This is a genomic window from Membranihabitans marinus (assembly GCF_019802045.1).
GTDB lineage: Bacteria > Bacteroidota > Bacteroidia > Chitinophagales > Saprospiraceae > Membranihabitans > Membranihabitans marinus_A.
The window spans coordinates 57,672-115,342 of the sequence record NZ_JAHVHU010000014.1; the positions used below are offsets into that span (position 1 = coordinate 57,672).

General features: G+C 43.2%; 40 protein-coding genes and 1 pseudogene (2 of these 41 cut by a window edge). 28 read left to right on the plus strand and 13 right to left on the minus strand.

Translation table 11 applies throughout. The annotated features are described in order from the left end of the window. Together KUV50_RS14720 and KUV50_RS14725 are read left to right on the plus strand one after the other, a co-directional pair. Window positions 1–534: the final stretch of a dienelactone hydrolase family protein gene (locus KUV50_RS14720; protein ID WP_222580938.1), read on the plus strand. Its footprint begins 2,076 nt before the window's first position; 534 of the gene's 2,610 nt are visible here — the last part of the coding sequence; the start codon falls outside the window, past its left edge; it ends in the stop codon at window positions 532–534. 287 nt (window positions 535–821) lie between these two features. Then, a complete protein-coding gene (locus KUV50_RS14725; RefSeq protein ID WP_222580939.1) occupies window positions 822–3,668 on the plus strand; it encodes a glycoside hydrolase family 2 protein in 2,847 nt (948 codons plus the stop codon). 149 nt (window positions 3,669–3,817) lie between these two features. On the opposite strand, the gene KUV50_RS14730 is transcribed toward KUV50_RS14725, so the two are convergent. Next, window positions 3,818–4,075: a hypothetical protein gene (locus KUV50_RS14730; RefSeq protein WP_261395289.1), complete on the minus strand. Its 258-nt coding sequence runs from the start codon at window positions 4,073–4,075 to the stop codon at window positions 3,818–3,820. 994 nt (window positions 4,076–5,069) lie between these two features. On the opposite strand from KUV50_RS14730, the gene tnpA reads away from it, so the two are divergent. From tnpA to KUV50_RS14765, 7 genes are all read left to right on the plus strand, one after another. Further along, on the plus strand, window positions 5,070–5,375 hold the full coding sequence (gene tnpA, locus KUV50_RS19780; RefSeq protein WP_222580941.1) for an IS66 family insertion sequence element accessory protein TnpA: 306 nt from the start codon (window positions 5,070–5,072) through the stop codon (window positions 5,373–5,375). Then, a complete protein-coding gene (gene tnpB / locus KUV50_RS14740) occupies window positions 5,368–5,703 on the plus strand; it encodes an IS66 family insertion sequence element accessory protein TnpB (protein WP_222580942.1) in 336 nt (111 codons plus the stop codon). The genes tnpA and tnpB overlap by 8 nt, the downstream gene beginning before the upstream one ends. Before the next feature lie 27 nt (window positions 5,704–5,730). Beyond that, entirely contained in the window at window positions 5,731–6,948 is a 1,218-nt protein-coding gene (gene tnpC / locus KUV50_RS14745; RefSeq protein ID WP_222580943.1) for an IS66 family transposase, read from the plus strand. 14 nt (window positions 6,949–6,962) lie between these two features. Continuing rightward, window positions 6,963–7,262, plus strand: coding sequence for a transposase (locus KUV50_RS14750; RefSeq protein WP_222580944.1), 300 nt, complete (start codon window positions 6,963–6,965; stop codon window positions 7,260–7,262). 19 nt (window positions 7,263–7,281) lie between these two features. Continuing rightward, window positions 7,282–8,016, plus strand: coding sequence for an IS4 family transposase (locus KUV50_RS14755; RefSeq protein WP_315899989.1), 735 nt, complete (start codon window positions 7,282–7,284; stop codon window positions 8,014–8,016). A gap of 694 nt (window positions 8,017–8,710) precedes the next feature. Next, window positions 8,711–10,264 (plus strand): sulfatase, encoded by a 1,554-nt coding sequence (locus KUV50_RS14760; protein ID WP_410000063.1) that lies wholly within the window; start codon window positions 8,711–8,713, stop codon window positions 10,262–10,264. Window positions 10,265–10,464: 200 nt separating this feature from the next. Further along, the gene (locus KUV50_RS14765) at window positions 10,465–12,042 is read left to right on the plus strand and encodes a sulfatase family protein (protein ID WP_222580947.1); all 1,578 of its coding nucleotides are present in this window, start codon (window positions 10,465–10,467) and stop codon (window positions 12,040–12,042) included. A gap of 600 nt (window positions 12,043–12,642) precedes the next feature. Here the strand turns inward: KUV50_RS14765 and KUV50_RS14770 are convergent. Beyond that, window positions 12,643–14,163 (minus strand): sodium:solute symporter, encoded by a 1,521-nt coding sequence (locus KUV50_RS14770; protein WP_222580948.1) that lies wholly within the window; start codon window positions 14,161–14,163, stop codon window positions 12,643–12,645. 98 nt (window positions 14,164–14,261) lie between these two features. Between KUV50_RS14770 and KUV50_RS14775 the strand changes: the two genes are divergently transcribed. From KUV50_RS14775 to KUV50_RS14790, 4 genes are all read left to right on the plus strand, one after another. After that, the gene (locus KUV50_RS14775) at window positions 14,262–15,056 is read left to right on the plus strand and encodes a hypothetical protein (RefSeq protein WP_222580949.1); all 795 of its coding nucleotides are present in this window, start codon (window positions 14,262–14,264) and stop codon (window positions 15,054–15,056) included. Window positions 15,057–15,263: 207 nt separating this feature from the next. Further along, window positions 15,264–16,127: a lipoyl synthase gene (gene lipA / locus KUV50_RS14780; RefSeq protein WP_222580950.1), complete on the plus strand. Its 864-nt coding sequence runs from the start codon at window positions 15,264–15,266 to the stop codon at window positions 16,125–16,127. A gap of 196 nt (window positions 16,128–16,323) precedes the next feature. After that, window positions 16,324–16,707, plus strand: coding sequence for a hypothetical protein (locus KUV50_RS14785; protein WP_222580951.1), 384 nt, complete (start codon window positions 16,324–16,326; stop codon window positions 16,705–16,707). Between the two features lie 199 nt (window positions 16,708–16,906). Continuing rightward, window positions 16,907–17,305, plus strand: coding sequence for a GxxExxY protein (locus tag KUV50_RS14790; protein WP_222580952.1), 399 nt, complete (start codon window positions 16,907–16,909; stop codon window positions 17,303–17,305). A gap of 132 nt (window positions 17,306–17,437) precedes the next feature. On the opposite strand, the gene KUV50_RS14795 is transcribed toward KUV50_RS14790, so the two are convergent. Continuing rightward, entirely contained in the window at window positions 17,438–20,470 is a 3,033-nt protein-coding gene (locus KUV50_RS14795) for a hypothetical protein (protein WP_222580953.1), read from the minus strand. Window positions 20,471–20,813: 343 nt separating this feature from the next. On the opposite strand from KUV50_RS14795, the gene clpB reads away from it, so the two are divergent. The 10 genes from clpB (at window position 20,814) to KUV50_RS14845 (ending at window position 41,101) form a co-directional block, all read left to right on the plus strand. Beyond that, window positions 20,814–23,471: an ATP-dependent chaperone ClpB gene (gene clpB, locus KUV50_RS14800; RefSeq protein WP_222580954.1), complete on the plus strand. Its 2,658-nt coding sequence runs from the start codon at window positions 20,814–20,816 to the stop codon at window positions 23,469–23,471. A 182-nt stretch (window positions 23,472–23,653) separates the two neighbouring features. After that, window positions 23,654–24,481, plus strand: coding sequence for a DUF4412 domain-containing protein (locus KUV50_RS14805; RefSeq protein WP_222580955.1), 828 nt, complete (start codon window positions 23,654–23,656; stop codon window positions 24,479–24,481). A gap of 207 nt (window positions 24,482–24,688) precedes the next feature. After that, window positions 24,689–25,264, plus strand: coding sequence for an RNA polymerase sigma factor (locus KUV50_RS14810; RefSeq protein WP_222580956.1), 576 nt, complete (start codon window positions 24,689–24,691; stop codon window positions 25,262–25,264). Window positions 25,265–26,206: 942 nt separating this feature from the next. Further along, window positions 26,207–29,545, plus strand: coding sequence for a SusC/RagA family TonB-linked outer membrane protein (locus KUV50_RS14815; RefSeq protein ID WP_222580957.1), 3,339 nt, complete (start codon window positions 26,207–26,209; stop codon window positions 29,543–29,545). Window positions 29,546–29,562: 17 nt separating this feature from the next. After that, a complete protein-coding gene (locus KUV50_RS14820; protein WP_222580958.1) occupies window positions 29,563–31,020 on the plus strand; it encodes a RagB/SusD family nutrient uptake outer membrane protein in 1,458 nt (485 codons plus the stop codon). A gap of 141 nt (window positions 31,021–31,161) precedes the next feature. Continuing rightward, a complete protein-coding gene (locus KUV50_RS14825; RefSeq protein ID WP_222580959.1) occupies window positions 31,162–32,334 on the plus strand; it encodes a FecR family protein in 1,173 nt (390 codons plus the stop codon). Window positions 32,335–32,611: 277 nt separating this feature from the next. Beyond that, on the plus strand, window positions 32,612–36,316 hold the full coding sequence (locus KUV50_RS14830) for a TonB-dependent receptor (RefSeq protein ID WP_222580960.1): 3,705 nt from the start codon (window positions 32,612–32,614) through the stop codon (window positions 36,314–36,316). Window positions 36,317–36,327: 11 nt separating this feature from the next. After that, the gene (locus KUV50_RS14835; RefSeq protein WP_222580961.1) at window positions 36,328–38,136 is read left to right on the plus strand and encodes a RagB/SusD family nutrient uptake outer membrane protein; all 1,809 of its coding nucleotides are present in this window, start codon (window positions 36,328–36,330) and stop codon (window positions 38,134–38,136) included. Window positions 38,137–38,175: 39 nt separating this feature from the next. Then, the gene (locus KUV50_RS14840; protein ID WP_222580962.1) at window positions 38,176–39,594 is read left to right on the plus strand and encodes a DUF4623 domain-containing protein; all 1,419 of its coding nucleotides are present in this window, start codon (window positions 38,176–38,178) and stop codon (window positions 39,592–39,594) included. Window positions 39,595–39,655: 61 nt separating this feature from the next. Further along, window positions 39,656–41,101 carry a glycoside hydrolase family 10 protein gene (locus KUV50_RS14845; protein WP_222580963.1) on the plus strand — a complete coding sequence of 482 codons (1,446 nt, stop codon included), beginning with the start codon at window positions 39,656–39,658 and terminating at the stop codon, window positions 41,099–41,101. A 307-nt stretch (window positions 41,102–41,408) separates the two neighbouring features. On the opposite strand, the gene KUV50_RS14850 is transcribed toward KUV50_RS14845, so the two are convergent. Continuing rightward, window positions 41,409–41,600 carry a hypothetical protein gene (locus KUV50_RS14850; RefSeq protein WP_222580964.1) on the minus strand — a complete coding sequence of 64 codons (192 nt, stop codon included), beginning with the start codon at window positions 41,598–41,600 and terminating at the stop codon, window positions 41,409–41,411. 184 nt (window positions 41,601–41,784) lie between these two features. Here KUV50_RS14850 and KUV50_RS14855 point away from each other — a divergent pair, with 184 nt between their 5' ends. Both KUV50_RS14855 and mgtE read left to right on the plus strand, forming a co-directional pair. Further along, window positions 41,785–43,641 (plus strand): DUF5060 domain-containing protein, encoded by a 1,857-nt coding sequence (locus KUV50_RS14855; RefSeq protein WP_222580965.1) that lies wholly within the window; start codon window positions 41,785–41,787, stop codon window positions 43,639–43,641. A 619-nt stretch (window positions 43,642–44,260) separates the two neighbouring features. Beyond that, window positions 44,261–45,655, plus strand: coding sequence for a magnesium transporter (gene mgtE / locus KUV50_RS14860; RefSeq protein ID WP_222580966.1), 1,395 nt, complete (start codon window positions 44,261–44,263; stop codon window positions 45,653–45,655). A 400-nt stretch (window positions 45,656–46,055) separates the two neighbouring features. On the opposite strand, the gene KUV50_RS19465 is transcribed toward mgtE, so the two are convergent. The 5 genes and pseudogenes from KUV50_RS19465 to KUV50_RS14880 all read right to left on the minus strand — a co-directional run bounded on the left by KUV50_RS19465 (window position 46,056) and on the right by KUV50_RS14880 (window position 50,894). Beyond that, a complete protein-coding gene (locus tag KUV50_RS19465) occupies window positions 46,056–46,619 on the minus strand; it encodes a DUF4143 domain-containing protein (RefSeq protein WP_315899990.1) in 564 nt (187 codons plus the stop codon). Window positions 46,620–46,853: 234 nt separating this feature from the next. Then, a pseudogene (locus KUV50_RS19470) lies at window positions 46,854–47,150 on the minus strand (AAA family ATPase); the annotation flags it as partial. A gap of 372 nt (window positions 47,151–47,522) precedes the next feature. Then, complete coding sequence (locus KUV50_RS14870) at window positions 47,523–49,766, minus strand: TonB-dependent receptor plug domain-containing protein (RefSeq protein ID WP_222580968.1); 2,244 nt, start codon at window positions 49,764–49,766, stop codon at window positions 47,523–47,525. A gap of 269 nt (window positions 49,767–50,035) precedes the next feature. After that, on the minus strand, window positions 50,036–50,389 hold the full coding sequence (locus KUV50_RS14875; protein ID WP_222580969.1) for a heavy-metal-associated domain-containing protein: 354 nt from the start codon (window positions 50,387–50,389) through the stop codon (window positions 50,036–50,038). A 97-nt stretch (window positions 50,390–50,486) separates the two neighbouring features. Further along, window positions 50,487–50,894, minus strand: a complete 408-nt coding sequence (locus tag KUV50_RS14880; RefSeq protein ID WP_222580970.1) for an HYC_CC_PP family protein — start codon at window positions 50,892–50,894, stop codon at window positions 50,487–50,489. Between the two features lie 356 nt (window positions 50,895–51,250). Between KUV50_RS14880 and KUV50_RS14885 the strand changes: the two genes are divergently transcribed. The 3 genes from KUV50_RS14885 to KUV50_RS14895 all read left to right on the plus strand — a co-directional run bounded on the left by KUV50_RS14885 (window position 51,251) and on the right by KUV50_RS14895 (window position 55,068). After that, a complete protein-coding gene (locus KUV50_RS14885; protein ID WP_222580971.1) occupies window positions 51,251–52,081 on the plus strand; it encodes a cyclase family protein in 831 nt (276 codons plus the stop codon). Window positions 52,082–52,701: 620 nt separating this feature from the next. Then, window positions 52,702–53,355 (plus strand): gluconate 2-dehydrogenase subunit 3 family protein, encoded by a 654-nt coding sequence (locus KUV50_RS14890; RefSeq protein ID WP_222580972.1) that lies wholly within the window; start codon window positions 52,702–52,704, stop codon window positions 53,353–53,355. A 27-nt stretch (window positions 53,356–53,382) separates the two neighbouring features. Then, the gene (locus KUV50_RS14895) at window positions 53,383–55,068 is read left to right on the plus strand and encodes a GMC family oxidoreductase (protein WP_315899988.1); all 1,686 of its coding nucleotides are present in this window, start codon (window positions 53,383–53,385) and stop codon (window positions 55,066–55,068) included. A gap of 1,022 nt (window positions 55,069–56,090) precedes the next feature. Here the strand turns inward: KUV50_RS14895 and KUV50_RS14900 are convergent. The 4 genes from KUV50_RS14900 to KUV50_RS14915 all read right to left on the minus strand — a co-directional run. Further along, window positions 56,091–56,327, minus strand: coding sequence for a hypothetical protein (locus KUV50_RS14900; RefSeq protein WP_222580973.1), 237 nt, complete (start codon window positions 56,325–56,327; stop codon window positions 56,091–56,093). 373 nt (window positions 56,328–56,700) lie between these two features. Beyond that, window positions 56,701–56,865 carry a helix-turn-helix domain-containing protein gene (locus tag KUV50_RS19785; RefSeq protein WP_222580974.1) on the minus strand — a complete coding sequence of 55 codons (165 nt, stop codon included), beginning with the start codon at window positions 56,863–56,865 and terminating at the stop codon, window positions 56,701–56,703. Beyond that, a complete protein-coding gene (locus KUV50_RS14910) occupies window positions 56,840–57,529 on the minus strand; it encodes a hypothetical protein (RefSeq protein ID WP_222580975.1) in 690 nt (229 codons plus the stop codon). The genes KUV50_RS19785 and KUV50_RS14910 overlap by 26 nt, the downstream gene beginning before the upstream one ends. Window positions 57,530–57,623: 94 nt before the next feature. Beyond that, window positions 57,624–57,671 carry the final stretch of an Eco57I restriction-modification methylase domain-containing protein gene (locus KUV50_RS14915; RefSeq protein WP_222580976.1) on the minus strand. Its footprint extends 2,517 nt past the window's final position, so only the last 48 of its 2,565 coding nucleotides appear in the window; its start codon lies off the right edge, out of view; its stop codon occupies window positions 57,624–57,626.

Genomic DNA, 57,671 nt, shown 5'->3' on the forward strand with positions numbered 1-57,671 from the left:
CGGGTGGCCAAAACAACGAAAGCTACGTTGTGGTCTACCCTAGGGCGACAGCATGAACAATTAATAAACTGGTTGTCTACGTTGCCTGTTGTCGACCCACACCGCATTGGATTTTATGGTAAAAGCATTGGTGGTCAGGCGGCTTCTTTGATCGTGTCGATGCTCCCGGAATATGCATTAAGCATTAATTGCGCTTACTTTAATGAAAGCGCCCGAAAAGAGTCGTCCATCTACTACCCAACGAGTTTTGTTTATCATGTTGATTCTGAAATGCCGATGTGGAACCGAGGCCATACTATGGAATATGCGGAAATGGCTAATCTGTTAATTTTCCCCCGGCCGTTTATGGTGGAGCATGGCCTAAAAGACAATATTGCTCCACCTGAATGGGTGAAGTATGAATATGAGAAAGTTAGGAGCCATTATGAAGAAATGGGGAAACCCACGCTCACTACGATTGACCTGCACGATGGTGGACATATCATTAATGAGGAAGTCAGTATTCCGTTTTTAGAGCATCACCTGAAAAGGTAACCGAAGAATACCCACCGATGATTGATCATCCTACACGATAAGTTACCATGTGGTTCTATACCTTACCAGGTTATTTATTCTAATCCGTGCATGAGACCCATAGTAGGTTGGTCCTTTCCTGGTGGACAGTGAAGAATTGAAAAGCAACCATTGTTTTACGCATGGGAAATACTCAATATGAAGTAGTCAATATACATCCGTGTTTCAGCCAATTGGCCAAAAATTTTATCTTTACTATTTAAATTTTAATAGAACGATAAATTTTTCAGAAACCCTGACTTTACAACATGACATTACTAGCCCCAAAATTTAAGTATTTCTTTACCCTGACTATTTGTTATTTATTTTTTCTCGGAATGGGAAATGCCCAGCAAGCTGTTGAACCGGTTGTAAAATACCTGTCCGGAAAAGATCGATTTACAGACGTAGAATGGGATTTTTATTGTTCCGATGGCAGAAAAAGTGGCGAATGGTCCAAGATCAAAGTGCCATCCAACTGGGAGCTGGAAGGCTTTGGAACATACAACTATGGTCATGATCATAAGCACGATGAGGTGAAATATGGTAAAGAGTACGGTTTGTATAAGCACGAATTTGATGTCCCTCAAGAGTGGGAAGGCAAGAAGATTAATATAGTATTCGAGGGATCCATGACAGATACCGAAGTACATATCAATGGTCAATTGGCCGGAGAAATTCATCAGGGTGCCTTTTATCGGTTTAAATACGACATTAGTAATCTGGTGAATTACGGCGGAGAAAATCTGTTGGAAGTGAAGGTGTCCAAGTTTTCGTCGAATGAATCGGTGAACGAAGCGGAACGCTATGCGGATTATTGGATCTTTGGGGGGATATTCCGTCCCGTATACCTGGAAGTCCTCCCCGAGTTACATTTTGAACGGGTAGCTATAAACGCTACCGCTGATGGCAATATGGATATCAATGCGTTCTTAAACAAGAAATCTGCATCGAATCGTATCCGGGTTACGCTGTTGGATGAATATGGCGCCTTAGTGGATGAGCCGAGATCGTTTGGCTGGACGAGCAGGGCATCTCATCAAACCTTCCAAACAACATACCGTAACATTCATGCCTGGAATCCGGAGTGGCCTTATTTGTATACATTGCAAATTGATTTGTTGGAACAGGGTCAACCGGTGTATACGCATAAAGAAAAGATCGGTTTCAGAACCGTGGAGCTCGTGCCGCATGATGGAATTTATGTAAACGGGGAAAAAATTGTGATGAAAGGTGTGGCTCGTCATTCATTCCATCCTCATGCGGGAAGGTGCCTGAGCGACCAAGACCATATTGAGGATGTTAACCTTATAAAAGATATGAATATGAACGCGGTTCGGATGAGCCACTATCCCCCGGATAAGCGTTTCCTGGATATCTGTGATTCAATGGGCCTGTTTGTGTTGGATGAATTGGGTGGGTGGCAGAAAGGGTATGATACGGTGGTGGGACCCAAGTTAATCCAGGAGTTGATCCTTCATCATGAAAACCACCCGAGCGTGATTATGTGGAATTTTGGTAATGAAGGGGGATGGAAGTTCCCCAGCGAAAAATGGTTCCATGAATATGACTTTCAAAAAAGACCCATCATCTATCCATGGTTGAGAAGAAATGATACGGATACCCGGCATTATCCATCTTGGAGCACCCTGAAAACCCGGTTAACTGGTGATGATCAGATCTTTTTCCCTACTGAATTGCAACACGGATTGTACGACGGGGGACATGGTGCCAGTATGGACGATTACTGGGAAGCTTTCAAACGTAGCCCCCAAAATGCTGGCGGGATTTTATGGAATTTAAAAGATGAAGCAGTCTGGCGGACCGATTTGAACAATTACGATAGTGATGGGAATCACGGGCCGGATGGTATTTTGGGACCTAATAATGAAAAAGAAGGCAGTTTTTATACCATTAAGGAGATATGGTCTCCGGTACAAATTAACCCATTTGTCATTTCATCCCGATTCAATGGAAAATTACATATCCGGAATGAATTTATATACACCAATCTCAAAGACTGCGGATTCTCCTATCGCATCATAAAACATGGGAATCCGCATAAATCGGGAGAGGACGTTCTGGCTTCCGGACATATCGCATCCCCAGATATTGCGCCCGGTCATACTGCAGCGATTTCGATTCCGTTGTCCGATCATTTTTTTGATGCTGATGTGCTGGAATTCAAGGCTGTTGACCCTAAGGATCGAGAGATATATACCTGGCGTTGGCCGGTGAAACGTGCCGAAAACTATATCCCGGGCCTGATTCGGAGTTTGAACTATGAGAACCATAGTATCAAAACTTCGGTAAATCAAAACATACTGCTGATCGAGGTGGGTGAATTCCATTACCAATTTGATCTGTCAAACGGTCAATTACGTAGAGTGAAGAACGAAGAAGGCGAAATTTCTTTTACAGGGGGGCCATCTCCTGTCGGCTATGAAGGGGCATCCAATACTCTTCAGGAAGTCACCTGGGAAAAACGCAACGATGGTAGTGTGGTCATCAAAGGGAGCTATGAAAAATATCCGGAAGAGTTCGAATGGAGGGTTCATAAGAACGGACTGCTTGATCTAAAAGCATCGCGTCTGACCCACTCTAAGAAGGATGTCCAGGTGCTGGGATTGTCGTTTAACTATCCCGAGTCCAAAATTAAAAGTCTGCGGTGGATGGGAGATGGACCGTATCGGGTGTATAAAAATCGGTTAAAAGGTACCACCTTTAATGTGTGGGAGAAAGAATATAATAATACGATAACCGGCTATTCTTTTGATTCGCTCGTGTATCCCGAATTCAAAGGGTATCATGCCAACTTATACTGGGCATCGTTCGAAACGGAAGAATCTACTTTTCGTGTGTATTGCAAATCACCAGAAATATATCTGAAAATGTACAATCCGCCAGCACCCGATGATGCCGGACATGCCCAGGCTTTTTACCCGGAAGGAGATATAGCCTTTTTGCATTACATTTCGGGGATTGGTACCAAATTTCAGAATACGGGCGAACTGGGACCTGCTGCCCAGCCCAGCCACGTTACCCGTCGGTCGGAAGATGTTTTCAAACCAATGAACTTGACTTTTGACTTTCATGCGAACGGTGAAACCGAATAATACATCTGATTGGTCAGATCTGGCTCATGGGAGTAGAGTATCATCCAACTGGTTAATTTGAAGAGCGTTTTACTATATTCTGGTGATCAGGATCATAAAAGAAAAGGCTTAGATAAGAGTATAATGACGGAGTGCTTACAATACTTCAATCATTTGATTCCCCCGCCCATAGAATGGCCTATATAAGCCGCCTTTCCCATTCCCAAAGCATCCATAAAGGAACCAATAAAATCTACAGCATGCCCCGATATCTCCTCGATCCTGAGCCAGACGAAGTAGTGCAAGACCAGGTTGCGGGTTCCTGTTCCATTTGATCGCTTCACGATAGCTGTCTGCGGCTTTGTCAAAATCTCCAAGTAGTCGGTATAGGTATAGGTATCTGTCCAATTCTCAAATTTTTGCATCACCACTTAACAGTTTAGTCAGACACGTTTCGAACCCCGAGATCAAAGTATTGGCACAGAATCGGATTTTAATTCAAGTTACGGGCATTCTATTAGCTATACAAGCTTTTGTGAAGATGAAAATTTCTTCCGAATTTGACCACTTGGCATGGATATGCTTGTGCATCCTGGTGTTCACTACGAACGAAGTTTGTAGTGCAAATGGGTTGGTTAATCTTTCTTACGCATCAAGTAAGCCTATGGGTAGGATGTGTTAGGGCGGGATTGCTGAGACCTGAAGTGAGGTGACATGTTTTTTGTTTTCATGCCCCAGTAAAATCTTCTATTTATTTGATCTTTTAGTTACTAGTGCTTTGTTTTTTAAGTTAGGTGGAATAATTCTGAAGTTATTTCTGTGGTGGTCAAGGCGTCAAAACGGTGCCATAGCTGGGGTTTACCTTATAGTTATACAAATGAAACCTACCCTGATCAATAATATCAAAAAGAACAAAAGCAGTCATTCAGTGAATGACTGCTTTTGAAGACCTCATGATTATCCGTGTATATCCTGACCTGGATTTATTTAGCCTGCAAATTCATGGCTTTTGATTTATGTACCTGGCGTTGAATCGTATTTTAGTGGTAGTTAGACAGGAGCTGGATATGAGTAAATATAGTTTCGGCTCGGATGAGATCAAAGGTCGTCAATCGTCCTTAGTGGAAGGAACCGTGAGCTTTTTCGAACAGCACTTAGGATGTTCTGAAATTTAAGCCAGTGATGCACTGCAGATGATGCATCGTAATAGATTACGCGGTGAATAAAGCGGATTGGTTGATGGTTTTTCGTTTTCATTCATAACTTTTCAGGAACCGACATTTAAATTAATGCGATCTAGAGAGGAAGACAGCGTGATTTCCCTGGCGTGGGTACTCATATTAACCAATTCAAAAGTATGCACGCAACCAACCCCGTATATGCTGGAACTTTCGGATCAAATATCTTTGCTTTCAAAAGAAGATGAAATATACCAAATCAGAAAGGAAGCAGCATGTGACACAACAATCGCAAAGCGGCCGAACCATTGCCTCATATTGCGAGGGATATGGAATCAATTATCATACTTTCAATAACTGGCGTCGAAAATACAAAAATGCTGAGAGAAAAAAGCAAAAATCGAGTTTGTCAAGATCCTTTGTAGAAGTAGCTGCCCCCAAGTCTGTCTTGGGTTTGGGGAGAACTAACATATATCTGCCCAATGGAGTTCGACTTCAGTTGGACCGGGAATTGGACAGCGAACTATTAAAACTTTTGAGTCATGTTTGAGAGTACTCGCCGGTATTATTTGTACAACCGTCCGGTAGACATGCGCAAGAGTTTTAACACCTTGTGCGGAGTAGTCCGCCATCAGATGGATCTCGAATTGGAAGAGAACGTGGGCTATATTTTCATTAACAAACGGACTACACACATGAAAGTCTTATTTTGGGAGGGGGACGGGCTGAGCATATACTTTAAGCGGCTGGAACAAGGCACTTTTGAACACCCGGATCAGGGGCCGGATTACCGGATCAGCTATGAAAAACTCATGTTGATATTGCAGGGTATATCGACTCAAAAAATTGTCCGAAGAAAACGCTATAAGTTAGTATAATAAGGGGTAAAGTCGTATCTTTAAGACATGACTTTAGAAGCGGAAAACAACCAACTTAAAGCCGAAAACCAGGAGCTAAAAAGAGAAATGATATATGTGAGACACGAGCTGAATCAACTCAAACAGATGATGTTTGGTAGTCGGTCTGAACGCAGTAAAACCCTCTACTATGACCATGGTCAGATGAAGTTATTTGAAGAAGAAAAACCTGGTGAGAAGCCTGAAGTCAAGAAGATAAAAGTTCGGTCCCATGACAAAGTCAAAATCAGGAAAAAGCCGAAGCGGGCTATATTTCCGGCAGATCTGCCTAGAGAGGATCAGACTCTCAATCCCGAAGGAATAGATGAAGACCAGTACCAAAAGATCGGAGAAGATATCACTGAAATTCTGGCTTATAGGCCAGGAGAGATCTATGTCAAACAGATAATCCGTCCCCGATGGGTGCCCATAACGAAAGAAGATTCTGACGAGACGGAAAAGGCGGTTTTACAGGAACCTATTCCGCCCAGACTGATTCCCAAAGGCATGGTGGATGAAAGTTTGGTCGCCCATATCATAGAAGAGAAATTTCTGCATCACACCCCGGTCTATAGACTGGTTAAAAAATACAAGCAGATCGGAGTGGATTTTATCAAAAACAGGAATCTGCACAATTGGATCCATCAAGCAGCAGAAGCCTTGATGTCTTTGTACCATTTGCTGGAGAAGGATATGCTAAGTTCTCCCTATTTGCAGGGCGGCGAAAGTACTCTCAAGGTTTTAAGTAGTAAAAAGCCCGGAGCATCCCATACCGGATATATGTGGTTGATCCATAATCCAGAGAATCAAACCACTTTATTTCACTACGATCCTACCCGACAGCACAGAGTAGCGCATGAATTATTTGGTCAATACGGTGGGATATTGCAGGCTGACGGCTATGAAGCCTACGAAAGTGTAGCAAAAGCAAATCCGCAAATGAGACTTATCAATTGTATGGCACATGCCCGGCGAAAGTTTGTAGAAGCCTCAAACAGCGATCCACCCGAAGCAAAATATTATCTGGTCCAGATAGGAGCACTCTACCATCTGGAGAGGGAGCTTCGGGAACAAAAGGCTGATTACGAAACCCGCTTTAATAAAAGGCAGGAAATCGCTGTGCCCATTTTATCAGAACTGGAGAACTGGATGAAAGAGCTGGTCATGCAAAAATCTATATTGCCTAAAAGTCCTTTAGGTAAAGTAAAGCCATTGCCTACTCTCTGAACAGATGGAAGGGCTTGTGCGCCTATACGCAAGACGGTAAACTGGAGATAGACAACAACTGTATTGAAAACAAAGTACGGCCATTGGCTTTGGGCCGGAAGAATTATCTATTCGCCAAGAACCATAATACGGCTCAAAACCTGGCTTGTCTGTATAGCATCATCATTACTGCAGACAACCACAAGTTGTGCATCCACAAATACCTGGAATGGCTGCTTAGAAAAACGGTCAGCGAGAAGATAACGGATCAGGCGGTGAGCTGGCTACCTCATAAACTAACTCCCAAAGATAGGGAGGAATTTATGCTCAAATAGAACGGGGTAGAATGCCTGGATACGAACAAAGAAAGGAGCTATTAAGATGCATGCTGTTCTGGATTATGATCTGGGACTTCCCAATTATGCCTATATCAAAGAGGGAAAAACACATGACATCAAACCAGCCAGAACTCACAGTTTCCCGTCTGATTCAGTCATTGTAGTGGATCGTGCCTATGTAGATTTTGTATGGCTTAATAATTTGGACAGCAACCGGGTCATTTACGTCACCAGATTGAAAAAGAATGTAAATTTTGAAATAGTAAAAGAACTACCTGTTAACGAAAAACACGAGCATATATTAAGTGACCAGATCATCAAGCTGACTGGTGATGAAACCCGCAATAAGTACTCAGGGAAGATCCGGGTGATCGAAGTTTATGACCCGAAAAACGATCAGATACTCATTTTGATGACGAATAATTTTAATTGGACAGCAGGCACTGTTTCACAGCTATACAAGGCCAGATGGGATGTGGAGGTGTTTTTTAAATTCATCAAGCAGTTGTTTCGAGTTAAAACATTTGTGGGCACTTCACCAAATGCTGTACGTATACAGCTATGGTGCTCCCTCATTGCAATGATATTGTTCAGATACTTAAAACAGAAAGCAGAATACAAGTGGAATCTATCAAACTTAGTCACCTTGTTGAGAGTTCATCTTTTTTCGAAGATTGACCTATGGACTTGGATAAATAAACCTATACTCGAGAAAGTGAATTCACCTCCTGAGATTACGTTATTTGACTAGAAGGGAGGTTGATTTCTAAATAGAGCATTCTCAAAGCCTAAATTGTTGGTTTTCAACCACTATATTTATGCCTGAAATTTATTTTGGACAGGTGTGAATATATCCTTGCAATAAAAGGGGTGGGTATTGCAAACGGTGAATAAAAAAGTAAAGGAGTGAAAAGAGTTTTGTCCGCCGAGTCAAGCTTAAACAAAATATCTGACAAAACAAAAAAAATAGGATTAATTTTTTACTTGATAAACTGTAGGCAAGTAGAGTTGCTTATTAACAAATTATTTAGGATATCGGCTTGTAGCCCGACAGGCTTTCTGAAGGCGCTGAAAACAACAGAATGTAAATACCAACAGAAAACAAGTTTCATGAACTTTTATGTAATTTATATTGGTTTACTTTAGTTCTTTGAGATAAAAGGTGGGAGCTTACTTGCTTTTGAAATGTCGATCGAATGAGAACACGAGGGCTCTTGTAGACTCAATCTTGAACTCGGGGAATGAACTCAACGGACATTTGCTTTAATCTGGTAAATATTTTACCTTTATTTTTTTTTCTGCGTGCGTTCAAGAGGTGATAGGGGTTGATGCCACTGAGATCTGAAGAACAATCTTGTAACTGAAGCAGACTCTTTTTCTGCTCAAAAAATGTAATTATTTTGAAATTGAATTTGTATCAATTCCTCTCTGCTGCGATCATCTTCGTGTACATCGGAACGTTTTTTTCATGCGTTTCAGCGAATGAGAATAAAGAAAATCCTACCCCGCCCAATATTGTATTTATCATGAGTGATGACCATGGATATCAGGCAATCAGTGCCTATGGTCACGGTCTCAATAACACACCGAATATTGATCGGATAGCCCAGGAGGGTGCGTTGTTTACAAGATCCACAGTGACGAATTCGATCTGTGCGCCGAGTCGTGCCGTGATGCTGACAGGGATGCACAGCTTTGTGAACGGTAAAGTCGATAACGTACAGCCTTTTAACTGGGATCAACCCAATTTTCCAAAAATACTTCAGGCCAACGGGTATCAGACCGCTATGATCGGAAAAATTCATCTGGACGGATTACCGCAAGGATTTGATTATTCGATGGTGCTTCCGGGGCAGGGCCACTATTACAATCCGGATTTTATAGTCAATGGAGAACGGAAACGTTTTCCGGGTTATGTCACACAAATCACTACGGATTATGCGTTAAAGTGGTTGGATGAAATGCGGGATAAGGATAAACCTTTTTGCTTGCTATATCATCAAAAGGCCCCCCATCGAAACTGGAAACCGGAAGAAAAATACCTGACTCTTTTTGATGACATCGAGTTTACACCACCTGCCAACTATTACGACGATTATGCGGGAAGAGGAACTGCGGCCCACGAGCAGGAAATGGAAATCGATGGTCACGCCAGGTGGGGACATGACTTTAAAATGTTGGTCAACCCCGATGGAGACACGACCCGGTTGGCCCGACAGCTGAAGCGGTTTACGCCGGAACAAAAAGAAAAATGGCTGGCGGCATATACACCTAAAAATGAGGCCATGAAAGCGGCGAATCTTAGTGGTAAAGAGCTGGCCGAGTGGAAGTTCAACCGATATATCAAAGATTATCTGCGCACCATTCAGTCCGTGGATGATGGCGTGGGAGAAGTCTTGGATTATCTGGACGAGAACGGATTGGGCGAAAATACGATTGTCGTTTATACATCAGATCAGGGATTTTATCTCGGAGAACACGGTTGGTTTGACAAGCGGTTTATGTATGAAGAATCATTTCGCACGCCCCTTTTGATGCGGTATCCAAAAGAAATCAAAGCAGGTACGAAAATAGATGCTTTAGTGCAAAACCTGGATTTTGCACCGACCTTTCTAGACTATGCGGGGATCCAAGCGCCCGAAGAAATGCAGGGCGAGTCATTTCGGGATGTAGTGAGTGGTGCAACCGAAACGTGGCGGGATGCCGTCTATTACACCTATTATGAATACCCTTCCGTTCACATGGTCAAACGCCATTATGGTGTGTCGACGGATCGATACAAGTTGATTCATTTTTATTATGACATCGATGAATGGGAGCTGTATGATTTGGAAAAGGATCCCAATGAAATGAACAGTGTGTATGGTGATCCGGCGTACAAGGAAGTTGAACAAATGATGCATGCCCGGCTGGATTCCATCCGTCAGTACTATGGAGATAGTGATGCAAACGATCAACGGTATTTAAAGGCTTATTTGGATCATAGGGCCAAAAGGTAGGGTGTATGGTAGTGAGATCGCACGATCGCCGTTATGCCCATGTGGCTTTTTTTAAAACGGGTTTAATGGATGCTTGATTGTGAATTTTCACCTCCAGACGCTTGATGGCAAATTTGATAGGTATCCAGGTCTACAGAAACTGATTTCTTTTAACAGAATACCGGATTGCCTTCTGATTAATGTATATTAACACAAAAACCATGATGCTTGTCTGTTCGAAATACCATGTGGAAGTGATTCTTGCTGTTTTTATAGGGGTTCTTTTAGCGTCTAATAGGCTCACGGGTCAGGCTACAGACCGGCCTAATGTGATTTTTATATTTGCGGATGACATGGGGTATGGAGATGTATCTGCCCTTAATCCGGAAGCCAAAACATTTACACCTCACATTGATCGTCTGATCAGCCAGGGGATTACCTTCACGGATGCCCATGCCAGCGCATCGGTATGCACGCCTTCCCGGTATGGATTGCTCACTGGGAAGTATGCGTGGCGAAAAGAAGGAACCGGAGTGATTAGCGGGTATGGTGGACCGGTGATCGATCCTGAAAGATCCACTTTGGCTGATGTGTTTCGAGCGGCCGGTTATGCAACGGTCTGTATTGGAAAATGGCACCTGGGGGTGGACTGGCCCTTGAAGGACAGTCGGCCATTGGTATACACTGATGAAAGTGGGCGCTCCAATGTGGATTTTAGTCAACCCGTCCTTGTCGGCCCCTATGATTATGGGTTTGACTATTCTTTTATTCTGCCGGCATCCCTCGACATGCCGCCCTATGTGTTTTTAGAAAATGGACTTCCGACGGAGCCACAGATGATTTTGACCAGTGATGTCTATGATGAAAGACGGAATGACACCAAGGATGCCTGGGATAAAAAACATACTCAACCCGGAGATGTATATTGGCGAAAAGGAGTATGGTGGCGGAAAGGAGAAATGGCAGGTTCATTTCGCATGATCCGCTGTCTTCCGGAGATCGTCACTCGGGGTGCGGGTTATGTTTCACGACACAAGTTCGTTCGTGGTGTGACATCAGAAGATTCTACGTCTCCTTTTTTTCTGTATCTTCCGCTCACTGGGCCACATACACCCTGGATCACTTCGCCGGATTTTCAGGGAAAGTCATCCGTAGGTGACTATGGCGATTTCATCCTGCAGGTAGATGATGCAGTGGGCCAAGTGGTGGATAAGTTGAAAAAGGCTGGCGAATGGGAAAACACGATTGTGATTTTCTCAAGCGACAACGGTGCGTATTGGCCACAAGAAGAAATTGAGCTACAAAATCACGATTCCAATCAAGGACGTCGCGGACAAAAAGGAGATATTTGGGATGGTGGTCACCGGATACCACTGGTGATATCATGGCCGGACAAAATTAAGCGATCCATTACTTACAACGGGCTGACCAGTTTGACTGACTTTTATGCCACCTTTAAGGCATTTTTAGACCAGGGAATGGAACCGGGAGAAGGGGAGGACAGCCAGAGCTTTTTACCTTTGTTGGAAGGAAAAGAGTTAAAATCACACCGTACCTCTATGATTCATCATTCTTCCAGAGGTGTATTTGCTATTCGGGATGGAAATTGGAAGTACATCGATGGCCTCGGGTCCGGTGGATTTACCAAACCTGCGAAAGTGGAGCCTCAGCGTGGCGACCCACCGGGACAATTGTACAATATCGCAAAGGATCCTTCGGAGTCTGAAAACTTGTATTCGGAAAATAAAGAACGGGTGGAAGAGATGAAGAAATCACTAAGGAATGAAATCAAAAAGTGAAACTGAGGATTAGAGTCGCTTAATTCTTCCTAATAGGTTTCAGGTCCTATTATATTCCCCAGAAACATGGAGGCCGAAGAAATTCATCTTCAGTTATCTTAAAATCATCTTCGAAATGAACAGTGGTCTTTCCTTGGAGTATCCAATTGACGCTTCTCGCCAGATGTGGGAAGCTCAGGTATGAAGTAACCTACTATTTCTTTATTCTTACCGTAGGTGACAGCAACCGTATTTCCTTTTTTGACCCATTCTATTACTTCAGAAAATCAGGCTTTAAATTTCCTACATTCATTGTTTTCATTTTCTCTTTTTCACTAAAGATACAAAGATCATGACAACTTGTCAAGTAGAATAACGCGGTGTTTTGAACTAGTGAGCCGATCACCAATGTGTTTTCCGTGGAAGCCACCACCCATTATTCCCGGACACTATGGTATTAGCATAGATCGTATTTACTAAGTTATGTCCTTCTCTCTGGTGGCTGGGGAAAGATTTCGATGATTAGATCAGGTGCACCCAGACATCCTCTTTCATCGAGTAAAAATCAACCTTTTGAGAAGATCACATCTTTGAAAGAAAATTTAAATTGTACTACCTCCATTAGGACGATAGACGAACGGGAAGACCTGTTTCTTCTTTTTTCGCCGGCTGTGAAATCAACCATAAGCCAATTAGTGTAATGGCTCCATTGACCAACAATATCTCAAATCCAAATTGGTACCCATTTAGCAAGGCTTCAGAATTTGCACTTAATATATAGCTCAATATAGGGGCCAGGATACATATCACAGGCACAAAGCGATCTCGGACAATTCGTTTGGTGTAAAAGCCAAATGTATAAAGACCCAGCAAAGGTCCATAGGTGTACCCTGCTACTTTGAACAGGGATGATATAACAGCTTCGTCATTGATCCACCAAAATATTTGAATGGTCAGAAACAATAGTATAGAGAAACCAATATGAACTTTTCGGCGGGTTTTAACCTTTTCCTTCTCCGATCGGTTCACTTTTTCAAAGTCGAGAACGTCAATGCAAAAAGAAGTCGTAAGCGACGTCAGTGCTGAATCAGCCGAACTGTATGCTGCAGCAATGAGACCCACTAAAAAAAGAACGCCAATGACCGGACCCAGGTGTTCCATGGCGAGCACCGGGAAGAGCAAATCCGTTGATGGGACTGCTTGACCGCCCACGATCCGGCTCGGCGTGCCGATGCCTTTGGATTGGGCATACAGATAAAGGAGTGCACCCAAAATCAAAAAGAGGAATACGACAAAGAACAGGACAATATTAAAGGTGTTGACATTTTTCTGAGCGTCCCGCAGATTGCTGATGCTTAAGTTTTTCTGCATCATATCCTGATCCAATCCCGTCATCACAATAGTTATAAACATGCCGGAAAGAAATTGCTTCCAAAAGTTATTGGGGTCTGACCACCCGCCTTCAAAGAAAAAAACCTGGCTCAGCTCGCTTTTACTGACTTCGGAAGCCATTTCGGCAATCGACCAATCAAAATAATTGGTAATGGAAATAATCGTTGCGATCAACACGATCAAAATACTTCCTGTCTGAATAGTGTCGGTCCAGATAATGGTTTTTATTCCTCCTTTGGAAGTGTAGATCCATATTAACAGAATAGTCAGTGCTACGGTGACCCAAAATGGAATGCCGACGGGATCCATGAGAAATTGCTGCAATACGATCGCAACCAAAAAGAGTCGGAAAGAAGCGCCAATCGTCCGGGAAAGCAAAAAATAACCCGCTCCTGTCTTGTAGCTGAATAAACCAAACCGTTGATCCAAGTAGCTGTATATGGATGTCAGTTTTAACCTGTAATACGTAGGCATGAGCACGTAGGCAATGACGATGTACCCAAAAATATACCCCATGGCCATTTGAAGATACGAAAACTGCGAGTCACCTACCCAGCCCGGGACGCTGATAAACGTCACTCCCGACAAGGTCGAGCCGATCATCCCAAAAGCAACAATGTACCAGGGGGACTCCCGACTGCCAATAAAAAAATCATCATTACTGGAACCCTTTGAAGTTGTTCGTGCGATATAGATCAATACTCCAAAATAAACGGCAATGACGATAAGAACGACGGTAGGAGAAATCATAGCTTGGATTTTTTCATGAATTACGGAAACGAATATACCATCTAAGTTTTAGAATTATTCGTATATATTTAGTAAATTAGGGACGGATAGACATTGACATGAAAAACATCTACGTATATATTGCTTTTGCATCCATGCTGCTTTGGTCGGCACAGATGAGTGGACAAGCTATCCGTTGGCCCAAACCGGTTCAACCCTCGAAGCAAAAAATCTATACCAAGAGCAGCCAGTTTATGGTAAAGCTTTCACCGGCTGGGATGCAAGTCGGGTATCGATTTGGAGATTTACCTAATTTTTATACCGATAAATACTACCAAATTGAAGTGGGGCAGATCCGCCATCCAAAGGAACTGAACAGTGGTTTGCAGGCATTGAAATCCAGTATAAGTCGAGGATTTTTTAAAAACTACATTTACGGCAAGCAAAATTCACTTTATACGCTACGAGCCAGTCAGGGTAAGACCGTTTATTTGAGCGATAAAATATCTAAAAAAAATATTTTGGTAGGTTACACCTACCGGTATGGATTGTCCGCAGGTTTGATCAAACCCTATTATCTTCAAGTTCTTAAAGAGAATGATGATTTGTACAATCGGGATTTTGATTTCATTAAGTACACGGAAGAAAATCGGGAGCGTTTCCTCAATGATGAAGATGTCTTTGGGAAAGCACCCTTTCGAAAAGGACTGGGGGAGATGAGTTTTACACCCGGGATCCATGCCCAGGGAGGTATGCATTTTGATTGGAGTAAAGATGAACGCATTATTTTGGCGACCGAAATAGGCTTAATGTTTGATTTTTATTTTTCCTCCATTCCCCTGATGGTTGACCAGTCCAGTAAGCCATTCTTTCTGAATCTTTACGTATCTTTACAGTTTGGTAAACGGAAATAACTCCACAGCATGGTTCCGATTTATTTGAGATCTGCTTAGAGTTTTCTGTTATTATCATCTTGTTTTTCCGTGGATCTGATGGCACCGTATCGTGCTGCGTGGAATTTTCTGTTCGAGAGAAATACCTGGTTCCGCTGGGAAACAAAGTCATTATTTCCGAAGAACTTCGGTAAACTTGGTTTTATCGGGTACAAATATTGCAATACAATGATAGAACTTCCTGTCAAAGAAAAACGTCAAAAACGGCCTGATTGGTTACGCGTTAAGTTGCCGATCGGAGAAAATTATAAAAAAGTTCGCCGTCTGGTGGATGAATATGATCTTCACACGATTTGTCAGAGTGGGAACTGTCCCAACATGGGAGAATGTTGGGGGGCGGGAACCGCCACCTTTATGATATTGGGAAATGTATGTACAAGATCCTGTTCCTTCTGTGCAGTAAAAACAGGCCGACCACCTGAATACGATGAGAATGAACCAGAGCGGGTGGCTGAAGCCATTGCGCTGATGCAGGTGAAGCACGCGGTGCTCACTTCTGTAAACCGGGATGAACTCAAAGACAGAGGAGCCGAGATCTGGCATCAGACTGTGCGAGCCATCAAAGAAAAAAGTCCCGATACAACCATCGAAACATTAATTCCCGATGTGCGTGCCACCTGGTCCGCGCTCGAAAGAATGATCAGCGCTGGCCAGGAGGTTGTGTCTCACAATATGGAAACGGTGCCCCGATTGTATCGGTTGGTTCGTCCGCAGGCTAAGTATGATCGCAGTCTGGAACAGATCCAAAGAACAAAAGACTATGGTAAACGAACAAAATCAGGGATTATGGTCGGACTCGGCGAAACCAAAGATGAAGTTCTCGCGACCATGGATGATTTGGTGGAGCATGGCTGTGATGTGATGACGTTGGGCCAATATCTGCAACCTACCCAAATGCACATGAAGGTGGCGGAATTTGTCCATCCCGACGTGTTTGATTTTTACCGGGAAGAAGGCTATGCACGGGGTTTTGACTTCGTCGAAAGCGGTCCGCTGGTGCGATCATCTTATCATGCAGAGAGACACCTTTGACTAGGATTGTAGGATTGACTGGGATTGTAGGATTGACTAGGATTGTAGGATTGACTAGGATTGTAGGATTGACTAGGATTGACTAGGATTGTAGGATTGGCTAGGATGGACTGGGATTGTAGGATTGACTGGGATTGTAGGATTGACTGGGATTCTAGGATTGACTAGGATTGTAGGATGGACTAGGATTGTAGGATTGACTAGGATTGTAGGATTGACTGGGATTGTAGGATTGACTAGGATTGTAGGATTGACTGGGATTCTAGGATTGACTGGGATTGTAGGATTGACTAGGATTGTAGGATTGACTGGGATTGTAGGATTGACTAGGATTGTAGGATTGACTGGGATTGTAGGATTGACTAGGATTGTAGGATTGACTGGGATTGTAGGATTGACTGGGATTGTAGGATGGACTAGGATTGTAGGATTGACTGGGATTGTAGGATTGACTAGGATTGTAGGATGGACTGGGATTGTAGGATTGACTAGGATTGTAGGATTGACTGGGATTGTAGGATTGACTAGGATTGTAGGATTGACTAGGATTCTAGGATGGACTGGGATTGTAGGATTCTAGGATTGTAGGATTGACTAGGATTCTAGGATGGACTGGGATTGTAGGATTCTAGGATTGTAGGATTGACTAGGATTGTAGGATTGACTGGGATTGTAGGATTGACTGGGATTGTAGGATTGACTAGGATTGTAGGATTGGCTAGGATGGACTGGGATTGTAGGATTGACTGGGGCAGCACGACTATTTCAAGAATATAATTATGAAAAAGCAAATCGATGATAAGCTTACCTACATGATTATAGGGTGTGCTATGAAAGTACATAACAAATTGGGGTGTGGATTTCCAGAGAAAATTTATCAGAAAGCATTGGCAATAGAAATGACTAAAGAAGGTCTGAAATTTGATTTAGAAATGTCCATTCCCATTTATTACCATGATGTAAAACTAACCACACGAAGAGTGGACTTCTTTGTACAAGACAAAGTCATGGTTGAATTAAAAGCAATATTCCAACTGGAAAACGGGCATTTAAATCAGGCCATGAACTATTGCGAAGCATGTAATTTACCATATGGACTTCTTATTAATTTTGGAGCAAAAAGCTTGGAGTATAAACGAGTTTATAATTTAAACCATCCTGATAATAAGACAACCTGACCACCAAAAGCTTTAAATGCAGAGATTTCAACTTTCTTTTGAGAGTGGACATGGCTTTTCCTGAATTTGCGAAGCCTTCAATCTATAAACCTCGCAAATTCTATTAAATCTTATCAATCTTATAATCCTAGTCTACCAGCCCGGCACAAAATTCAATCCAAAAGAACCTTTGACACCGTCGATCAATGGTTTGGCGTAGAAGGGCTCTAGAATTAAGGCACCAAACAAGTTGACCCGTAAAGCGACTCCCACACTCTGGAGTATTTTGGGCTCAAACCCTTCGGGTGCATCAAAGGGATTGTTTCTCGACCAGGCTGTTCCTACATCATAAAAGAGGGCCAGTTGGCTCAAAATAAACCCTGTGGGAATGATAGCCAATTCCTCCGGTCCGGTGAACGGGACCCTGAACTCGACGTTGCCGACGAAAAGTTTTGATCCGCGAACACTATTGGTCAACCCCAGTTCTTCCAGTTTGACATTACTGATGTTGGAATACCCCCGTATAAACGTGGGATAAATGACATAGTTCGACAGGTTATTATTGTTGGCATCTTCTCCATACTGGCCATATTGCAGCGCACGAACCGCCAGCGAAGACTTCTTAAGATAAAAATACTTACGCAAATCAACCAATGTGGTCAGGTAGTTCCAGTGTCCAAAGTTTTGGGTGACCCCGACCCGGAACCGGTAACCATTGAGTGGTGAGGTAAATCCAAAGGTGGAGTTGTCTCCCACAAAAGCCGTCTGAACGTTGAACAAACCAAAGCCATCCGGGGATTCTACTTTTTCCCGATCCTGATAAATGATCCGCCCAAAATCATCGTAATAGTTGTGCCATCGTTCTGTCCGATAGTAATACAGGGAGTAACCACCACCGGCTTCCACGCGGATGGACTGGTTAAAAGCATACTGAGAGAACATACTGATCTGATCTTGAAATACCCGGTATATGTCATAGGTGAAATCCAGAACTGGTATTGACCCGCCGTTGACGGGTAATGAATCACGGATGTAGGACGGATAGCTACTGTATCGGAAGGGAACATGAGAAATTCCGCCACCCCAGCCAATTTTGCCGGTTTGATTCCGGTAAAGTATCTGGGCCCCAAGGTCATAAATTTCCCCATTTAGTGCGAGCGTACTATAGATCTGATTGTTGCCAAGGATGTCACTGAATATGGCATCCACCCCACCGGCTAATCCGGTAGACGTTCCGATAAAATTTCCCATACCTACACCGACGCCACCACCGCCACTGATGTAATCCAGTTTAAATTTTGGTCTGTACTTTTCCTTGTGAAATTCACTGGTCGCCATCAATGGTTGTTCGTCGAGGGTGTTCAGGTTTCGCTGAACGATCTGCGGACTTCGTCGGGTGTAGGTGGGCAATAATGCAGCTGTTTGATCAACGTCAGAAGGATCGACCGGAGTCATTTTACTAATATCCGGGGTGTAGCTGTAAATTTGATATTTGTTGTTGGTATAATAGTTATAGTATACTTTTCGACCGTCATCGGTCACGCTGATTGCTGAAGAAAATGGCGTGATTCCACTGACTCCGGTCACGATATCAGTCACCTGATAAAGGCTGCTGTCATTGGTATTGATCATATACATGTTGCGATATCCGTCTCGGTCTGAAAGGAAATAAAGATTTCCTTCTTTATCCGATACCGGATTGAGATTGTCTGCACCTGGAAACAAATTGTTTAAGTGGGTGGTTTCTTCCGTGGTCCGATCGTAATGCGCGATATTAAAATTCCAACTGGCTCCGGTTCGTCCTTGTCGATAGCTGATTTCATCGGTGGAAAAATAGATGCGGCTGCCATCCGGAGAGTAGTTCGGCATGATTTCAGAATACGTATTATTTGTCAGCCGGTTTGCTCGTTCTGTGCGAAGGTTGATTTCATAAAGATCGGTTTGTCCCTGCTCCAATCCCGACACCACCACGTATTTGCCGTCCGGAGACCAATCGGGGTAAGAGAACTTACTGACATTTTTCAGTCCGAAGGATTTTACAGTATTTCCTTTTTTATTCTTGATCATAAGAACACTGCGGCCCCGTTGGATTATCACATAAGCAAATTGTTCCCCATCGGGTGACCAGGTGCCGGCAGACTCTATAAAATCGACGTCGTCAATGGATCCGGTAAAGGCATTGGTTGAAATCCGTTCTTCGATTTTACCGGTGTTTGCATCTGCTATATAGAGGTCTGTGGATAGCACTCTCTTTTCGGAAAAGAATATTATTTTTTCACCATCCGGTGAAACCATCGGAGCCAGGTTCATGCGGCCCCCATTGTTTTCATTAATGATCACCCGGCCTGCCGGGTTAGCATCTTTGTTTTTTGTAAAGGGATCGTAAAAAGCTTTGAGGTTTCGCTTCCAGTCGGATGACAGGGAGTCTGTCGTCGTCCCGAGAACTAGTGCGACAGCATTGTCAAAACCATAGGCACCCGTCGCCTGGAAAAACGGACGGATGACGCGATCTCCAAATCGGCCGGCCAGAAAGGACCAGAAGGTTTGTCCCCACCGGTATGGAAAAAATCGAGGGTTGGTCAAGTCTTTGATGCCTGGAATAGTACCTTGTTTGACTGCATCACGCATCCACATGGCGGTCTGGGAGTCTTTGGGGCCTTTGGACATGTATTCTGCGAGACCTTCGACCATAAACAAAGGAAGGTTTTGAAGATTTTGCAGACCGGTGCTGTCTCCGCCGAGAATAATATTGTATTGAAAGGCGTGAACCAGCTCGTGACCGATGACGTGAAAGGTCTGCTGATTGGTCATGGCGATTGGGAGAATAACCCTGTTTTTAAGGGCTTCTGTAACACCACCGGTACCGATACTGATGTTTCCACCGATGGCTCGTGTTTGCTGAAAATCTCCATGATCATTGTAAAGGATAAACGGATTGTGGGTGGGAAAGGTGTCACGAAACACTTCCTGGTGCATGCTGTGCCATTGCTCCGTCCACTGTGAGATCTTATTGATCTGATCGCGATCGCGTAAATAGTGGTACATGTCAAAATGCGGCGTTTGAAGGATGCTGAAATTTTGAGTTTCGTATTTTGGTTTGTTTTTACCAAAATACTGACTATAACCCGTGGTGAAGATTGTGAAGAACAACCCCAGGGTGAGAAGTGATTTGGTGATAAGATTCATAGTTGCGATTGTTTTTGGATAGATCCGGAAGACCAAATCTATTTTATTTTCAAGGACTCTTAACGAGTGTATGTCGTGTCTTATGGTGAGGGCTCTTTAATTTAATATACATATATATTTGTTATTTGGTTTTTATCATGGACGTATTTTGTATTGTATTTAATGCAATATCCGATTTTTAACAGAATCTTATATTTTTTCACCCGACACAATATCCTGCAATACAGAAATTAAGCTGACAAAATGATAGCTTTTATCAGCTCAGACTGACAAAGTTACCTGTTTCCCTGCATGTTTCCCATTTGGTTTTAATTTTGATAGTATATGTTTTAAAAAAAGTAATATGACATACGATAATTTCACAATAAAAGCGCAGGAGTCAATCCTCCGCGCCCAGCAAATTGCCGGCGAACTGGATCAGCAGTCTGTTGACACCGCTCATATTGTCGCGGGGATCATGGAGGTCGATAAAGAAATTCCTCAATTTTTATTCAATAAAATGGGAGTCAGCCTGCCTGAATTACAAAAAGCCATTCGAGATGATATCCAGTCTTTCCCGAAAGTAGAAGGAACGGATAAACAATACCTCACTAACGATGCGAACAAGGTGTTGAGTCGTGCCAAAAAAAGCATGAAAAAGTTCAGTGATGAGTATATTTCTGTGGAAGTCATCCTGTTGGCGATTGTAGAAGGTTCGGATAAGACAGCCAAGTTGTTTAAATCCCTGGGGGTGTCTGAAGATTTGCTGATTGCAGCGATTAAAGAACTTCGGAAAGGCAAAGCAGTGGTTGATCAGAATACAGACAGCCAATACAATTCTCTAAAGAAATATACGGTGAATTTGAACGAACGCGCCGAAAGCGGAAAATTAGACCCTATTATCGGTCGGGACGAAGAAATTCGACGTATTCTCCATATCCTTTCCCGTCGTAAGAAAAATAATCCTCTTTTAATCGGAGAAGCAGGTGTTGGAAAAACGGCGATCGTCGAAGGTATTGCCTGGCGAATCGTGAATCAGGACGTCCCCGAGAATTTGCGATCCAAAAAAATATTTTCTTTGGATCTGGCTGCTTTGATTGCCGGAGCGAAATACAAAGGTGAATTTGAGGAACGGATCAAGGCGGTTATTAACGAGGTCAAAGAAAGCAATGGTGAGTTTATTCTATTTATAGACGAAATTCACACGCTGATAGGAGCCGGTGGCGGTCAAGGGGCTATGGATGCTGCGAATATTCTTAAACCGGCATTGGCCCGGGGTGAACTGCGAACCATCGGAGCAACTACATTGGACGAATATCAAAAGCATTTTGAGAAAGACAAAGCCTTAGTGCGACGCTTCCAGACGGTAACGATTGACGAACCGAGCATAGAAGACACCATTTCTATCCTCCGTGGACTTCAGGAAAAATATGAAGTGTATCACAAAATTGAGATCATGGATGAAGCATTGATCGCTGCAGCCGAACTGTCCGATCGTTACATCGCTGATCGGCACCTGCCGGACAAAGCTATTGATCTGATCGATGAAGCAGCTGCCCGTTTACGTCTGGAGCTCGATAGCGTTCCTGAAGAAATTGATGAATGGGACCGGAAGGTTCGGCAACTGGAAATCGAGCGGGAGGCCATTAAGCGCGAAGGCAGTGAAGGTAAACAAAAAGTGATCTCAGAAGAATTGGCGAATGCCAAGGAAAAACTGGATTCGTTGAAAGCCACCTGGAAAAATGAAAAAGACATCGTGGATGCCATCCAGAATGTCCGCAGCAAGATGGAAAAACTGGAGGTGGAAGCTGCCCGGGCCGAACGTGAGAGTGATTATGAAAAGGTAGCTCGCATCCGGTATGGAGAGTTCAAAGAACTTGAAGCGCAGCTCATGGCTGCTGAAGACAAGCTGGATTCTCTGGAGGATGAGAAGCGGTTTACGACCGAAGAAGTTACCGCTGATGATATCGCTGAAATCGTTTCGCGTTGGACGGGAATCCCTGTTCAGAAAATGTTGCAAAGCGAAAAAGATAAATTAATAAATCTTGAGAAATACATCGGACAACGACTAATCGGACAGGATGAGGCCGTGCGTGCTGTATCTGATGCCGTGCGTAGAAGTCGCGCGGGTATGCAGGATGCCAATCGTCCAATTGGTTCTTTTATCTTTTTGGGTCCGACCGGGGTGGGTAAGACGGAATTAGCCAAAACGTTGGCTGAAGTTTTGTTTGACGATGAAAATGCGATTACCCGGATCGATATGAGTGAGTTTCAGGAGAGGCATTCTGTCTCGAGGTTGGTCGGAGCCCCTCCGGGCTACGTGGGCTATGATGAGGGGGGACAGTTGACGGAGGCTGTTCGGAGAAAACCTTATTCGATTGTGTTGTTGGATGAAATAGAGAAAGCGCACCCGGATACGTTCAATATTTTGCTTCAGGTGCTCGATGACGGCCGTTTAACTGATAACAAGGGCCGGGAGGCTAATTTCCGAAATACGATTATTATTATGACGTCCAACCTGGGCTCTGATATTATTCTGGAAAACTTTGAAGATCTGAGGTCGATCGGAGATGAACACAGGAGCGATGTGCTGGAAACTACCAAGCTGGAAGTATTCGAATTATTGAAAGACAACATGCGCCCCGAATTTCTTAACAGGATTGATGAGCGAATTATGTTTTTGCCTCTGACACTGGAAGAAATCAAAAAAATTGCGGGATTGCATATTCAGAAGGTTCGAAAAAATCTTAACAAGCAGGGATTGCTGCTCGAAATCACGGATGATGCCATGGAAATGATTGCCGACATGGGGTATGATCCACAGTTCGGGGCACGACCATTAAAGCGGGTGATCCAGAAAGAACTGGTTAATGAACTTTCGATGCTTATTCTGGACGGTGATTTTGAAGTCGGTGAAAAAATATATGTCGATGGGGATGCCGGCGGATTAAAATTTAGCCTGGATAATAAGTTTTTTAGTTATTCTGCGCAATCGCTCATCCAGTCAGAAAAGGATAGGTAATGGAATTTTTTGTGGATGATGGGCGTTCCACACATACAACTGGTCGGGAAATTTTTATATTTGACGGCCAGTTAATTTATCTTTTATTCTAAATAAATCTTTTTCTTATGAAGTTTCCGTTGAGATTGCTATTCCTTGCTTTTATTCTGTTTCAGTTCCCTTCCCTCAGTCAAGCACAAATTTTGAAAAGAACTCTGAACAAGCTTGGCCAAAGAGTCGTGGAGAAAAAAGTAGAAAAAGAAGTCGACAAAAAGATTGATGAAGTAGCCGATTCCATCGTCCGGGCCATGGACGGGGAGGAGCCCATGACTGCAGAAGAGCGTAAAGAAGCCGATGAGAACCGAAGAAGAGCGGGACAACTCATAGGTGGTATGATGGGCGGGATCAACAGTTATGAATTACCCCCCTCCTATGATTTTGAATATCGGATCATGATGGAAATGGAAGATGAAAAGGGCAGAATAACATCCATGACTACTTATTTGACGGATGGTTCTATTATTGGATATGAAACGGGCGAAGCGGATTCCAAGAAGGGCGAAGATGCTTTCGTGGTGATGGATTTTGATAAGGAATATATGGCCACTTTTACCAAAGAAAAAGATCAGAATGTTGCCATGTCGATTCCTATTCCTATGGATATGATTTCCTCTATGGCTGCGTCTGAAATCGAAAAGCAACAAGAAAGTGACGATTACTCGATCCAGAAAACAGGTAATACCAAAACGATTAATGGGTATAAGTGTACCGAGTATATCACGGAAGATGATGAATATATACAGCACATCTGGCTGACCAAAGAGGTCGATGTCAATACCGGGTTCTATGCCTTGTTGTCCAAAATGGTAGATAAAAAGCAACAAGTAGCCAACCCGATGGTGAACGAGGGGTATCCTATCCTGATCGAAATGATAAAAAAGAAAAATGATAAAAAGTCTTATGTCAGAACGAAAGAGATCAAAGAAGGAAGTTTTCCTTTTCAAGCTTCTGAGTACTCGTATGCCTATTGAAGTTGAGGGTAAGGTTTAGGCTGAGTTAGAGTCTAAGAAATTGAGGTCAGCAGAGCTGTGCGGCCGGGCATGGAGCTTGGTCAGGATCAGGGAAGTCATGGTGATTGAGAAGTATACTTAATGGTGTCGGATGGAAACTTCACCACGAATTTCTGTTATATTAAAAAAATATAGTAGCTTTAGGGGGACTTTTAATCCATGATGATTGTGAACGACCTTTACAATAATTTTGAAGATGAAAAATTATTAAAGCTTATCTCCCGTGGAGACAGGGGAGCCTTTACTACACTATTTTATCGGCATTGGGAAGATCTGTATAAATCTGCTTTTTATGTTACGCAGAACACCGATGTATGTAAAGATGCCGTTCAGGAAGTCTTTGTTTGGTTTTGGGAGAACAGAAACAAATGGTCTGTGACCAATACCCAATCATACCTCAGGGCTGCGGTTAAGTACAAAATAGCAAACGCGATTCGCAAGGGAAAGCTGCATAGGGCGGCGTTAGAAGGTTGGAAAGAACGAGTAGAGGATGAGCAGACTACGGTGCTTCGTGAATTGGAAGTTCAAGAATTAAGACAGGTTATCCTGGACTTTACCCAACAATTACCACCCCGGTGTCAGGAGATTTTTCGTTTGAGTCGTTTTGAGCACATGTCCAATAAGGAGATTGCAGAACGGTTAGGTATTTCTGAAAAAACTGTTGAGAATCAGATTACCATTGCATTGCGGCGTTTAAAGCGCCATCTGGGGTATTTAACTTTTTGGTTGATTTTTTTCTTGTAAGATTGCGTGGGGCATCGTAAAAAATAAGACGTATTCAATGATTGCGTAGCATAGCTTTTGGATTGTTCACTAATCAATTGCATAGTTAGCCCGCTTTATTCACCTCGTCAATATATTATGATGCATGATATGCAGTGCATCAATTGCTTCAATTCCAAGATTGGGCATATTGCACGGTATAAGATTTTGTAAATATTCAAAGATTGTCGAGGAAAAAATGGAGGTAAAGCTGGTGTTGCACCAAGTATTTTTGACGAAGAGCATCGAAGAATATTTCGGAATGTATGCGGCAATGAAGAATTCAAACGGTATAATTCAATAATCAACGCCAGGGGGGTAAATCAAAAGCCATGAAAACGTGCAGGGCAGAACGCTTTCATATTGTCTTATTAATATTTCTCACTGTTGGGTTTGTTGTCTCATTGAAATAAGCGCCATTGTATTCGCAACACTCAGTGGGAAGTTGTTATTTTCTACCGGTTTGGTTCACCATATTATTTTCTGATACCTTATAATAGATGATTTACCAATTGAAATCAGCGAGTTTATTACATCTGTGCCATCGAAAGTTTTTTTTTCTAATATACGGGGGTTTTTTTACAACAAATGAAATTCTATAGAGTGTATCCTAAAAAAATATAAAAATATAACATATTGTTTTAGGGGGTGGGCCATTTTAAAGTGCCCTTAAAATAGATATGGATTGATCTACCATGCTTTGATGCCTGAATAACACAGCAAATAAAGGATGTCAGACTAGTTTATTCTAAAGTTTGATCAAGCTCGGTCTGTGTGATTTATAGAATTGAGTCATCCGGATGAGCCCAACAGGTTGGTCCCGATCCATCTGTTGCGACCTCAGGTGGTGGGTTGATTTTTGCCAGAAGACAGGAATTGCAATGAGATTTCATTGCGTATTATCAATTGAAATACTAATTTTTTATGAAAAATGCTCTACCCAGTTTAAACCACCCTGGTCACAGTGAGTCACACCGAATCACCAGAAAAAACGGCAGCTTCAAGAAAATGCAGGTATATGCCGTGCTTGCCCTTTTGGCATTTGTTTTTGGAGGTCATCAGCCTATTTTTGCTTCCAAAGCACCGGATCCTCTGCGACTTATGGCGCATAATGAAGATCCTGTGGAACATGCAAATACATCATCAGTACTTGCTGAAATAAATGGAACCGTGACTGGATCTACGGGTGAACCATTGATCGGAGTAAATATCCAGGTGAAGGGGACGACCAAAGGCTCCACGACCGATTTTGACGGAAGGTATTCCATTGAAGCGGGAATGGCAGATACGCTGATGTTTTCTTACATCGGATATAAGATGCAAATGGTGCCGGTCGATAACCGGACGACGATTGATGTGATGATGATGGAGGATGCATCGAGATTGGATGAGGTTATTGTCGTCGCATACGGGACTTCGACCAAAGGATCATATACTGGGGCAGCTTCGGTGATCGATCAAAAAGAAATAGAGGATGTGCCCAGCACCACCTTTCAAAATGCATTGGCCGGTAAAGCACCTGGTGTTCAGGTGGCTTCATCGAGTGGTCAGGCGGGAGCCACTACCAGTATTCGAATTCGGGGAATAGGTTCTATGAATGCATCCAACGAACCATTGTATGTAATTGACGGAGTACCGGTCTCCTCTGGGAATGCCGGTCAATTAAGCGATTACGTTTATGCATCGAACAACGTAATGAATTCCATAAATCCTTCGGACATTGCTTCCATCACCATATTAAAAGATGCCGCTGCTTCTTCACTTTATGGATCCCGGGCAGCGAATGGTGTTGTTCTTATAACGACCAAAAAAGGCAAATTGGGTAAGCCGAAAATTACATTGCGGTCATCGGTAGGGTTTACGCCTTCTTGGGCGACCGACAATTACGAGCCTGCCGGTACCCAACAGAATGTCAATATGCTGTACAGGGTATTTCATGACTACAATACAGGAAGAGATAAATCTCTGGAGCAGGCCAATTCGGATGCGCTCCGCAGGCTCAATGTCAAATTTAACAAACACGGGTATTATTTTGAAACGGACGGTCTGGGAGTTGCTGAGAATGTTAATATAAGAGGAATGACGGATGGTATGGTCAATCGGGAAGGCACCTATTTTGATTGGGAGGACGCTCTTTTTCGGACAGGGACTTTCAATACCAATGATATTTCTGTAAGTGGCGGTGATGAGAATACGAGATACTATTCCTCGTTGTCTTATACAAAAGATCAGAACAGGATCAAGGTGAATGGGTATGACCGGATTACTGGACGGGTCAATCTTTCGCAAAAAATAGGAAAACGGATTGATTTTATTTCCAATATTAATATCTCCAGTAGTAAATTATCGGGGTACAATGACACCAGGAACCTGAGCAGTAATTATTATCTGCAAACCCGGAACTTACTATGGGGGTTGTATTGGCCGACCGATTACAAGACAGGAGAACCCTGGACTGCCCGCTATGGTAGTTATGGACGGAACAATGTTTACTATGATAATGAATGGGACAATAGTGGTCGAACACTTCGAATCTCCCCGCATGAAACCGTGATCATTAACATCCTGCCTGAACTGAACCTTAAATCGGTCTTTTCGTATGATAATACGAGGACAAAGGATCACATCTACTACAGTGCCAACCATTTTAACGGTTCCAATTCAAATGGGACCGTGTCAGAATTATCAACTACTTCTACGAAGTTAGTATCGTCCACAACATTAAATTACGATAAGTTTTTTGGTAATCATCGAATTGGACTTCTTGGTGGATTTGAAGCAGAGAAAAACAACACCGATTTCCAGCGTTCTACAGGGAACGATTTGCCTTCCAGTGCATTGCCTACCGTAGCTACTGCGGGTGAATTGGATGCATCTGCTTATTCATGGGGCAATGCGATACAGTCCTTCTTATCAAGAGCAGAATATAATTATGATGAAAAATATTATGCATCTGCTTCCTTCCGCAGGGATGGTTCTTCCAGATTGGGACCGGAAACACGTTGGGGAAACTTTTATTCTGTGGCTGGGTCCTGGCGATTGGATCGGGAAGACTTTATGCAAAATGCGTCGGTAATCAGCGCTTTGCGTTTGCGGGCTTCCTATGGGGTGAACGGAACATTGCCTTCCACGAACTTTGGATGGCGATCACTCACAGGGTATGGGAACAGCTATGTGGAACAAGCAGGTGGAGGAATCAGTACCATTGCAGATGCCAATCTGACCTGGGAAACAAATTATACGACGGATGTTGCACTGGAATACGGGTTGTTTGAGCAGCGATTGTATGGCACGATCGAATACTTTAGCCGCGATTCCAGAGATCTTCTACAAAGTGTTCCCATTTCCAGAGTGACGGGTTTTAGCTCTACGCTCAAAAATGTTGGCGAAATTAATAACCGGGGGGTGGAGCTATCTCTGGGAGGTGATATATTGAACACCAGCGAAGTGCGATGGAGTGCCAATATAAATGCCTCTTTTATAAGCTCCAAGGTGACTAAACTATATAGGGGTGAAGGCGAAGAGACAGGAGCTGATATTATATGGTATGATCCCACGGGGTCAGATTCCCGTGCACAGTTTATATATAGAGAAGGAGAGCCCACCCTGGCGTTTTATGGATATGAGTGGGCTGGTGTTGATCCGGAGAATGGGAAGAATACCTGGTATGTCAATGATCCGAACGATCCATCAGCTGGCGAGTTTTTGTTCAATGGACGGGGAGCTTCGTACAACTTCAGAGATGCCAATCGCATTATTACCGGCAACGGAACGCCAAAGGTGTTTGGCGGGTTAAATTCGGACGTAGAATACAAAGGCATTGCACTAGGGTTGAACTTTATTTATAAAATCGGGGGCGATCTGTATGATGGTGCTTCCAAAGATGTGATTGATGATGGTTATTACTGGGAAAGAATCAGAGCCCAATATGAATACGATAATATGTGGACGGTCGAAAATCCAAATGGCAGTTTGCCCAAATTGAGTGGATTTGATCCGACGGATGCCATTCAATTTAGTAGCAGAAACTTATATGATGCCAGTTTTTTGCGACTCAAGAATGTCACTCTTTCCTATAATTTACCCACCGCTTTTGTGAATAGAGCCGGAATTTCTAACACGCGTATTTATTTTAACGGGAGTAACCTGCTCACTTTTTCCAAATACCCCCTCGCTGATCCTGAAGTGAATCAATATTCAACGAGAGGATGGGAGACCCCCTATGGGAAGACGTACACCTTCGGTGTGGAATTAAGTTTTTAAACGATAAAAGAATAATAATGAAATCAATAAAAATACTTTTAGCAGTTTTTCTTTTAACCGGATTGGTGGCGTGCGATGAGGACTTCCTCGATGTGAAGCCTACTAATTCGGGCGATTCAGAAACCTCGATTCAGACACCAGCTGATGCGGAGGTGATTATCAACGGACTGATGAGTAAAATGCGAAGCTCTGCGTATTACGGGAGAAATTTTATCATGTATGCCAATGCCAAAGGCGGGGACTTAACGATATTTTCTCAGGGACGAGGACTTGATGGCTTGTATACTTTTAATCACTCTGCCACGACAGGTTCCTATTCCGGATATTGGAATCAAATATACCATTGTATTCTACAGGCCAACAGTATTCTAGAAAGCATAGAGAAGCTTCAGTCGGAAGGCAGTACCGGTGATTTTGATGAATCAAAAGGACAGGCCTTGACCGCGCGGGCTTTGATGTACTTTGATTTGGTCCGTTTGTACGGGGAGCCTTATTCAGAAGATAAATCTGCATTGGGGGTTCCCAATGTCGTCAAGCCATTGGATGCCTCTGCTCAGCCCCTGAGAGCTACCGTGGAAGAAAATTACAACCAGATTCTTGCAGACCTGCAAACAGCTGCTCCATTAATGTCAAAATCAAAATCGAATGGCTATTTGAATTATTATGCCAATCTGGCTATGCAAGCAAGAGTGAATTTGTATATGGGCAACCATACAGAGGCACTAGCTGCGGCGGAAGAAATCATTAATTCGGGAGAATATTCACTTTATTCGAACAATGAATGGGTCGACTCCTGGACGATGCAGTTTGGATCTGAGTCCATATTTGAACTTGCGATTTTGCCTACTGAAGGAGATTTGGGCACCTCCAGTCTTGGCTTTTACCTAAGGCGTAAGGGACATGGATCGGGGAGTGCTGCCGGATGGTTTATGGCCAGTGATTATTTCCTTGACCGTTTGGGTGAGGACCCGGAAGATGTCCGATGGGGTGTCATGAGTTATGACGAAGTATCGGAAGATCATTTGGGCGCAAGTTACAAATACAGTGGAAGTACTGATTTGGTGGGCGATGGAAAAAGTACAGGAACGGCTGTTAATATCAAGGTGATCCGTCTTTCAGAGATTTATCTGATCGCAGCTGAAGCCGCACTACCAGTGGATAAGGGGTTGGCCGCCGACTATCTGAATGAGATCAGGAAGCGTTCTCCGAGTCTGGACCCGGCCACTGAAAGTACTATAAGTGTGGATATGATACTGGATGAAAGAAGCAAAGAACTTTTTACCGAAGGGCATCGTTTTTTTGATATGATGCGGCTGAACAAATCGATCACCTACAATGATGATCTCGGCGGAATTGCGGTCACAAATCGTGATAAAACGATAGACCGGAGCTTTTATAAAACCATTTTACCCATTTCCCAGTCCGAAATTAATGCAAACCCCGACATTGAAAAACAGCAAAATCCGGGATATTAGTGAAGGAGATCTAAAGCAAAGAATGCCAAGAAATCGGGCTGAGTCCATAAATTTAACACTTACGCTTAGGGGATAACCGGTTTTGACGTGCCTTATACTATGAAAGCCCATAGGAGGGGTTTTTTCAAAGGTAGAAAAGAAATGAATAAAAAGTCGTTTAGAGAGTTAGCTGAAAAAATAACTGCCGGGGTTGCGACGGATACAGAAATAGCACTGTTCAATGAATGGTATGAATCTTTTCAGGGTAATGAAAAGGTGTGGTCTGTTGAAGAAATGGGGGACAGTCAGGAAGTTGAGGCAGAACTGCTTCGCAGCATTAACCAGCGAATCGGTGGAGATGCCCACAGATCATCCTGGGTTGAGATGAACCGTGTTGCTGCAGCAGTAATAGTATTACTTACGGCGTTGGGAGGCTATTTTTGGTATTCATCAGGACAGACCATCTCCGAATCAGAGGTCATGTCGGATCTGGAGATTCGTAATGATGTGGAACCAGGAAAAGAAAAAGCAATTCTGACTTTGGGAGATGGTACAGAAATAATGCTGGATGAAGCAAAACAAGGACTTTTAGCGTATGAGGGGAATGCATCCGTCAAAAAATCAGAGAAAGGTCTGATTGTCTACCGACCGGATACCCAGCTTTCACAACCCTCGGCTCAGGAGGATAAACCACTTGTGTACAATGCCATCTCCACACCCAGGGGTGGAAAATATAAAGTGATGTTGCCGGATGAAACCGAGGTATGGCTTAACGCCATGTCATCCATTCGGTTTCCTACACAATTTGCTGAAGATGTCCGGGAAGTTGAGATTACAGGTGAAGTGTATTTCGACGTGGCAAGCGATGCATCAAAACCTTTTTTAGTGCGATCAGCGGATCAAATAGTGAAAGTGCTGGGAACCCAATTTAATATTAAAGCCTATTCCGACGAGGAATCCATACAAACTACGTTAGTAGAAGGAGCAGTGTTGGTGGAAGTGGCAGATGAACATGTGCGAATCAAGCCTGGCGAGCAGGTGGTGAATCCGGCAAGTTCCCCCCTGCAAGTTGTACCAGCCGATGTGGAACAAGTGATTGCGTGGAAAAATGGTCTGTTTCAGTTTTGGGATACCAATCTGAAAGATGTCATGCGTCAGCTAGCCAGGTGGTATGATGTCGAAGTAACTTACCTCGGTGAACAGAATGAAATCGCATTTACAGGTTTTATTTCAAGGGATGTAACGATTTCCAATGTGCTCCAGATGCTGGAGGAGGCTTCTTCAGTGAAATTTGGCGTAGAGGGGAAACAAGTGATCGTAAAAACGGAAATGTAGCCTTTAAAAAATAAAAGATTAATTAACTCAGAAAAGCATGCTCTATAATGTGAGCGTATAGTGAAAAAAAACCGCAGCAGGTCCATTGATAGGGCGTGGAAATTCTTTCTATGGAGCCTGGCGCGGTAACTAATGCAACAAACGATCGTGTATCGTTCATTAAACATCTAAATATTGTAAAAATATGAAAAATATTTTACGCAGTAGGTATGGAACTTTCAAAAATGAAGGAGGCCGTATTTCTTCGAGAATTTGGAATTCAAAATTCCTGAGAATCATGAAACTTGTGACTGTAATTATGTTGGCCATGTGTGTGCACTTAAGTGCAATCAACGCAGAAGCACAGTTTGTCACACTGCACGAACAGAATACTGAATTGGGTAAAGTTTTCCTGAAAATCCGAAAACAAACCGGGTTTAATTTTCTGTTTAATACCCAGATTATGAAAGAGGCACGGCCGGTAACCGTGACCATTGAAAATTTACCGCTCGAAGAAGCGCTGGATGCAATTTTTGAGGAACAACCCTTGACCTATTCTATTATTGACCAGACGATCGTGATCAAAAAATTCAGCCCGGAAACAAAGCGTTCCAGTTCTGACATTGGGACAGCGCCGGCGTCATTACCCCGGATAGAGAGCCCGAAAGCTTTCTTGGCAGAAGTTACCGGAACAGTGTCGGATCAGTCTGGTGAACCGCTGATCGGTGTCAACATCCAGGTCAAAGGAACGACGCGAGGAACCACCACGGATTTTGATGGAGCTTTTGCTATAGAAGCAGGTTTGCAGGATACGTTGATATTCTCATATATAGGATATCGTCGTCTGATCGAACCAGTGAATGGTCGGACTACCATTAATGTAAGTATGACCATGGAAATGGCAGAGCTTGAAGAGCTGATCGTCGTCGGTTATGGTAAGCAGAAAAAGAGTGATGTAACAGGATCTGTGACCAATGTAAACGTGGAAGCTCTGGAGAGCCGGCCAAGCGCTGATCTGGGTCGCGGACTTCAGGGGCTGGTTCCCGGACTTTCTGTGCGGGTACCCAGCGGAGAAGTAGGGTCTGATCCTTTGATGCGAATCCGGGGCTTTATCGGTTCCATCCAGGGATCGAGTCAGCCGTTGATCCTGGTCGATAATGTCGAAATACCGAGTATCCAAATGATTAATCCCAATGATGTTGAAAGTATTACGGTATTAAAAGATGCTGCTTCCAGTTCGATATACGGATCCAAAGCGGCTTTTGGTGTCATTCTGATAACGACGAAAAAAGGATCTGACACAGAGGGAATAAAACTGAACTACTCCAATAATTTCTCCTGGCAAAATCCTTTTAAGAAAATTGAAATTGCAGGGATTGATGGATTACAATATACGCTGGATGCGCATAAAAACATGAAAGCCAGCGGTCCGGCCGGGGGATTTTGGCGTGTAAATGACGAAAGTATGGAGCGCATCCGTGCCTGGGATGAAAAATACGGCAGTTCCGTGGATCCCTTCGATCCCATGGTCTATGGGCGGGATTGGTACTATGATGGGGCGGACAAATTCGGGGTTCGGATATATGACCCGGTCGATGCAATGATCCGAAAAAATGCCTTCACACAGAATCATAATTTGTCGCTCAATGGACGGTCAAATAAAACAACCTATAATGGAAGTTTTAGTTACCTCGGTCAACAAGGAATGATGAAGCCGGCAAAGCACGATGATTTTACAAGATTTACCGGTAAACTAAATGTATCTACAGAAGTGAATGACTTTTTGACGGTGCGGGGAGGTGCTTTGTATTCGGATCGAAACAAGCGATATGCGAATTCTATTACCGGATTTGTAGCTGATCCATGGTTGTATTTATATCGATGGAGCCGATTGTTTCCGACCGGTGTTAAAGAACATGGTGAAGAGATCAGAGATCCATACTGGGATACTAAAAATGCCAATACGGCCAACCAGGCCCGAAAATACCTGAATCTGAATTTTGGTACGACCATTGATCTTTCGGACAACTGGAATATTGTAGCAGATTATACCTTTGATACCAGACAGAACTCCACCAATTCCTCCGTACCTACACGGACAGCACGGGAGCCCTGGTACACGCCGATAGCTTGGAATGATGAGAATGGGGATCGGATCTATGTCGATGAAGATGGAAATCCCACCGAAACCGGTGGAGATCCTGCCTATAGACTGCCCTTGGTGAATTATATTAATAAAGACCGGAGTAACATTTACCAGTATACACAGCAATTACAACGTCATACGGTAAATGCTTATACGACCTATAATCTGGATTTGAGCGAGATCAATAAGTTCAAATTTACACTGGGGACCAACATGGTGAGTAATGAGTGGTACAGCCATTGGGGACGAAAAACCAACCTAATCAACAATGATAACCCTCAATATGATCTGGCCGTAGGCACTGAAACGACAGGAGGAGGTACCAATTGGGATTCTCAACTGGGCTACTTTGGTCGGATAAATTATGCTTTTGCCAGCAAGTATTTGCTGGAGGCCAATCTGCGCTACGATGGGACCTCCAAGTTCCCAACTGATCTAAGATGGCGCTGGTTCCCTTCATTCTCAGCGGGATGGGTGTTAAGCAATGAAGACTTTATGCAAGGCATCCAGGATGCTGTGACCTATGCCAAATTCCGTGGATCGTGGGGTTCGATCGGTGATCAATCCGTATCCAACAGCCTCTATCTTTCTACCATGGGAGTTGGTAAAAATTCCTGGTTGAACAGCTCCGGTGATCAGTTTTTCCAATTGGGTACACCGAATGCTATATCTGAGGGAATTACCTGGCAGGACATTGCTACGCTCAACCTGGGTGTCGATTTACGCTTTTTGTATAATAAACTGGGCGTGGAATTTGATTGGTTCGAGCGAAAAACCAATAATATGATTATCGCAGGTGATGCTTTGCCAGCCACATATGGTACATCAGCACCACAAGGAAATTATGGCAATTTAAAAACCCACGGTTGGGAACTGGCTCTCGATTTCAATCATCGGTTTGACAATGGTTTAGGCATCAATATGATGGCAAACTTGTCCAACGCTGTAACTGATATCACGAAAGCGGCAGACTATAAAATCCCTTACGAAGATCGTCGAATTGACAATACCTTTACCACAGGTAAACGATACGGTGATATATATGGATACGTGACCGATCGACTGTATCAGCAGGATGATTTTGTGTACGATGAAGACGGAAAGTTTGTTCAGGAAACGATCGTGTGGGAAGGAACCGCTAAAACGACTAACAAATTGGCTGGTGAAAATCCCATCTATCAAACCAATTTCGAAGATGGAAATCAGATCCTTCTGATCAGCCCGGGTGACGTCAAATTTGTGGATGTGGATGGTGACGGTTACATTACGAGTGGAAAAGGGACCAATGGAGATCCAGGAGACCGGGTGATTATCGGAAACGTTTTACCACAGTATGAATATGGAATGCGGATTGCCCTGGATTACAAATCCTTTGATTTTTCTGTGATGGGACAAGGTGTAGGCAAACGTAAAATGTGGGGTTCTGGTCAGTTGGCCATTCCAGGTTTTCACGTGAAGGATGGAGCTATGCCTCAGGCGATAGCTGAGGATTATTGGACACCTGAAAACACGGATGCTTTCTATCCAAGAGCCTGGAACTTAGGCGGATCCAACTCCGGATTTGTGATGCGGCCGCAGACCCGATACCTGTTGAATATGGCCTATTTCCGAATCAAAAACATCACCTTGGGATACAATATCCCTGCACGGGTTCTCAGTGGGTTGAAAATGGAACAGGCCCGGGTGTATATTTCGCTCGAAAATATGATCACCTTCGATAAACTGCGCGGATTGCCGATTGATCCGGAAGAGATTTCAGGCCATTCCATCCTGAGCAATAACTACAACCTGGGACGTACCGGAACGGGTAATCCGACCTTTAAGATTGCATCTGTAGGGGTCAATATTTCACTTTAAAAATTAGATTCATGAAAACTATATATTCATTAGTAATAGTATGTGCAGCCATTATCATGATTGGGTGCGAAGATTTTTTGGACCGACCGCCACTCACGAATCTCAATGATGAGACCGCCTGGAATACGGAAGAGAATGTGAGACTGTATGCCAATAAATATTACACTTCTTTTTTTCCGGGATACGGCGCTGGGTGGAGTACCTCCGGAGCAGCGTTGATGGGATACCGGTTCAGTGACGACGTATTTCAGCTGGGCAATCAGGGTAACTTTGGACGACAAGTACCGAATAGTGGGATCTGGAGCATGTCGCTGGTTCGCTCTATAAACATCATGATTGACCGGGTCGAAAATAAAATGCAGGATGTATTATCTCAGGAAGCATACAATCACTGGATGGGGATCGGCCGGTTTTTTCGAGGACTTGAATATGCCAGCCTCGTGCGTGCTTACGGAGATGTTCCTTATTACGATCACGTGGTGAGCGATATAGATTTGGATGACTTGTACAAACCACGTACACCGCGGGATGAAGTGATGGATGCGGTATATGATGATTTAAAATTTGCACTTGAAAATGTACGTCGGTCAGATGGTGATCAATACGTCAACCGGTATGTGGTAGCTGGATTTGCATCCAGAGCTGCCCTTCAGGAAGGATCCTGGCAAAAGTACTACTATGGAAATAATGAACGAGCAAAGAAATTTTTCGAACTCGCCGAGGAGGCTGCGGCCTTCCTTATCAATAGTGGTAAGTACAACATCAGTTCAGAATTCAGAGCTTTGTTTACTTCAGATAACCTGGCAGGGAATGATGAGGTGGTATTTTACCGTCATTATGATCCTGCCGTAAACGTATTGCATGCCATCGCCAGCTACAATAACCTGTCGGAATCTGTGGCCTTCGGACCTACTACCGATCTGATCAAATCCTTCATCTGCGTGGATGGACAGGCGTGGCAAAACTCCACATTGTCAAATGCCGAAGACTTTACACTGGATTCTATGTTGCAGACGAGAGATCCCCGATTGGAAGCGACCTTTTATGATCATCCTTCCATCCAGAACCGGGCATCTTACTGGTATATCAATAAATTTTTGCCCAGAAGTGTAGCTAAAAGTGTCGAAGCCGGTAACGCACCACCGCCTGAGTTTACCAGTAACAAAAATGAAATCGATTATCCTGTTTTCAGGTATTCTGAAGCGCTGTTGAACTGGATCGAGGCCAAAGCAGAGCTGGAGACCCTGGGTGCGGGGAGCGTTACGCAGGGAGATATTGATCAATCGATTAATAGCATCAGAAGCCGTCCATTGGCGCCCGAAGCCATAGAGCTCGGTGTGCAAAAAACGGCCCCTATGAATCTGGCTCTTCTACCTGATGATCCCAATCGTGATCCCGACGTTCCTGCATTATTGTGGGAAATTCGAAGAGAGCGTAGAATGGAATTTGCTTTTGAATACGGCCGCTTTGCGGATCTGGAGCGCTGGAGCAAATTAGAATACATGGATACTGATAAGAACGAAGACTTGCTTTCGGGTGGCTGGGTAAATTTCCCCTCCGAGTTACCGAGTGAATTGGTACCCGGAAACGAAGGTGAAATAGCTGTCATTACAAAGGATCATGAAGTGGTTATTTACGATGGATCCAATGGGGACCAAATGAAAGGATTTTATCAAAGTACGGAGACCGGAGATCGACTGCCATTTTTGGATATACCAAATGTGAACCCCTATCTGAGTCCGGTGGGTAAAACCCAAATGGATGATTATGAGAGCAAAGGGTATAAGTTAGAACAAACCCAGGGCTGGCCGCAAAATTGATTCATGAATCAGATCGTATAAAGAATAAAACATATAAAAATGATAAAGATTATATCAAAATACTGGGTACTTGCTGCATTTGCCATACTGGTATCTTCGATTTCTTGTGAAAAAGATTTTCCTCAAAATATCGAATCGCCGGATGGTGTTTTACTGAAGTCCATTTCAATTGTGAATGCCGGGGCAGATGGAAACCAAGTCATTCCAGGTGAAATCGATGAGGTGCAGAAAACAGTTTCATTCCCGCGGTTGGATACCCTCACTGATTTCTCGAATTTGAAATTCGAAGCAGAAATGTCCGATGGTGCGATGCTTGACAAGGAATCGTATGAGGTAGATTTTGAAGAAGGTGCTGCATCGAAAACAATCATCGTAAAAGTAGTTAATAATAAACGATTCCGGGAGTACCTGGTGACAATTCGCTTGCTTATTCCTGTGTTCGGAGCTGATTTTACGAGTCCTGTCATTTATGATAATACCAACAATGACCAGGGAAATCCGATCTATCCCTCTTTCGTTTCTTTGCTGACCAGAGGAACTGGGTTTGATGGTGAACACGTACTTATCGTGACCCGACACGAGCTGGGATCGCATCTGCTTAGCGTAGAAGATCTGCGGCAAAATAAAGTGGAGCCAATACCCCTGAACCTCACCGGTGTAAGTGGAGGAACCTTTCCGATAAATGTGGGTGCCCAAGTGAATGGACATACCTATATCGCGAACTTGTCAGGTGGACACGCGTCCCCGTTTAAAATTTACCACTGGACAGATCCGTCTGCAGAACCCGAAGTGATTGCGGACATCAATACCGGAGAAATTCCGGAGCTGGGTAGCCGTCATGGTGATAATATGTCTGCGAATCTTGATGAAGATGGAAACGGATACTTCTACTTTGGCGACAATGCCGTGACAACGATATTGCGGCTGACGGTAACCAACTATACCACCATCTCAGACCCTGTCGTTTTGCCCAATGCATTTGGATCTTCTTTTGTCATGTCCTTTAATCAAATAGGGAATGGAGACAACTATTTGTTTACGGGCTATGATGCACCGATAAGGGTCGCTAATGAATCCGCGGATGTGTCATATTCATTAAGTAATGATGCCGTCCCGATCCGTGGGTGTGATGCCAGAATCGTAAACTTTAATGGGGAACGATATCTAATTATGACCACAGCAGCGCGAAGTGGATCGGATCCGGTCGTATTGTATGTGTATGATATTACAAAAGGCAAAGATGCAGTGGAAGCACTCCAGATTTTTGACGAAAGAGCGGACAAGTCTCCCATTTATCAATACTCCCTATTGGGTCCTGCTAACCCGGCACCCGGGACACAGTCGGGATGGCACATCACCAAGGACGCTGAAGGAAATGACGAAAAATTGACACTGTATGGTGCTTCAGCGAATGCAGGTTTTGTCGTCATAGATTTTCCTAAAAAGAAAAGTGACTAAATCTGAGTATTCAACTTGACCTCTACGAAAAGAGGAACTTAATACGAGAAATTTTATTTCTATGATAAATCAACTGGTTCGGCTGGGCATTTTGATTCTGATGATCTATTGCCTTAATTCCTGTTCAAAAGATGAAATGCCTGTGCCTGAGCCACCCGTAGAGGAACCTACTCTACTTTATCCTAAAAAAGAGATGCGTGGTGTCTGGATGGCCACCGTTTGGGGATTGGATTGGCCGCAGGGAAATTACGATGTAGAAACGCAGAAGAAGCTCTATACCGATTATCTCGATCAGTTCGAGCAGCTCAATATTAATGCCATTTTCTTTCAGGTTAAGGGGATGGGCGATGCGTTTTATGATTCCCCTTACGAACCATGGAGTGCAAATATAACCGGTACGAGAGGGATGGATCCTGGTTATGATCTATTGACCTTTCTGATTGATGAAGCACATGAACGAAATATTGAATTTCATGCCTGGATGAATCCCTACCGGATTGCAACCCGGGCCGGAGCAGGCAACAGTTATCCCGCTTTGCATCCTTCTGTAAAACCAGAGTGGGTAGTGAGTCATGAGAAAATACAAATATACAATCCCGCGTTGCCTGAAGTGCGGCAGCGCCTGGTCGATATTGTGAAGGATATGATCACAAAATTTGATGTCGATGGGATTCATTTTGATGATTATTTTTACCCTTCCCCCTCGGCTGCCGGACAAATGAAGTCGGATCAGGCCGATTATGAAAAATACGGGTCGGAGTATTCCTCCATTGAAGATTTTCGCAGAGCCAATGTAGACAAGGCCATTAAAGGCGTCTACGATATTATAGTGGAAACCAAGCCAGAAGTTGTGTTTTCGGTAGCTCCTGCGCCCAGCCACAACTATAATTACAATACGCTCTTTGCTGATGTTCGCAAATGGTGTAAAGAAGGGTGGCTCGATCTGGTCATACCACAACTTTATCAGGAAATAGGGAACCCCTACAATGATTTTCAAGCAAATCTTAGTTGGTGGACCCAATACAGCTATGAAACGACCTTGATGGTCGGGCATGGCTATTATAAATTTGGTGCCCCCAGTGCACCGGCAGCTTTCCAGTCCACGAAGGAGCTCGCCGATCAATTTGAATTGACTCGGCGGAATAGAAAATCGGTCGGAAATGTATTGTATAGCGCCCAATACATTCCTCGGAATAATATCGGAATTACAGATCGACTCGCTGGGATATTTGAGCGGCCTTCGGTGATTCCATTCATGGGCCGAAGTGTTTTAGCTGAACCGAAGCCTGCAACCAATGTGCGTGTGGAGGGAAATACCTTAAAATGGAATACCTCTGGACCCGTTCGCTCGGTCGTATATTATTTTTCTGACTTGGAGAAGCAAGGTCAGGTCATTGCTGTCACAGAAAAGGATGAATTGGACATCACTTCTTCAGGGTACTATAGTGTATCTGTCATAGATGCTGAAAACAAAGAAAGCGAACCATCCGAAGTCGTAGAAAATTAAAGGTTCCGCGGTAATACCACGAAAGTTTGAGGGAAAAGGTTTGTCATTCTTTTCATAACCACCAGTGTTTTAATCTGAATAGGCTATACTTGTCTGCGTATAATATGCAATGAATCAATTGCTTAATTTCCAAACTTGGGCATATTACATAGCCCACTTATGGGGGAGGTTTGACTTTTGATTTATACAGTATCCTCGGGGCAGAGCCCTCCTACAGCCAAGGCGGGGAATGTGGATTGACCACATTCGATCTCGCCCTTGGCGAGATTTTGCTCAGTCATACTGAACTTTCTGTCTTAGCTCGGCTTTACCGAGATGAGACTACATTCGCTCCTGTTACTAACTCCTTGAAATAGAATACTATTCCGGCAGCTATAAGATTATAGATTTTTAATTGCAATGAATGCTTACCCGCCCGAAACAGGGATGTTTCGGTTCCTTCATCAGAGGTAGATTGACTACCTCTGGTCTCGGACGAGCCGAGACTATATTCACTCATATCTGCACCTGTCTAACTGCCATTAAAACAATAATCAACGCCAGGTAGGTAAATCAAAAACCTTGAATTTTGCGGGTAAAACGAGCACTTGGATTTGCGCATGTCATACCATTTCAGTAAATCAGGCATTTATTGCAAGATAAAATTTTGTAAATTTATTACTTCAATAAAAAGCCCTAGTGATATGCGAAATTTTATTCTATTATTTGTTTTTTCTTGTTTACACGCTTATGGTAAGGGTCAAAGTTCATCACCGACGACGGTGAATATTCAGGGTGAACTCAAAATATGGCACAAGGTTTCACTTCTTTTCGATGGTCCACAAACCAGTGAATTGCAGGATGATAATCCATTTTTGAATTATAGGTTAGATGTCATTTTCTCGCAGGGTGAACATTCATATACAGTTCCAGGTTTCTATGCTGCCGATGGGAATGCAGCGGAATCCGGAGAAAGCACTGGTAACAAATGGATGGTACGCTTCACACCGGATCGGGTGGGTGAATGGAAATACAAAGTGTCTTTTAAGCGAGGTGAAAATATTGCAGTAAAAACCAAAGCGAATGGAGAAGGGGTAGGGGATGTGGATGGTGCATCCGGGGCCTTTCATGTAACAGAAACGGATAAAACGGGGAGGGACAACCGGGCTAAGGGCCGTTTGAATTATGTAAACAAGCCCTATCTCCAGTTTGAAGAGAGCGGAGATTATTTTATAAAATTGGGTGTAGATGCGCCTGAAAATCTATTAGCTTATTCCGATTTTGACGCCACACCCAATGTGTTTGACTTGCGCAAGGATTGGAATCCCCATAGTAAAGATTACAAAGACGATGCACAAAGTTATGTGTGGCAAGGCAAGCGAGGAATGAATCTTCTGGGTGCTATTCACTATCTGGCATCGCAAGGATTAAATGCCTTCTCATTTTTGACGTTTAATGTAGATGGTGATGATCGCAATGTATTTCCCCACTTACTGATGGTTTCGGAACGGGAATACAAAGAGTATGCCGACGTTAAGAAAAATAAGAATGCCTGGAATTCCATGTTCTATAAGACGCGCTTTGATGTTTCAAAGCTGGATCAGTGGGAACGCGTTTTTGACTATGCAGAGACGCAAGGTATGTTTCTTCACTTCAAAACCCAGGAAACAGAAACCGATCATTTGATGGATGGTGGAGTATTGGGTGTGGAGGCAAAACTGTATTACCGGGAACTGATCGCCCGGTTTGGTCATCATTTGGCAATGAACTGGAATCTTGGAGAAGAAAATACCCAGACCATTGAAGAAGTACGAAAAACAGCGAAATACATTCAACAGATAGATCCATACCAGCACCACAGAGTGATCCATACCTATCCCAATCAGGATGATCGGTATAAGGAGCTCGTTGGAAAACAGTCTGCGTTGACCGGTGCTTCCCTACAGTTGACCGACCGTTATTTTCGGGATGTGCACGACCGGGTATTGAAATGGCGAAGTCGATCCGATTCAGCTGGGAAGCCCTGGGCGATCGCTGTGGATGAACCGGGGAATGCCAAGTATGCTTTATTGACGGATGAGGAGAACCCTGGACATGATTCTGCCCGTGTGCATGGTCTGTGGGGTGCTTTGATGGGTGGTGCTTATGGTGTAGAGTGGTACTTTGGTTATGCGAGTCCACATTCTGATCTAACCTGCCAGGACTTTCGGAGCCGGGATTTGTTTTGGGATCAGAACCGGAGGGCGTTGGAGTTTTTTGAGAATGAAATACCGTTTTGGGAGATGGAATCTGCCAATGAGCTCACTAAAGATTCTCGATCATGGTGTCTGGCCCGTGAAGGGCAGATCTATGTGGTCTTTATTCCTCCAGGGCTGAGAACCACATTGCTTAATGTCCCTCGATCCGGTAAGAAGTATAGTGTGCAATGGTTTAACCCTCGTGATGGGGGCACTATGGTGAAAGGTAGCATAAGGGGTGTCGAAGGGGATGGATTTGTTGAATTAGGAATGCCTCCTTTTGATGAAGAGAAAGATTGGGTGGTTGTGGTTCGAAGGCGATAAATGGAACCATGTTCTATACTACTCATTCTTAAAATTAATTCCAGGTATGTGTAATGTCTTTCAGCACCACTGTAGATGGAAGCTTCTAGCATGTTTTTTCAATCGCCTCCAATCAGAAACTTTATAAAGGGTAGTACTGAGATTCCCTGACCCGCTTAGCCCGCTTTATTCACCATGCCAATCTGTTATGACGCATAATATGCAGTGCATCAATTTCGTCAGGTAGGTAAATCAAAAGTCATAAATTTTGCGGATTAGTCCGAATGCCATGGTAAAAAAACAGGGTCTATCTTAAATCCAATATCGTGGTGCAAAAATGTTAAGACACCGGGTATCAAGCTGATGGTTCAATAATTTCATCACAGCTTCCTCTGCTTAATTCCCATGGTTATAGGTATAATTTGTACCTTGCGAAGTTTGAAAAAAACAGCATGCAAAACTCGGAATATCGGAACATGAGATAGACTGGTCTACCCATGTGAGCAGGTTAAATGTTTTGAGTTTTCGATCGAGATCTTTTTACTGAGCAAGGATAGTGCAGTTTTCTTTGGTTCGTTTAAATTATCTTGCGCTATACGTGCCAGTCCAGATCATTACGGGATGAAATAAAACAACAGCAATGAACATCCATCATCAGACAGAAACCTTGAACTCTACCTTTGAAGCTCTTGTACAGCAGAAAGATTGGCGTTCACTCAAAGAGTTTTTAAAAAATATTCCTGCTGTGGATATTGCTGAGCTTCTGGAAGACATGGATTCGGAGGTGGCAGTTGTGGTTTTTAGATTACTGGTAAAGCCCAAAGCCGGTGATGTTTTCGCTTATTTAAGTACGAGCAAAGGGCAGGAGTTGCTGGAAATATTTTCTCGTCAGCAGCTGAGCGATGTCATGAATAACCTGGAGCCCGATGAACGGGTAACTATTATGGAAGAACTCCCGGGCAAACTGACGCAGAAGGTGCTTTGGTCCATGAAATCGGAAGATCAAAAACAAGTCGTCAAATTGCTTGGATATCCGGAAGAGAGCATTGGTCGATTAATGAATACGCGATTGGTGCGGCTTAAATCGCATTGGACAGTAGAAAAAAGTCTGGCTCACATTCGGGTGTTCGGTGATCAGGCAGAAACCTTAAATGTGATTTATGTGGTGGATGAAGCTGGAAAATTGATTGATGATCTCCGCTTGAACCAGATTGTCATGGCTGATCCGCAGACGCAAATTTCTGAAATCATGGACCATACCTTTGAAGCGCTTCAAGCGGTCGATGATCAGGAAGAGGCCGTGCGAATGTTAAGTAAATACGACCGGGTAGCAATGCCGGTAGTAGATTCAGATGGCGTCCTGGTAGGTATCGTCACCGTCGATGATGTGTTTGATGTAGCCGAAGAAGAAGCCACGGAGGATATGCAGTTGATGGCGGGGATGAATGCTCTGAATAAGTATTATTCAGAGACTGGTATTTTTGAAATGGTTAAGAAGCGGATTGGATGGTTAGCGGTGCTGTTTTTGGGACAAATGCTAACTGTGACCGCACTATCATCGTTTGAAGACACCCTGGCCGCAGCGGCTATTCTGGCCTTTTTTATCCCAATGATTATATCCAGTGGAGGAAACTCGGGTTCACAGGCAGCCACCTTGATCATCCGAGCCCTTTCGACCGGGGATGTGGGACGAAGTGATTGGCGTCGGATCCTTATGCGAGAATTGCTTTCCGGACTAATGCTTGGACTTATTGTGGGGATTTTGGGGAGTATCGTAATAGCGATGTGGTTAATGATGCGCGGTGAGATTCTGGATGTTCTTATGTTTTATCAGATTCTGACCATTGGGATGAGTTTGGTGGGGGTGGTAATTTTTGGAAATCTAACCGGCGCAATGCTGCCATTTATCATGACCCGGCTGGGACTCGATCCGGCGGTTACTTCGGCACCCTTTGTAGCTACCTTGGTTGACGTGACAGGTATTGTAATTTACTTTTCCATCGCTTCGTTCTTGCTCAAGGGCTTGATTGCTTGAGGTCTATTAAAGTAGTTTTCTAATCCAATCAGAACTAGTGCCGCCCCAGCGGAAACCTGCCGCACAATTGAGTAGATCAAATTATTTTAGAAAATAGATGGAATAATTGGTTTCGACTTATTCAATAATACATTGGTTTAATATGTTGGTAATCAATGGTTGAGATGGGTTTTGAAAAAATGAGTAAATACACAGTTACTTGGTAATGACAATTTATTTTCGCTCTTTTTTGCCCTTACCCAAGCGGGAAAAGACTGACAATCGACTCCTCTTCCTTGAGGGGTGGGGGAAAACGAAGTGATTATTCAGATGCTTGTTGTGTAGTTAAAAACATGATACAAGCGCTAACACATTCCAGTTGCCAGATAAGAAAAATAATTTAAGTACGATCCCATGTTTCTTAGCCATGAAAGCGTAAAATATCCACAGCTCCATCGCCCGGATGGTCCCAGCAAACTTTGGTTATGGGAAAATCAGGGTATTCCTCTGTGAATACGATCTGTCCTTGTTTCAATGGTGCTTCACCATTCCATTTTACTTCATACGCCATACCACGAGACCGGCTTTCTTCGACGATAAAATCAACTTCATATTTATCTGCGGTCCTCCAGTAGTGGAGATTTAGAGAATTGTGCCTTTCCCACAAGATTCTGAAAAAATAATTTTCCAGTACGCTGCCTTTATCCTGACGATCTGTAATAGGTCGAAAATCGTTAATTAGAAAATTTCTAAGTCCCGGATCCAGGATGAAGACTTTTTCCATTTTGGTTATTTCTTTCCGGAAATTTCTGAAAAATGGAGGCAGTGTGGCAATCATAAAGGACTTTCTGGCTACATAGATCATATTCTCTGCCTTCCGATACGGTAACTTTAATTGACGTGAAAGACTGTTGACGTTGAGTTGTTCGCCAATTTGTCCGGCAATAAACCGCATCAGTTGAAAGTATTTGAGGTCATCGGTCATTCCAGAATCGATCAGATCCTTCTTGACCACATCGGTGGCTATGTTTTCCAGTATGATTCTTTTCTCCTGCTCACTGTCAGCCAACACTACTTCCGGGTAACCTCCGAATTGCAAATAATTACCCAGAAGACTAAGGATTTTTGTCCGTTGAACTGATTTATATTTTTTGATGCCAGATAAGCGGTCCAGTTCTGGGAGCAAGTCTTCATTTTTAGTAAATTGTAGAAATTCCCGGAAGTTGAGGGTGCTGCTTTCAATTAGCCGTTTCCGGCCGATTAGTGAATCACCAAAATTTTTGTCGATGTAAAAAGAACTACTGCCGGTCGCAATGATCTTGAGGTTAGTATGATACTCGTCGTATAAGAACTTGAGCAGATTGGATGGATTATCGGCATATTGCACTTCGTCAATGAGCAATATAAACCGATCACCGGCTGATCTTGTAAAATATCCGGCGTATTGCAACAGGTTCTCTGGATTATCATTTACATCCTGCAAAATGAGGGGATTCTCCAGGCTTATATAAGCACAGGAATAGGGGTGACCCTGAAGTTTTTTTTACAATTGCTGCAAGGCGGTCGTTTTGCCGCTTTGGCGCGGTCCCAACAAGACAATAAGATGTTTTTTGTCAAGCAGGCTTATCATTTGCGCGATATATTTCCGTTCCATACTGACAATATCCGATAATATTGGCAAAAGTGTAAAAAATATCCGATAATTTTCACAAATCAGATAATAATATCTTGATTCATAGTTAGGAAGGCAGCATAGAGTGCAACGAATCGATATCGCTGAGGTGGTACAAGTTCTGTCACATAGTAGCCCAATGGGAGGAGCACTATAGAATAGCCTTTAATAAATAATAAAGCGCATTATTCCGCAGTGCTCCAGCTATGATTTTACTTATTCGATTGTATATCGTGCTCCTACATATATATTCCGCCCAAAAATCGGTCCCCAGGTCATCGAACTGTCAAAGTAATCCCCAAAAGGCTCTTCACTGGCCAAAATAGGATGAGATTGTCGTTTGTCCAGTAAGTTTTCTACGCCCGCATATACTTCAAACCGATTCCACAACCGGCTGAGTTGCGTGTTGACAACAAAGAACGAAGGGGAGTATTCCTTCAGCTGATATTCAGTTGGATTGGAAGCAGTGTAAGGGAGTCTTTTCTTTCCCTGCCAGTTGACCGTAAAGTCGATTTTCCATTTTTCGTTCCACGTTGTATAACCTACGTTACCAAAGGCACGGTGCCGGGATTGGAGAGGCTGTTGCTTAACACCACTTTTATAGGTGGTTTTAGCATCCACCCACCGGTACGCCAGACGCAGATCCAGATTGTGAATCAATTCATAATTAATCTGGGCCTGTAGAACATTGGAATATGATTTTCCCTCCAGGTTGTAGAAATACGCTTCTTGAGGACTTTGATCCAGATCCACTACGATGCGGTTTTCAAAATCAGTCCGGTAAGCATCGATCGAGAATGAACCATCCCGGTAGTCCAAGCGGAAGTTCTGAGTAAAGTTGATACCGGCATTCCACGCTATTTCGGGATCCAACCCATAATGGTAGCTGTTGGAAGTACCATTTAAATTCCAATTTCTCGAACTGGCCAATAAACCGAAATTCTCTGCAACAAGGGCTGCTGTCCGGAAACCTCGTCCTATCGACGCTCTGAATACCGAACTTTCTGCCGGTGCATAACGCAGATGCAATCTAGGGGTGAATATCGATCCAAATTCATTGTGGTGATCCAGCCTTACTCCGGCAACGACATCAAAGTTTTCCCGGGCTTTGTAGTTGTATTCACCATAAATGCCTGGAACCGCTTCTGTCCAGTCAAAGGACTGGTCGCCCAATTGTTCTTCGTATCTGTCATATTGAAAACTGGCTCCTGTTTTGATTCCATGATTGGTATTCCATAGAATGGTCTGAAATATATAGTTGGCATACAGTGAAGTCTGTTTTCCGTCATAGATTGTCTTTCCAAACCGACTATCTTCATGGTGGTAGGAAGAAGACATTTGGAGGCCCATAGATTTCCATGGTTCAGGAAACATAAAACCGATTTTTCCCCAACCCTCGATCCGGTCTACATTTCGAGTCATCCCCCAGTTCGTCGACGATCCGGGGTCTGCTTCCGGATCAAAGTTCATTTGGCCTCCGGTAAGCTCATTGGTCGTCGCCATGACGTGAAACTGAGCATTTACATTCTTACCGCTTCGGTATTGCCACCGACTTAAGCCAGAAAATCCCTGACCAATCGGGTGATCGAGAAAATTGTCATCATTTCGATCATTTTTAGAATTGTTATGGTTCCCGTGGAGTAATAAAGCAGTCGACCATTTTTCATTGAGGGTTTGACTAAAGTTGGCATTAGCTTCTTTTCGTCCTTCTTGATTGAGATATACATTGAGGTGCATCCGGTCGGTTTGCTCCGGCTTTTTGAGTTCGATGTTAATTTGACCGGCTATACTTTCGTACCCATTCAGTACCGTTCCGGCACCTTTGCTTAGTTGCATACTATTCACCCAGGGCCCTGGGATAAATGACAAACCCTGAACGGCATTTAAACCTCTGATCCCCGGCATATTCTCTCTGCTGATGACCGTGTACGGACTAGCCAGACCTAAAAGCCGGATTTGTCGGGTACCGGTCACCGCATCAGTGAACGAAACATCCACACTGGGTGAAGTCCCGAAACTTTCGCTGAGATTACAACAGGCTGCTTTACGTAGTTCGCCCTCTGATATTTGCTCCATCTTCAACGGGTTAATGGTAGATATCTCCGTGGATTTCTTTCGGTAGGTTACTTTTACCTCATCCAACGTGACCGCAGAATTAAGATGTATGACGAGCGGTTCGTTATTATTTACCGTGATGGTATCACTTTCATAGCCGGTGTAGCTAATGACGAGTTGTTCGGAATTTGCATTTACAGGAATCTCAAATCGACCTTCTGCATCGGTAATCGTCCCTTGGGATGAGTTCAGCCAAAGCACATTGGCTCCGATGAGTGGGAGATCCTCTGCGCCTTCCGAAGTAGCTGGTTCCAATACTTGTCCGCTGACCACCTCCGTGGACTGAGAAAGAGCAGAATTTAAGAATACAAGTAAGAAAATAAGAGTTATATATATGGTTTTCATAGTTATATTTTTGGATAAAGATTATATTAGTCAGGTCTTCCCCGTGGATTGAAAAGAGTGCCTCCGTACACAATGACGTATGGAGTGTTTGGTATTTGGAAATGGATTATGATGGCTGCTGTAAAAAACACGTTTTTAAGGATTGCAAAAGGCTCGGTTCCGAAATATGGACCGATTCCTTTTTTTAATCGTCAAAAAAGAAGTCCCCATCAACCATCATAATCCTGATTTCTGGTTACTCAAACCCTGTCCGGGATAGATGGTCGGTCTTAATGAACTTTCACACCATCCCGGTAGGCACAGCAGTCGGGTAATTTCGCGTAGGCTTCTTTTGGTGCTTTTTTCTTACCGTTGTCATGTCCCGCCTGGGCTACAGCCGTGGCAATTTCATCCATATTGGTTCTTTTGGTCTTGTATGTGACGGTAAGACGTTGGGCCTCCTTGTCCCATTCAGTGAGTTTAACTCCTCTGATAAAAGCTGCTTTTTCAATGCGTTTTTCACACATTTCACAAACGCCGGTGACGCTTAAAGTGTCGGTCTGAATCTTCTTTTGAGCCGAAGCTGTCAGAGAAAAAAATGCGAAAAATAGGAAGGCTGTAAATATCTTAAATTGAGTTTTCATCTTTGATTTTTTAAAATAACAATAAATAATAGGGTGTAATTTCCGATTCTGAGCGCAGAATACGATTAATTAATGGGTTGAATTAACCGGATGGCTTTCAACCGTAAAAAATCAAAGATTGGTGCTTGAGATACAAGGGGGGAGAAGAAGTGTCCTGTGGTCCTTTGATAGGGAAGAAATCCTCGCTGATATCGGGACCATCTGAAACCTCGAGTGTCGAATAAGGAAGAACCGGCAGAGCCGCGATTTTTACGAAGAAGCGGTTAGACATGAGTGCCAATGACCTTTCTGATTCGTAGAGCAACGAGAATTCGAGATCAGTACAACATTCAGATTCATTTTCCGGAATGTTGCAGCAAGAATTGTCGTTACATGCCACAGCCTCCTCAACTTCAAATAATGCTATGCCTATGAAATCATCACCACAATAATGACTCACGCCATGGATGCCCATAGAGACAAACACATACAGTGCGAGAAGTGGTAAAGTAATCAGTTGCTGCATAGTCAATTATCTGAATAAGCAAAGATATGAAAATTAAAATTGTTGTCAAAAGAAACCATCTTTTTCATGAGGCATCGGACCCCATTTTTGGTTTTTGACCGACATTCGAATTACATAGACCCTGCGAATTCAAGGGATAATATATTTTGATTAAAAAATTGATAAGAAATATTAAATAGAAAGAACTTATCAAGCCGGAACTCCTTCAAATATCTTATATTTATCAGCAATGACATGCCATAAAGCCTAAATTGGTTGGTACGATATCGTTTTTTGTCCAACCCGATTTGTGTACGACTTGATTTTTAATTAATCCACTAGTTGATGATTATGATACACCCTCTCAATGAATGCTGATGAAAACTCCTTTATTATTCTTTAGTCTGTGCCTGATTTTGTTTTTCTCGTGCCAATCAACTTCGGTTGATTCGGGAGCACAATTAGATTCTGAGTTGGATTTATTTAACCAAAAAAACATTGTTGATCTGACCCACGATTATTCCGATGAAACGGTTTATTGGGTGACTGCCAGAGAGTTCGAGTTGGATACGGTGGCCTATGGTCATACTGAAAACGGTTATTTTTATTCTGCGTTTAATATTTCCACAGCGGAGCACGGCGGTACGCATATTGATGCCCCCATTCACTTCGCAAAAGGCAAACAGACAGTCGATGAAATTCCCCTGGAAAAATTAATGGGAAATGCGATTAAGGTGAATGTCACAGCAAAGGTGACGGACAATCCGGACTACCAAATTTCAGTTCAGGACTTTGAAAATTGGGAAAATAAACAGAATATGCAAATTCCCGAAGGCAGTATTGTATTAATTGAAACGGGTTTTTCAGCCTATTACCCCAATAAAATTAAGTATCTGGGAACGGACAAACGCGGGGAAGAAGCCTTGGATCAAATGCATTTCCCGGGCATTTCACCGGAAGCAGCAAGATGGCTGGTGAACAATAGAAATATTAACGCGATCGGGCTGGATACACCAAGTATTGATTATGGCCAATCCAAAGATTTTGAGAGTCATGTGATTTTATTGTCGCACAATATACCGGGATTTGAAAACCTGGCCAATTTGGATCAGCTCCCTGACAAGGACTTTATGGTGATCGCCCTGCCTATGAAAATCAAAGGGGGCAGTGGAGCCCCTCTAAGAATCGTAGGGGTGATTAATCAATGAGGTTACACGCCAATTCAGGCAAATCTCCTGAATTTTCAGGAATAAGTCCTTGATATCTACGACATACCCGATTTGTTGTGTTTTGGAACATCGAGGAAGCATTTATACACTTTTATTTTTGCCTTTCGCCAGGATTATTCATGAAATTAAATTTATTCAGATCCAAGGCGTGACTGAATGGAGTCGGAGTGAAATGAAGACCAAAAATGTAAATCCATTTTTGATGAAGGAACCAAAGTGCCCTCATTTTGGGAGGGCTGTTAGGAATAGTGGACTATTTCAAGGCTTTCGCAACGAAAGAGATGGATGAATTTAATTCAAACAACTTCCATATTTGAGAAATATTCAATTTCTCAAATATGGCTGATAGTGAATTAGCTATCGTTCTAACATGCCAAATTTTATTAGTTGTGGTGAATAGTTCAGGTTAGGAAACTAACTTGACATTATTATGATGTAATCAAAGATTGCTATGATAAATTATTGGTTTAGGAAAGTTAGTCCGCATTGCGGACGTCAGGTCATAGCCAGGGTCACAAGACCCTGGAATATTTGAGATGATTGATTTGAGTCCGCCTGGCGGACGACAGATCCCAGGTGACATGAGGGAATAAACACATATGAGTGCAAGACGCTCGGATGAGTTTTTAAGGATGAAAGAAATTTATTACCTTGGCTCCATGGACAGAAGACAAGCATTACGATATACCGGCTGGATCGCCGGCACTGGTTTACTGGCACCTGGGGTATTTGCTGCTTTGCAGAGTTGCCGGAATGCGCCGGAGACCGGTTCCTGGACGCCGCAGGTGCTTACAGAGGATCAAGTTAATCAGCTGACCACTTTGGCGGATACGATCGTGCCACGGACCGAGACACCCTCTGCCTCCGAAGTACGGGTTACAGAATTTGTGGATCTTCTGATGGCTGAAGTGCTTTCTGATGATCAGAAAAAATCGATTGTGGGTGGTTTAGAGGAATTAGACCAGGCTGGTGAAAAACAATTTGGAGCGAAATTCTCTGATCTTGCGGAAGAGCAACGGCATGAATTGGTTCTGAAGATCGATGATCATGCTTTTGGGATTGAATCCGCTGACGATTATTCAGCTTCGTTTCTTTCCGGTTATCGGTATCTCAAAGGCCTAATTCTAATGGCCTATTATACGTCGGAAGAAGGGGTGAAGCAAAATCTGAATTACAGGCCGGTGCCGGGTACTTATCACGGGTGTATTGACCTGCCTGAAGATGGGAAAATAATGGTTGGAAATCACATCTAAATCAAATTTACATTTAAATAGAACAGCGTGGAAAAATCATACGATGCCATCGTCATCGGATCCGGAATGACCGGCGGATGGGCAGCCAAAGAGTTTACAGAAAAAGGATTGAAAACATTGGTGCTGGAACGGGGGCGCGAGGTCAAGCACATCCAGGATTATCCGACCATGCACAAGGCGCCCTGGGAGTTTAAGTACCGAAAAATGGACGATCCCAAGGTGAAAGAAGAATACCCCATTCAGAGCCGTAAATACAACTTTAGCGAAGCTTCCAAACACTTTTTTGTCAAGGATACAGAACATCCCTATGAGCATCCGGAAGACAAACCCTATTTGTGGTTTCGTGGATATCAGACCGGAGGACGCTCAATGCTGTGGGGGCGTGGATCTTACCGATGGAGTGACTATGAATTTGATGTTCATTCGACGGACGGTCACGGGGTAGATTGGCCCTTTCGGTACAAGGATATTGCGCCCTGGTATGATTATGTCGAACGTTTTATCGGAGTAAGTGGAAGCAAAGAGGGGTTGAAGCAATTTCCCGATGGGCAGTTTTTGGAACCTATTGAGTTGAATTGTGTGGAACAGGAAGTCAAAAGCAGACTAGAAGCCCACTACCCGGATCGAAAATTGATCCCAAACCGGATCGCCCATTTGACCAAGGTCGAACCTGGGCAGTTTAAAGGGCGCTCCCAATGCCAAAACCGAAATTTGTGCCACCGGGGGTGTCCGTTCGGCGCGTACTTTAGTAGTAACAGCTCCACACTACCTGCTGCCGCGGAAACGGGGAACTTAACGATGGTGCATCATGCCATCGTAGAATCCATTCTGTATGATGCAAATAAGGATAGAGCCACGGGCGTACGAGTGATTGATGCCAATTCTCGGGAAGTCACGGAATACAAGGCGAAGGTCATTTTCTTATGTGCATCGACCATTCCTTCCACTGCCATCCTGATGCGATCCACCTCCAATCGATTTCCGAATGGGCTCGGTAATACCAGCGGTGTTTTGGGCCATTATCTGATGGATCATCACAAAGCAGTTGGTGGAAGAGGACGATTTGAGGGGATGCTGGACAAGACGTATTCCGGGTTCCGACCCGGGGCGACAGCTATTCCCCGGTTTGTTAATCTCGAGACTAAAGAAAAGACATTCTCAAGAGGGTACGGCATCTGGGGAGGCGCCAGTCGATCCGGGCTGAATATGAACCAAGCCGGGATCGGTGCAGATCTCAAAAAGCGTATAACACAGCAAGGCCCCTGGACCGTGGGACTGGCGGCCTATGGAGCCTGCATCCCCTATTATGAGAACAGAATAGAACTCGACCCGGAGAAAAAAGATGACTGGGGACTTCCGCTGGTGAAAATTACCGCGGAGTTCAAAGAGAATGAATTTGCCATGCGCAAACACATGGAAGAGCAAATTCGAGAGATCCTAGAAGTGATGGGATTGTCTGACATTCGAACCTATGCGAATACTCCGGTCCACGGCGATTCCGTCCATGAGATGGGGACGGCCCGGATGGGACGGGATCCGGAGACTTCTTTCCTGAATGAATACAACCAAAGCCACGAGGTCCCCAATTTATTTGTCACGGATGGTTCGGCCATGACGTCTTCAGGACACATGAGCCCATCGTTGACCTATATGGCATTGACGGCGCGGGCGTGTGATTATGCAGTGAAGCAGATGAAGTCCAATAATTTTTAATGGTGAATTTTTAATTGAGGGTTTGTAGTTTGGTTCTTGGCCGTTGGTTTATTCCTTGCGTTTTGAAGGGTAGCCTTACTTTGTGACGGTATGTTTGAGTAGGTGGTTGAGTTTGTGGTTTGGTATATTAACATTGTCCTGCCGAAGAATACCATCTGTATTGATGTATAGACGAGTGAATAAACAGAACAAACCAGTTTTTAGAGTTGTATTGCGGCTTGGCATCTATCTTTTGCGAGGGTTTAGTAATTTACGGGTATGTAAGAATTGTAGGCGAAAGTGTATTCGTCCGGCCACTCTAAAGCCTTCATTTTCTGGTGCCATACATTTGCAGAAAACCCTGTAACGGCGGTTTTAACCGCTGATTTTTGGTGAATAAATTCTCTGCTGTATAACCTGACGAACTTAGTTCCTGGTGCAGTAGTATATTAGCTTTCTACTGAGTGATTGGAAGTCTGATATCCCGGTTAGCATCGCAATCTCATTCAGTCGAAAAACAGTACGACTGTTCTGGTATATGCTTAAGATGATATCTTTTTCTATGATCTGTGAACTGTACATTACAAAAATTCGTGTGTTCAGTTCACATCATAAGAAAAAAACGGTGAAAATTAAAATTCGATTTGTGGATTTTAAATCCTGAACCTTAATTTAGGGACCTTCCACCTGATGTCGGCTTATATATCCGTCTTGTAGTTTTCGATTCATGAGATTAGTTGCGGCCAAGGATTATTTTATTCTTGTTCCGAGTCTTTTGTCATTTGGATCTCTCCTACAATCCCAGATCATTATAATTAGAAGCAGTTGATCGAATATTTCATATACTATCTAATAATCTCCGGTTATTAATGCTCGGACAGAATTGTAATCTGTCTTTGTTCCTAACAAAGGATTGCCAGACAACAAAATGATGCTTTTATTAATTTTGGTGTTTAATTTGTTACTATAACTCGTACTTATATTTCTTTGGACATAGCACTCAAGAATGTTGTATAAGTCAGATTTAGCGTCTGTTGACCATTCTATTTAGTATTCAACCATTGATCAATCTCTATTTGTAGATCGTTGTGTGAGGTCGTCATATTTCGTTTTAATTCATTTCTTGCTACATCAACTCGTTTTTTCTGATAGTCGCTTAATTTATATTCACCTTCAGAAACCTTTGATTCAAGAATGGTCTTGATGGCATTTAGAAAGGATGCATCTTCAATGTGAGATAGATGTTCGGTTATAATATGTCTTAATTCAACTGTACTCATCGTAAGCTATTTATCCAAAAATACTCAATTTTTAAAATCTATCCTGACTGACGGGTTTTATTTAATGCTGTGAATTCCGTTGGCATGCATAACGATCTATTTTTTTTAACTAGTGCATGCGGAAGTAAGTTCGTATTGGTAAGCGAGGTAGTGGTGTCAGACACTTGCTGGGTGAGCTTTGCGCGTCAGGGTAGTGTCTGGCACCTGAATAACGGATACTCACCAGAAAGTGTCAAACATTCCCCGCTCGCTCTTATCTCATCTCAAATGTCAGACACTAATGCTGAGAATACCCATACGGACTTCGTGCACTAGCAAATCAATAAAACCCTCCGACTTTACAAATTTCATTATTTTTCCCTTAGATCCAGCTTCAAGCCCATAGCTTCAGACAAAAGAAAAAGGTTGGATATGCAGAAATCTTCCCCTTTTTGATCCTGGAGATATACGGTCGATGTTTTCCGATTTTCAGCGCTAGTTCTTCCTGATTGAGTATAACTTCCTTTTTTTCATTAAACTTTACTATCCTTACTTTCATTCCAATCCCAATCCCCTTCTAATTTTCTTTTGTGAACTATCTTTTCATATTCCATACCGTCTTCAATTCTATGCAGCATGGCTTTTGCACCAGGGGAACTATTCATTAAGTAAAAAGCTATTGAGGAGTCAAAATATTCTTGATGGACTTTATTATAAAGAGATTGGATTTTTTCTATTACAATCCCAAATTTTTCTCTAGTGGCCTTTTCGAGAGGTTTTACACCTGGTTTTTTCATAGACAAATCATAATCTATGTGGACTATCTTTTTATTCCTCCAATCACGACAAAATTTGGATGCCTCACACAATTCCTTGATAGCTGATGCAAACTCGGATTGAAAAGATTTATCTTCAATAAAATCTTCAACAGCTCTAAGTGTTATGTTTCTTTTACCCACTGATTTTTTGGGGTCCGTAATTCTTGTGACTCCTATTAATAGATGATTCCACAAAACCCTTTGTATTGTATAGAAGAAAAATGGAGCAGCTTCATTCATTAGTAATATCCTGGATTCTTTTACCCCATATAATTCTTTGAATTCTAGCCACTGATAAGTTAACCTGATGATTTCATTGTGAAGCGAATAAAATAGGGTTCCAAATTCCTGGCCTAATTTATTCACCATTTTAGCTTTTATTTCATTTGCTGTTTTGAAGCTCATAGATCATTCTTTTGATTGATGTATCTCTTAAGATGAAAGGCACACTTGAAGGTGCCGTAGTGAGCGAAGCCGAACTGTGCCTTCCATCGGGATATCATCCCACACTTTCCTCAATCAATTCAATCTCTTCCTCCGTCAGATC

Coding starts and splice junctions, on each gene's coding strand:
- KUV50_RS14725 (WP_222580939.1), top strand. CDS start 822: ATGACATTACTAGCCCCAAAATTTAAGTATTTCTTTACCCTGACTATT.
- tnpA (WP_222580941.1), top strand. CDS start 5,070: ATGAAATATACCAAATCAGAAAGGAAGCAGCATGTGACACAACAATCG.
- tnpB (WP_222580942.1), top strand. CDS start 5,368: ATGTTTGAGAGTACTCGCCGGTATTATTTGTACAACCGTCCGGTAGAC.
- tnpC (WP_222580943.1), top strand. CDS start 5,731: ATGACTTTAGAAGCGGAAAACAACCAACTTAAAGCCGAAAACCAGGAG.
- KUV50_RS14765 (WP_222580947.1), top strand. CDS start 10,465: ATGATGCTTGTCTGTTCGAAATACCATGTGGAAGTGATTCTTGCTGTT.
- KUV50_RS14770 (WP_222580948.1), bottom strand. CDS start 14,163: ATGATTTCTCCTACCGTCGTTCTTATCGTCATTGCCGTTTATTTTGGA.
- KUV50_RS14775 (WP_222580949.1), top strand. CDS start 14,262: ATGAAAAACATCTACGTATATATTGCTTTTGCATCCATGCTGCTTTGG.
- lipA (WP_222580950.1), top strand. CDS start 15,264: ATGATAGAACTTCCTGTCAAAGAAAAACGTCAAAAACGGCCTGATTGG.
- KUV50_RS14790 (WP_222580952.1), top strand. CDS start 16,907: ATGAAAAAGCAAATCGATGATAAGCTTACCTACATGATTATAGGGTGT.
- KUV50_RS14795 (WP_222580953.1), bottom strand. CDS start 20,470: ATGAATCTTATCACCAAATCACTTCTCACCCTGGGGTTGTTCTTCACA.
- clpB (WP_222580954.1), top strand. CDS start 20,814: ATGACATACGATAATTTCACAATAAAAGCGCAGGAGTCAATCCTCCGC.
- KUV50_RS14815 (WP_222580957.1), top strand. CDS start 26,207: ATGAAAAATGCTCTACCCAGTTTAAACCACCCTGGTCACAGTGAGTCA.
- KUV50_RS14820 (WP_222580958.1), top strand. CDS start 29,563: ATGAAATCAATAAAAATACTTTTAGCAGTTTTTCTTTTAACCGGATTG.
- KUV50_RS14825 (WP_222580959.1), top strand. CDS start 31,162: ATGAATAAAAAGTCGTTTAGAGAGTTAGCTGAAAAAATAACTGCCGGG.
- KUV50_RS14830 (WP_222580960.1), top strand. CDS start 32,612: ATGAAACTTGTGACTGTAATTATGTTGGCCATGTGTGTGCACTTAAGT.
- KUV50_RS14835 (WP_222580961.1), top strand. CDS start 36,328: ATGAAAACTATATATTCATTAGTAATAGTATGTGCAGCCATTATCATG.
- KUV50_RS14840 (WP_222580962.1), top strand. CDS start 38,176: ATGATAAAGATTATATCAAAATACTGGGTACTTGCTGCATTTGCCATA.
- KUV50_RS14845 (WP_222580963.1), top strand. CDS start 39,656: ATGATAAATCAACTGGTTCGGCTGGGCATTTTGATTCTGATGATCTAT.
- KUV50_RS14850 (WP_222580964.1), bottom strand. CDS start 41,600: ATGAGTGAATATAGTCTCGGCTCGTCCGAGACCAGAGGTAGTCAATCT.
- KUV50_RS14855 (WP_222580965.1), top strand. CDS start 41,785: ATGCGAAATTTTATTCTATTATTTGTTTTTTCTTGTTTACACGCTTAT.
- mgtE (WP_222580966.1), top strand. CDS start 44,261: ATGAACATCCATCATCAGACAGAAACCTTGAACTCTACCTTTGAAGCT.
- KUV50_RS19465 (WP_315899990.1), bottom strand. CDS start 46,619: ATGACCGATGACCTCAAATACTTTCAACTGATGCGGTTTATTGCCGGA.
- KUV50_RS14870 (WP_222580968.1), bottom strand. CDS start 49,766: ATGAAAACCATATATATAACTCTTATTTTCTTACTTGTATTCTTAAAT.
- KUV50_RS14875 (WP_222580969.1), bottom strand. CDS start 50,389: ATGAAAACTCAATTTAAGATATTTACAGCCTTCCTATTTTTCGCATTT.
- KUV50_RS14880 (WP_222580970.1), bottom strand. CDS start 50,894: ATGCAGCAACTGATTACTTTACCACTTCTCGCACTGTATGTGTTTGTC.
- KUV50_RS14885 (WP_222580971.1), top strand. CDS start 51,251: ATGAAAACTCCTTTATTATTCTTTAGTCTGTGCCTGATTTTGTTTTTC.
- KUV50_RS14890 (WP_222580972.1), top strand. CDS start 52,702: ATGAGTGCAAGACGCTCGGATGAGTTTTTAAGGATGAAAGAAATTTAT.
- KUV50_RS14900 (WP_222580973.1), bottom strand. CDS start 56,327: ATGAGTACAGTTGAATTAAGACATATTATAACCGAACATCTATCTCAC.
- KUV50_RS19785 (WP_222580974.1), bottom strand. CDS start 56,865: ATGAAAGTAAGGATAGTAAAGTTTAATGAAAAAAAGGAAGTTATACTC.
- KUV50_RS14910 (WP_222580975.1), bottom strand. CDS start 57,529: ATGAGCTTCAAAACAGCAAATGAAATAAAAGCTAAAATGGTGAATAAA.